Annotated in this window: 58 protein-coding genes (2 of these 58 cut by a window edge); 5 read left to right on the top strand and 53 right to left on the bottom strand. The window is 39.2% G+C overall.

Annotated features, from left to right (window positions below; all coding sequences use genetic code 11):
• On the top strand, positions 1-51 hold the final stretch of the coding sequence (locus tag PLANO_RS09365; protein WP_038704195.1) for an S-layer homology domain-containing protein. 2,283 nt of this gene lie to the left of the window's left edge; 51 of the gene's 2,334 nt are visible here — the last part of the coding sequence; its start codon lies off the left edge, out of view; the stop codon is at positions 49-51.
• Between the two features lie 61 nt (positions 52-112).
• Here the strand turns inward: PLANO_RS09365 and PLANO_RS09370 are convergent, their stop codons facing one another.
• Together PLANO_RS09370 and PLANO_RS09375 are read right to left on the bottom strand one after the other, a co-directional pair.
• Positions 113-322: a DUF3886 domain-containing protein gene (locus tag PLANO_RS09370; RefSeq protein ID WP_038704196.1), complete on the bottom strand. Its 210-nt coding sequence runs from the start codon at positions 320-322 to the stop codon at positions 113-115.
• Between the two features lie 13 nt (positions 323-335).
• Positions 336-1,520 (bottom strand): acetyl-CoA C-acetyltransferase, encoded by a 1,185-nt coding sequence (locus tag PLANO_RS09375; RefSeq protein ID WP_038704197.1) that lies wholly within the window; start codon positions 1,518-1,520, stop codon positions 336-338.
• 81 nt (positions 1,521-1,601) lie between these two features.
• Between PLANO_RS09375 and PLANO_RS09380 the strand changes: the two genes are divergently transcribed.
• Together PLANO_RS09380 and PLANO_RS09385 are read left to right on the top strand one after the other, a co-directional pair.
• Positions 1,602-2,501, top strand: a complete 900-nt coding sequence (locus tag PLANO_RS09380; protein WP_038704198.1) for a hydroxymethylglutaryl-CoA lyase — start codon at positions 1,602-1,604, stop codon at positions 2,499-2,501.
• Between the two features lie 12 nt (positions 2,502-2,513).
• The gene (locus PLANO_RS09385) at positions 2,514-3,494 is read left to right on the top strand and encodes an alpha/beta hydrolase (protein WP_038704199.1); all 981 of its coding nucleotides are present in this window, start codon (positions 2,514-2,516) and stop codon (positions 3,492-3,494) included.
• 28 nt (positions 3,495-3,522) lie between these two features.
• On the opposite strand, the gene PLANO_RS09390 is transcribed toward PLANO_RS09385, so the two are convergent.
• The 6 genes from PLANO_RS09390 to yneA all read right to left on the bottom strand — a co-directional run bounded on the left by PLANO_RS09390 (position 3,523) and on the right by yneA (position 7,646).
• Positions 3,523-3,804: a hypothetical protein gene (locus PLANO_RS09390; protein ID WP_038704200.1), complete on the bottom strand. Its 282-nt coding sequence runs from the start codon at positions 3,802-3,804 to the stop codon at positions 3,523-3,525.
• A gap of 118 nt (positions 3,805-3,922) precedes the next feature.
• Positions 3,923-4,165, bottom strand: coding sequence for a YneF family protein (locus PLANO_RS09395; RefSeq protein ID WP_038704201.1), 243 nt, complete (start codon positions 4,163-4,165; stop codon positions 3,923-3,925).
• A gap of 130 nt (positions 4,166-4,295) precedes the next feature.
• Complete coding sequence (gene tkt / locus PLANO_RS09400; RefSeq protein ID WP_038704202.1) at positions 4,296-6,299, bottom strand: transketolase; 2,004 nt, start codon at positions 6,297-6,299, stop codon at positions 4,296-4,298.
• An 87-nt stretch (positions 6,300-6,386) separates the two neighbouring features.
• Entirely contained in the window at positions 6,387-6,620 is a 234-nt protein-coding gene (locus PLANO_RS09405) for a DUF896 domain-containing protein (RefSeq protein ID WP_008430945.1), read from the bottom strand.
• Positions 6,621-6,678: 58 nt separating this feature from the next.
• Entirely contained in the window at positions 6,679-7,332 is a 654-nt protein-coding gene (locus PLANO_RS09410; protein ID WP_038704203.1) for a YneB family resolvase-like protein, read from the bottom strand.
• Positions 7,329-7,646, bottom strand: coding sequence for a cell division suppressor protein YneA (gene yneA / locus PLANO_RS09415; RefSeq protein ID WP_038704204.1), 318 nt, complete (start codon positions 7,644-7,646; stop codon positions 7,329-7,331). The genes PLANO_RS09410 and yneA overlap by 4 nt, the downstream gene beginning before the upstream one ends.
• Before the next feature lie 165 nt (positions 7,647-7,811).
• Here yneA and lexA point away from each other — a divergent pair, with 165 nt between their 5' ends.
• Positions 7,812-8,432 carry a transcriptional repressor LexA gene (lexA, locus tag PLANO_RS09420; RefSeq protein ID WP_038704205.1) on the top strand — a complete coding sequence of 207 codons (621 nt, stop codon included), beginning with the start codon at positions 7,812-7,814 and terminating at the stop codon, positions 8,430-8,432.
• Positions 8,433-8,725: 293 nt separating this feature from the next.
• On the opposite strand, the gene PLANO_RS09425 is transcribed toward lexA, so the two are convergent.
• From PLANO_RS09425 to PLANO_RS09455, 7 genes are all read right to left on the bottom strand, one after another.
• On the bottom strand, positions 8,726-9,457 hold the full coding sequence (locus tag PLANO_RS09425) for a class I SAM-dependent methyltransferase (protein WP_038704206.1): 732 nt from the start codon (positions 9,455-9,457) through the stop codon (positions 8,726-8,728).
• 81 nt (positions 9,458-9,538) lie between these two features.
• Positions 9,539-9,733: a hypothetical protein gene (locus tag PLANO_RS09430; RefSeq protein WP_038704207.1), complete on the bottom strand. Its 195-nt coding sequence runs from the start codon at positions 9,731-9,733 to the stop codon at positions 9,539-9,541.
• Positions 9,734-9,801: 68 nt separating this feature from the next.
• Entirely contained in the window at positions 9,802-10,245 is a 444-nt protein-coding gene (locus PLANO_RS09435; protein WP_038704208.1) for a hypothetical protein, read from the bottom strand.
• A 106-nt stretch (positions 10,246-10,351) separates the two neighbouring features.
• The gene (locus tag PLANO_RS09440; protein ID WP_038705428.1) at positions 10,352-10,561 is read right to left on the bottom strand and encodes a hypothetical protein; all 210 of its coding nucleotides are present in this window, start codon (positions 10,559-10,561) and stop codon (positions 10,352-10,354) included.
• 188 nt (positions 10,562-10,749) lie between these two features.
• Complete coding sequence (gene glnA / locus PLANO_RS09445) at positions 10,750-12,084, bottom strand: type I glutamate--ammonia ligase (RefSeq protein WP_038704209.1); 1,335 nt, start codon at positions 12,082-12,084, stop codon at positions 10,750-10,752.
• A 42-nt stretch (positions 12,085-12,126) separates the two neighbouring features.
• Complete coding sequence (locus PLANO_RS09450; protein ID WP_038704210.1) at positions 12,127-12,513, bottom strand: MerR family transcriptional regulator; 387 nt, start codon at positions 12,511-12,513, stop codon at positions 12,127-12,129.
• Between the two features lie 122 nt (positions 12,514-12,635).
• Positions 12,636-13,868: a methionine gamma-lyase family protein gene (locus PLANO_RS09455; RefSeq protein WP_197053137.1), complete on the bottom strand. Its 1,233-nt coding sequence runs from the start codon at positions 13,866-13,868 to the stop codon at positions 12,636-12,638.
• Positions 13,869-13,976: 108 nt separating this feature from the next.
• Here PLANO_RS09455 and PLANO_RS09460 point away from each other — a divergent pair, with 108 nt between their 5' ends.
• Positions 13,977-14,582 (top strand): trimeric intracellular cation channel family protein, encoded by a 606-nt coding sequence (locus PLANO_RS09460; RefSeq protein WP_038704212.1) that lies wholly within the window; start codon positions 13,977-13,979, stop codon positions 14,580-14,582.
• A 47-nt stretch (positions 14,583-14,629) separates the two neighbouring features.
• Here the strand turns inward: PLANO_RS09460 and PLANO_RS09465 are convergent, their stop codons facing one another.
• The 38 genes from PLANO_RS09465 to PLANO_RS09650 all read right to left on the bottom strand — a co-directional run.
• Positions 14,630-14,929 carry a rhodanese-like domain-containing protein gene (locus PLANO_RS09465; protein ID WP_038704213.1) on the bottom strand — a complete coding sequence of 100 codons (300 nt, stop codon included), beginning with the start codon at positions 14,927-14,929 and terminating at the stop codon, positions 14,630-14,632.
• A gap of 146 nt (positions 14,930-15,075) precedes the next feature.
• Positions 15,076-15,300, bottom strand: a complete 225-nt coding sequence (gene hfq / locus PLANO_RS09470; protein ID WP_038704214.1) for an RNA chaperone Hfq — start codon at positions 15,298-15,300, stop codon at positions 15,076-15,078.
• 11 nt (positions 15,301-15,311) lie between these two features.
• Complete coding sequence (gene miaA, locus PLANO_RS09475; protein ID WP_038705429.1) at positions 15,312-16,268, bottom strand: tRNA (adenosine(37)-N6)-dimethylallyltransferase MiaA; 957 nt, start codon at positions 16,266-16,268, stop codon at positions 15,312-15,314.
• Positions 16,261-17,181, bottom strand: coding sequence for an alpha/beta hydrolase (locus tag PLANO_RS09480; RefSeq protein ID WP_038704215.1), 921 nt, complete (start codon positions 17,179-17,181; stop codon positions 16,261-16,263). Before PLANO_RS09480 ends, miaA begins: the two co-directional genes overlap by 8 nt.
• 51 nt (positions 17,182-17,232) lie before the next feature.
• Positions 17,233-19,062, bottom strand: a complete 1,830-nt coding sequence (mutL, locus tag PLANO_RS09485) for a DNA mismatch repair endonuclease MutL (RefSeq protein WP_038704216.1) — start codon at positions 19,060-19,062, stop codon at positions 17,233-17,235.
• Between the two features lie 11 nt (positions 19,063-19,073).
• Positions 19,074-21,593, bottom strand: coding sequence for a DNA mismatch repair protein MutS (gene mutS, locus PLANO_RS09490; RefSeq protein WP_038704217.1), 2,520 nt, complete (start codon positions 21,591-21,593; stop codon positions 19,074-19,076).
• A gap of 316 nt (positions 21,594-21,909) precedes the next feature.
• The gene (locus PLANO_RS09495; RefSeq protein ID WP_038704218.1) at positions 21,910-22,338 is read right to left on the bottom strand and encodes a YlbF/YmcA family competence regulator; all 429 of its coding nucleotides are present in this window, start codon (positions 22,336-22,338) and stop codon (positions 21,910-21,912) included.
• Between the two features lie 322 nt (positions 22,339-22,660).
• Complete coding sequence (locus tag PLANO_RS09500; protein WP_038704219.1) at positions 22,661-23,458, bottom strand: TIGR00282 family metallophosphoesterase; 798 nt, start codon at positions 23,456-23,458, stop codon at positions 22,661-22,663.
• Positions 23,459-23,524: 66 nt separating this feature from the next.
• On the bottom strand, positions 23,525-25,084 hold the full coding sequence (gene rny, locus PLANO_RS09505; RefSeq protein WP_038704220.1) for a ribonuclease Y: 1,560 nt from the start codon (positions 25,082-25,084) through the stop codon (positions 23,525-23,527).
• Positions 25,085-25,381: 297 nt separating this feature from the next.
• Positions 25,382-26,443 (bottom strand): recombinase RecA, encoded by a 1,062-nt coding sequence (recA, locus tag PLANO_RS09510; protein WP_038704221.1) that lies wholly within the window; start codon positions 26,441-26,443, stop codon positions 25,382-25,384.
• Positions 26,444-26,617: 174 nt separating this feature from the next.
• Complete coding sequence (locus tag PLANO_RS09515) at positions 26,618-27,871, bottom strand: competence/damage-inducible protein A (protein WP_038704222.1); 1,254 nt, start codon at positions 27,869-27,871, stop codon at positions 26,618-26,620.
• A 24-nt stretch (positions 27,872-27,895) separates the two neighbouring features.
• Positions 27,896-28,474 (bottom strand): CDP-diacylglycerol--glycerol-3-phosphate 3-phosphatidyltransferase, encoded by a 579-nt coding sequence (gene pgsA / locus PLANO_RS09520; RefSeq protein ID WP_038704223.1) that lies wholly within the window; start codon positions 28,472-28,474, stop codon positions 27,896-27,898.
• Positions 28,475-28,523: 49 nt separating this feature from the next.
• The gene (locus PLANO_RS09525) at positions 28,524-29,384 is read right to left on the bottom strand and encodes a helix-turn-helix domain-containing protein (protein WP_038704224.1); all 861 of its coding nucleotides are present in this window, start codon (positions 29,382-29,384) and stop codon (positions 28,524-28,526) included.
• Positions 29,385-29,401: 17 nt separating this feature from the next.
• A complete protein-coding gene (locus PLANO_RS09530; protein ID WP_038704225.1) occupies positions 29,402-30,202 on the bottom strand; it encodes a YmfK family protein in 801 nt (266 codons plus the stop codon).
• Between the two features lie 107 nt (positions 30,203-30,309).
• The gene (gene ymfI, locus PLANO_RS09535) at positions 30,310-31,029 is read right to left on the bottom strand and encodes an elongation factor P 5-aminopentanone reductase (protein WP_038704226.1); all 720 of its coding nucleotides are present in this window, start codon (positions 31,027-31,029) and stop codon (positions 30,310-30,312) included.
• Positions 31,026-32,327: an EF-P 5-aminopentanol modification-associated protein YfmH gene (gene yfmH / locus PLANO_RS09540; protein ID WP_038704227.1), complete on the bottom strand. Its 1,302-nt coding sequence runs from the start codon at positions 32,325-32,327 to the stop codon at positions 31,026-31,028. Before yfmH ends, ymfI begins: the two co-directional genes overlap by 4 nt.
• Complete coding sequence (yfmF, locus tag PLANO_RS09545; protein WP_038704228.1) at positions 32,320-33,594, bottom strand: EF-P 5-aminopentanol modification-associated protein YfmF; 1,275 nt, start codon at positions 33,592-33,594, stop codon at positions 32,320-32,322. Before yfmF ends, yfmH begins: the two co-directional genes overlap by 8 nt.
• A gap of 470 nt (positions 33,595-34,064) precedes the next feature.
• Positions 34,065-35,024, bottom strand: a complete 960-nt coding sequence (locus tag PLANO_RS09550; RefSeq protein WP_038704229.1) for an ABC transporter permease — start codon at positions 35,022-35,024, stop codon at positions 34,065-34,067.
• Between the two features lies 1 nt (position 35,025).
• A complete protein-coding gene (locus PLANO_RS09555; RefSeq protein WP_038704230.1) occupies positions 35,026-36,075 on the bottom strand; it encodes an ABC transporter permease in 1,050 nt (349 codons plus the stop codon).
• A complete protein-coding gene (locus tag PLANO_RS09560; RefSeq protein ID WP_038704231.1) occupies positions 36,065-37,624 on the bottom strand; it encodes an ABC transporter ATP-binding protein in 1,560 nt (519 codons plus the stop codon). Before PLANO_RS09560 ends, PLANO_RS09555 begins: the two co-directional genes overlap by 11 nt.
• 164 nt (positions 37,625-37,788) lie before the next feature.
• The gene (locus PLANO_RS09565) at positions 37,789-38,862 is read right to left on the bottom strand and encodes a BMP family lipoprotein (RefSeq protein WP_038704232.1); all 1,074 of its coding nucleotides are present in this window, start codon (positions 38,860-38,862) and stop codon (positions 37,789-37,791) included.
• Positions 38,863-38,909: 47 nt separating this feature from the next.
• Positions 38,910-39,638 carry a GntR family transcriptional regulator gene (locus PLANO_RS09570; RefSeq protein WP_038704233.1) on the bottom strand — a complete coding sequence of 243 codons (729 nt, stop codon included), beginning with the start codon at positions 39,636-39,638 and terminating at the stop codon, positions 38,910-38,912.
• Positions 39,639-39,813: 175 nt separating this feature from the next.
• The gene (locus tag PLANO_RS09575; RefSeq protein ID WP_038704234.1) at positions 39,814-42,165 is read right to left on the bottom strand and encodes an FtsK/SpoIIIE family DNA translocase; all 2,352 of its coding nucleotides are present in this window, start codon (positions 42,163-42,165) and stop codon (positions 39,814-39,816) included.
• A 78-nt stretch (positions 42,166-42,243) separates the two neighbouring features.
• Positions 42,244-43,911, bottom strand: a complete 1,668-nt coding sequence (locus PLANO_RS09580) for a ribonuclease J (RefSeq protein WP_038704235.1) — start codon at positions 43,909-43,911, stop codon at positions 42,244-42,246.
• 127 nt (positions 43,912-44,038) lie between these two features.
• Positions 44,039-45,076: an aspartate-semialdehyde dehydrogenase gene (locus PLANO_RS09585; RefSeq protein WP_038705430.1), complete on the bottom strand. Its 1,038-nt coding sequence runs from the start codon at positions 45,074-45,076 to the stop codon at positions 44,039-44,041.
• 79 nt (positions 45,077-45,155) lie between these two features.
• Entirely contained in the window at positions 45,156-46,382 is a 1,227-nt protein-coding gene (locus PLANO_RS09590) for a M16 family metallopeptidase (protein ID WP_038704236.1), read from the bottom strand.
• Between the two features lie 60 nt (positions 46,383-46,442).
• The gene (gene pnp / locus PLANO_RS09595) at positions 46,443-48,560 is read right to left on the bottom strand and encodes a polyribonucleotide nucleotidyltransferase (RefSeq protein WP_038704237.1); all 2,118 of its coding nucleotides are present in this window, start codon (positions 48,558-48,560) and stop codon (positions 46,443-46,445) included.
• Positions 48,561-48,709: 149 nt separating this feature from the next.
• A complete protein-coding gene (gene rpsO / locus PLANO_RS09600) occupies positions 48,710-48,979 on the bottom strand; it encodes a 30S ribosomal protein S15 (protein WP_038704238.1) in 270 nt (89 codons plus the stop codon).
• A gap of 135 nt (positions 48,980-49,114) precedes the next feature.
• Positions 49,115-50,065 carry a riboflavin biosynthesis protein RibF gene (ribF, locus tag PLANO_RS09605; RefSeq protein ID WP_038704239.1) on the bottom strand — a complete coding sequence of 317 codons (951 nt, stop codon included), beginning with the start codon at positions 50,063-50,065 and terminating at the stop codon, positions 49,115-49,117.
• Position 50,066: 1 nt separating this feature from the next.
• Positions 50,067-50,996, bottom strand: a complete 930-nt coding sequence (truB, locus tag PLANO_RS09610) for a tRNA pseudouridine(55) synthase TruB (protein ID WP_038704240.1) — start codon at positions 50,994-50,996, stop codon at positions 50,067-50,069.
• Positions 50,997-51,060: 64 nt separating this feature from the next.
• A complete protein-coding gene (gene rbfA, locus PLANO_RS09615; protein WP_038704241.1) occupies positions 51,061-51,411 on the bottom strand; it encodes a 30S ribosome-binding factor RbfA in 351 nt (116 codons plus the stop codon).
• Positions 51,412-51,429: 18 nt separating this feature from the next.
• Positions 51,430-51,708, bottom strand: a complete 279-nt coding sequence (locus PLANO_RS09620) for a DUF503 domain-containing protein (RefSeq protein WP_038704242.1) — start codon at positions 51,706-51,708, stop codon at positions 51,430-51,432.
• Positions 51,705-54,050, bottom strand: coding sequence for a translation initiation factor IF-2 (gene infB, locus PLANO_RS09625; RefSeq protein ID WP_038704243.1), 2,346 nt, complete (start codon positions 54,048-54,050; stop codon positions 51,705-51,707). Before infB ends, PLANO_RS09620 begins: the two co-directional genes overlap by 4 nt.
• Entirely contained in the window at positions 54,028-54,372 is a 345-nt protein-coding gene (locus PLANO_RS09630; protein ID WP_038704244.1) for a YlxQ family RNA-binding protein, read from the bottom strand. Before PLANO_RS09630 ends, infB begins: the two co-directional genes overlap by 23 nt.
• Positions 54,372-54,650, bottom strand: a complete 279-nt coding sequence (gene rnpM, locus PLANO_RS09635) for an RNase P modulator RnpM (protein ID WP_038704245.1) — start codon at positions 54,648-54,650, stop codon at positions 54,372-54,374. The genes PLANO_RS09630 and rnpM overlap by 1 nt, the downstream gene beginning before the upstream one ends.
• Positions 54,651-54,670: 20 nt before the next feature.
• Entirely contained in the window at positions 54,671-55,798 is a 1,128-nt protein-coding gene (nusA, locus tag PLANO_RS09640) for a transcription termination factor NusA (RefSeq protein WP_038704246.1), read from the bottom strand.
• A gap of 20 nt (positions 55,799-55,818) precedes the next feature.
• Entirely contained in the window at positions 55,819-56,304 is a 486-nt protein-coding gene (gene rimP / locus PLANO_RS09645) for a ribosome maturation factor RimP (RefSeq protein WP_038704247.1), read from the bottom strand.
• 126 nt (positions 56,305-56,430) lie between these two features.
• Positions 56,431-57,671, bottom strand: the final stretch of a protein-coding gene (locus tag PLANO_RS09650; RefSeq protein ID WP_038704248.1) for a PolC-type DNA polymerase III. 3,067 nt of this gene lie beyond the right edge of the window; the window shows 1,241 of its 4,308 coding nt (coding positions 3,068-4,308); the start codon falls outside the window, past its right edge; it ends in the stop codon at positions 56,431-56,433.

Genomic DNA, 57,671 nt, shown 5'->3' on the forward strand with positions numbered 1-57,671 from the left:
GAGTTTGCAGTATTTATGGACAGAGCATTAACTTACACTAAAAAACAATAAGCACAAGAAAGGAGCCTGCATTTGCAGGCTCCTTTCTTGTGCTTTATATTAATAATTCATATTAGAACTTATTTCCTTTATCGCCGTGACGTTCTAATAATTCTGCAAACGACAAATTCTTTTCTCGTTCTTTACGCTCAAATAAACGCTGCGCTTCTTTTTCTTCTTCTAGCTTTTGTTCTTCTTTGAGTAAATCTTTTTTCGTTTCTTTCAATTTCGATAGCATATCTTCTGAAAATAAACCGGTAGATTCTTCTTTTCTTTTAGCCACGGGTGCTCTCTCCTTATGGACGTTTAATGATTGTTGCGATTCCTTGACCGCCACCTATACATAAAGTTGCAAGACCTGTTTTCGCATCTCGTTTCATCATTTCATGTAATAACGTTACGAAAATTCGTGTACCACTAGCACCAATCGGGTGACCAATGGCAATTGCTCCCCCGTTAACATTTAAAATATCATGGTTAAATTCTAGTTCGCGATCAACTGAAATTGATTGAGCTGCAAAGGCTTCATTAGCTTCGATCAACTCGATATCGCCAAGTGACATATCCGCTTTAGTCAACGCATTTTTCACAGCTTGTACCGGACCAATTCCCATGATAGACGGGTCCACCCCTGCTGTTCCACTAGCTACAATTGTTGCAAGTGGCGTCAGACCTAGTTCTTGTGCTTTGGCTTTTGACATTACCACAACTGCTGCCGCACCATCGTTAATGCCCGATGAATTTCCGGCTGTTACACTGCCTTCTTTTTTAAATGCTGGACGCAATTTTGCTAGTTTTTCTTCGTTAGAGCTACTTTTCACGTACTCATCAGTCTTAAAGATGATTGGATCGCCTTTACGCTGAGGAATTTCCACTGGCACAATTTCGTCGTCAAAACGACCTGATTCAATTGCTGCTGCTGCACGCGCTTGTGAACGTGCTGCGAATTTATCTTGTTCTTCTCTTGTAATATCATATCGATCACATAAGTTTTCTGCTGTAACGCCCATGTGATAATCGTTGAATGCACATGTTAGTCCGTCAGTAATCATGCTATCAACTACTTTTTGATCTCCCATGCGGAAACCACTGCGGGCATTTTCCATTAAGTAAGGCGCACGACTCATGTTCTCCATTCCGCCAGCTACCACAATTTCTGCATCCCCTGCATAAATCGCTTGGTAAGCTAATTGAATCGATTTTAATCCAGAGCCACAAACCTTATTAATTGTCATAGCTGGAACAGATTCTGGAAGTCCTGCATTAATTGATGCTTGACGAGCCGGATTTTGACCAAGTCCCGCTTGAAGCACATTCCCCATAATAACTTCTGACACTTGCTCAGGTTGAATGCTCGCACGTTTTAGCGCCTCTTTAATAACGATTTCCCCAAGTTTTGTTGCTGGAACATCTTTAAGAGACCCTTGAAATGAACCTACTGCAGTTCGGACAGCGCTTACAATAACGATTTCTTGTGACATGAATTTTTCCCCCTTGAATGATTGTTTGCTAGTTGCTCTTTTATCCCACTCCTCTATACAATAGATAATAGGGGGGATACTATGTTCAGTTTACCAAAGAATGCCACGATTATCGAGGTTGGGCCACGAGATGGTCTCCAAAATGAAGAGAAGCTTGTTGGAACAGAGGATAAACTTCAATTTATTAGCGCTTTGCAAAATGCAGGAATCCAAGAAATGGAATTAACGTCCTTTGTTTCGCCAAAATGGGTGCCTCAAATGGCAGATTCAAAAGAAATAGTCGCCAGGGCAAAAAAACTGGGCCGACAATTTGTACTAACGCCCAATGAGCGTGGGATTAACGCCGCTCTTGAATCCGGTGCACAATCACTCGCTGTTTTCGTAGGTGTTTCTAATACATTCAATAAAAAAAATATTAATAAAACAACACAAGAAAGTATGGCAGCTTTAAAGCCACTCATTCTTGAATTGAAAAAACATCATGTTTTTGTACGCGCCTGTATTTCTACAGCGTTTTATTGTCCTTTTGAAGGAGCGATTTCTCCTGAAGCGACTATTGACCTTTGTCGTGAATTTGTCGATTGGGGTATCGATGAATTGAGTGTGGCAGACACCATTGGAATGGCTAATCCACAAGAAAGTTATAACTTATTTAAAAAGCTCATTAAAGAATTTCCAGAAGTGTTAATGACAGCACATTTCCACGACACGCGTAAAATGGCGTTAGCTAATATTGTTTCCGCATTGCAAGCAGGCGTAACACGCTTTGATACTTCTGCAGGTGGTTTGGGTGGCTGTCCTTTCGCTCCGGGAGCAACAGGCAATGTGGCGACAGAAGACGTCATTAACATGTTACACCGTATGGATATTCAAACAGGAATAGATCTAGACTTACTTTGTGTAGCGATTGAAAAAATAGAACCGTATGTGACAAACTCAATAACTACAGGCATGTACACATTATACAAAAATCGATCTTAAGGAGCTTACGCTATGAAGAAAAGATTAATCTGGACTTCAGCAATTGTTTCTAGTTTTTTGACAGCATCCGCTACCATCGTAGGAATTATCGCCAGTAACCGACTCATGTATGTAAAGAAAAAAGATGATCAATTGATTTTAGAAAGAGAAATTACAGCTAAACGCTATGACGAAGCATGGTATGCAAAAGTACCAAAAAGCGAACAGTGGATTGAATCAGATAACGGTTACCCGATTAAAGCCATTTTTTTAGAACCTCATGATACTAATCGTTACGTTATCATTTGCCATGGTGTAACTGAATCAAAAGTCAACTCATTTAGATTTGCTCGGATGTTCGAACACTTAGGATTTAACTCGGTCGTTTACGATCACAGACGACACGGCGATTCAGGTGGAAAAACAACCAGTTTTGGCCATTTTGAAAAATTGGATTTAAAAGCGGTCGTAAAAGCTCTCGAGTTACACGTAGGACCTAACTTGTTTTATGGCATACATGGGGAATCCATGGGCGCAGCTACCACTCTTTTATACGGTGGTATGGAAGATACGGCCAATTTTTATATTTCAGATTGTGCTTATTCCGATATATCCGAACAAATTTTACATGTCATGAGAACAACGACGCCATTACGCACGACTTTAGCATTGAGACTCGCAAGTCTTTTCATGAAAATGCGTGATGGTTATTCCATTGCTACAGTGTCACCACGAGAAACTATAAAAAATATTAAAAATCCTGTACTTTTTATACACAGCATTAACGATGATTTTGTTTTACCTAAAATGAGCGAAGAACTTTTCGCATTAAAACAAGGTCCAAAAGAGTTAAAGATGTTTTCAGAAGGTGCCCACGCACAGTCTTTTAATAAAAACCCAGAAGAATATGAAGAAACCGTTGCTGAATTTTTAATGAAGTACGGATTATTAACACCTAAAAAAGAAGCTACACCCATATCTTCTTCAGCTACTTTAGCAACATATAAAACATAAGAAAAAGCACTCCGCGGAGTGCTTTTTCTTATGTTTCTTTGTTTCGATTTAAAATTAATTTCATGCCTGCCTGCCCTTCTATACCAATAAATAACTCGGTGATGGGACCGCTTTTGACAATGCCTGTTACATGAAGTTCGATCGTATCCAAATTGTAATCTGTCATATCTTGCACCAATTCTTGAATCTTATCCAATGAAATCGGAAAGGCTTTTCTAATACTTTCATTTTCTAGATGAAATTTTCCCGCCTCTTTTTCATCTTCTTCAATAACGGGCATATAGAACTTCAACTCTTCACGTTCTGCCATTTTGCATTCCTCCTTTAAGTTTAACGAGAACACACGGATTTACCCCTTTAATACCCGTTATCGTTAAATGTAAGTACAAATGGAGACAAAATAAAAAAAGCACTCCGAAGAGTACTTTTTATTTTTTAGCTTTTTTTTCTGGTTTAGTTGATGCTTTATTCATTTGAGTCATCATTTGATTGATTTTTTTCTGAGACGGTTTTTGTCCCATTTGCATCATCATGATTCGTAGCATTTCTTCATTGATTGGTGGATTATCTTGCAAATATTTCATCATATATCGACGAGCGATATAGAATCCAAGTGCAACACCTGCGAGTAAAGCCACGATAACGATTACGATCCAGATCCATGTATCCATTCTTGTTACCTCCTTCGTGTTGCGTAAATAAGTAGTGCACCACAATGGATTATACTATAAAAAAAGAAGTATGACTATAAGTAGCAAAATAATAAAAAAATGGGAGCCATAAATGCTCCCATTCCTCATTTTACTGTTCGTTAATTAAGTTTTTCACTTTAGTTGTTACGTTTTCGACAGTAAATCCAAGCTCTTCCATAATGCGTTCGCCTGGCGCACTTGCACCAAAACGATCGATTGCTAGAATTTCGCCTTCGTCACCTGTATAACGATCCCATCCGAATGAAGTACCCACTTCAATCGCTAGGCGTTTTTTAACAGTTTTTGGAATAACAGATTGCTTGTATTCTTTGTCTTGTTTTTCGAAACGATCCCAAGATGGCATTGAAACAACAGAAACGTTGATGCCTTCTTCAGCCAATTGCTTTTGTGCGGCTACAGCTAAACTAACCTCAGATCCAGTCGCTAGTAATAATGCTTGTGGATTTTCAACAGGTGACACCACATAAGCACCTTTTTCAACGCCAGCTTCAGCTAGTTCACCGCTATTTTCCAAAATCGGTAAATCCTGACGTGACAAAACAAGTAAAGTTGGTGTCGTTTTAGCTGTTAACGCTAAACGCCATGCCGCTTTTGTTTCGTTAGCATCTGCAGGACGAACAACGCTCAAGTTTGGCATTGCACGAAGAGAAGCTAAATGTTCAACCGGTTCATGAGTTGGACCATCTTCTCCTACAGCTACACTGTCATGCGTGAACACATATGTTACAGGAAGGCCCATTAAAGCAGCTAAACGTATTGCTGGACGAACATAGTCACTAAAGACGAAGAACGTTCCACCAAAGACATGAAGGCCCCCGTGAAGTGCCATACCATTTAATGCAGCTCCCATTGCGAATTCACGAACACCAAACCAAATATTACGGCCTTCAGGATGTTCAGCGTCAAAGTCGCCTCCACCTTTAATGTTTGTTTTGTTAGATCCAGCAAGGTCAGCACTACCACCAAAGAATGAAGGAACCGTTTTAGCGATTGCATTAATCATGTCTCCAGATGAAGCACGCGTTGCTTGTTTCTTCCCAGCTTCGTATGTTGGGAATTCTGCATCAAAGTTTTCTGGAAGTTCACCACGAATTGCCATTTGCAATTGCTCAGCTAGTTCTGGATGTGCTGATTCATATTGAGCGTATAATTCGTTCCACTCAGATTCAGCTTTTGCTCCCAATTCTTGAGTAGCTTGTTCAAAAGTTTCATAAACTTCCTCTGGTACGTGGAATGATTCTTCAAAAGTCCACGCGTAGTTTTGTTTTGTTAATTTCATTTCATCTTCACCAAGTGGTGCTCCGTGTGAATCAGCTTTACCAGATTTGTTTGGAGAACCATAACCAATTACTGTTTTAACTTCGATCAATGTTGGTTTGTCTGAAGATTGTTTAGCTTGTGCAATTTTTTCAGACAAATCACCCATTTCATTGCCATCGTCTACGCGCAAGTAATTCCAGCCATATGACTCAAAACGTTTTTGAACGTTTTCGGAAAAACTTTTACCTAGTGGTCCATCTAATGAAATGTCGTTGCTATCATAAAGTACTACTAATTTATTTAATTTCAAATGACCAGCAAGAGAAATTGCTTCTCCAGCAACACCTTCCATCAAATCACCATCTCCGCATAATGCGAATGTGTTGTGATCGACGATATTCATACCTTCTTTGTTGTATGTAGCCGCTAAATGACGTTCAGCCATTGCCATACCAACTGCCATGCCAATTCCTTGACCAAGTGGACCAGTTGTTGCTTCAACGCCTACTGTGTGACCAAATTCCGGGTGACCCGGTGTTTTTGAATCCCATTGACGGAAGTTTTTGATTTCGTCCATTTCCAAACCATAACCGCTTAAATGAAGCAAGCTATATAAAAGCATGGAACCATGTCCTGCCGATAACACAAAACGGTCACGGTTAAACCAATCCGGATTTTTCGGGTTATGGTTCATGTGTTTCGTCCACAATGTATACGCCATTGGAGCTGCGCCCATTGGCAATCCTGGATGACCAGAATTTGCTTTTTCAATAGCATCGATGGAAAGCGTACGAATTGTTGTTACTGCAAGTTGATCTGCGTGGGTTGACATAGTAACATCCTCTCTCAAACAAAAATTTAATCCTATTCTAGTTTAGTCAACTATAGGAAAGAATACAATGAAAAAGAGAATAAGTATTTAATTCAAATACTTATTCTCTCGAATATTTTTGACCTTTTCGGGTGTTACATCGTTTCCTTCAGGGTCAATCACTTTTACATTTTCAATTGTACCGCGCATCGTCTTGCGGAATGTTTGCAAATACTCTTGACGCAAAGCAGACTGTTCTTTTGCTTCTTCTTTTGATAAACCTTCTGTTTTAGACTTACGTGACAATTGATTAATGCGATTTAATTTGTCTGGTGATAACATACACATCCACCTTTCTTCTTTTCATATCGTACAAAAAAAGTTGGGTTTCTGCAATGGTTTAGTCTTTCATTAGTCTCTCATATTCTTTAAAGCGGCGATGTACTGTAGCTTTACTTGCCTGATAGCCAAACCCTTGGAGCGTTACAGCAATTTCACTAAAAGTTAAGCCACTTGACTTTAAGTTCACAATTTGATCGATCGGTAAATCTAGGCGTTCTCGTCCATCAGGATTCCCTTTGCCTTTTAAATTTCTTTCTGGTTTGTAGCCATTATCCACAGCGCGTTTCATGCCACGTTTAATTTTGGCATTATGTATTTTGCGCTGATATTCTTCAACGATCGCTAATATTTCTAGAACCATGTCGTCCATATCGTTTAATGCAATGGGTCCTTGATCTGACAATGTATATACTTTTACATCGTATTTTTTCATCACATGTAAAAGTGCTATACGTGCGTGACCTCTACCTAGCCGAGTTTCATCTTGTATAAACACGGCTTCAACTTTTTCAGTTTTAATGCTGTTTAACATCTCTAATAAACCGTCACGGTCCATTTCGTATCCACTATGTTGATCGGTGAAAATACCATCTACTTTATAGGATTGTTGAAATGCAAACTTCATCAATTCTTCTTCTTGTCTTTCAAGTGAAGATTCTTGCGTGTCTTTAGTCGTGCTGACACGGCAATAAATAAAAGCGTTTTTCTTCATTCAGAATCACCTGCATATATTTTTGTCTCATCTGGAACAAAGTTTAATTGGTCACTGGGTATTTCAAGAGATTGTCCAGCAATAATTTTTGCAGTCGAAAGATTGTTTTCTTTCATAATTTCCTCAATCCATTCATGATGGGGAGTTGAACCACTGAAAGATTCAGCTAAAGTCCAAAGTGTATCCCCTTCCTCTATTGTCACCTGGCTAGTTTGTGCACTATCCGTATTATGAGTCAAAATTACGTAAAAAGTAAATACCATTATTAAAGCAAAGAAAAAGATAAGATATGAATTTTGTCGGATGATTGTCATCTAGATCGCCTCCTGAGAATAAGTGTTCGGAATGTATGTTCTCATATTAATGCGAACAGGTGTTTTTGTCAACGATAAAATTCGAACCTATGTTTGCATTTCATTGCCCGAGTTGGTATACTATTGGTAGAAATCAAGTAGAATTACTCAAATGAGGTGAAACGGTTGAAAAAAGTATCTAAACGTCAAGAAGACATACTGACATTCATAAAAGAAGAAGTCCGCTTAAAAGGCTATCCGCCTTCCGTACGCGAAATTGGTGAGGCAGTTGGTCTAGCATCCAGTTCGACCGTTCACGGTCACTTAGCACGCCTTGAAAGTAAAGGCCTTATCCGCCGTGATCCTACTAAGCCAAGAGCTATAGAAGTTATTAGCACTGATGAAGCATTAATTGATAAAAGCCCAGTTTTACACGTACCTTTAATTGGTAAAGTAACCGCAGGTATGCCGATCACAGCCATTGAAAATGTAGAAGAATATTTCCCGCTCCCGCAAAGTTATGGAACAGAAGATGACCATATTTTCATGCTAGAAATTATGGGTGAAAGTATGATTGAAGCTGGAATACTAAACGGAGATTATGTAATAGTAAAACAACAGCAAACTGCAAATAACGGCGATATTGTTGTCGCAATGACCGCAGAAGACGAAGCAACTGTTAAACGTTTCTTCCGTGAAGATAATTATTTCCGTTTGCAGCCAGAAAATTCTTCTATGGATCCAATCATTGTTGATCAAGTTTCCATATTAGGTAAAGTCGTTGGCGTGTATCGTCAAATTCACTAAAATAATTAAATCTTGATAAAATTTAATTAAACTGTAGACGACTCGCTTCCGAGTCGTCTACAGTTTTTTAGAAAAGACTTCTTAAAGGCTGCATCTTACAAGAGCCAGTTATCCGGGCATACATCGTTACAAGCATTCGGAACATGCCTTGCAGTCTCATAATGCGGTAGAAGGATAGCTACTTTCAGATAACAAAAAGAATAGAAGCTGGAATAAACTCATTCCAACTCCTATTCTTTTAAATTTTCTGATGCCAAATTTTCTATATTTTTATTATGTAAACAAACACTTTATTACCTAAGACAACTAAACGCTAAAATCACAGGTATTCTTTTTCTTCGTTCGTATTCTTCAGCATCTTGGAAATCTTGAGGTTTCGGCATTCCTTCTCGAAGTCCAGTAATCGTAAATCCAGCTTTTGCTAAAGAAGCAAAGTAACTTTCGATTGTTCGGTGATGCTTAACAACTATTTTATCTATCCATGGTTCATGTCGCTCGCCCTCTCTAAAATAGTCGTCTACTATCCAATTCCCTCTCCTTTCACCTGTCTTTTTGCTGTCAAAAGAAGAAGTTGTTAAAGGATGTTGAACACTAAAGACAAACTTCCCACCAGGCTTTAAGCTATTGTGAACTTTGCGGAATAAATCTTCTACCTCTGTTAAATAATGAATTGCTAAGCGAGAAGTGACAAGATCAAATGCTGCTTGTGGAAACTCAAACGATTCCATCGTGGACTCTATAATCGTCCCTTGAAGTCCAAGTAAGTTTTGATACGCCAATCTATACATTTGTTCAGATCCCTCTACGCCGTGGTAATGCAGCGCACCTAACTCTAGTAACTCTCTTCCAAATTGTGCATCTCCACAACCTAAATCTAGTATTTGTTGGTTTTGAATACTTCCCATTAAGTCGTACATAACAGGTTTTTCAATACTATTATTCGGACTATCCACTCGATTTCTTCTTTTAAAATAATTCGACAAAAAATCTTTTTCCTCATAAACACTTGAACCTTTGAATTCCAACGCAATTCCCCCTTAATTTTTTTCACAAAAAAAGATGTTGCTTGAGCAACACCTTGTGCAGCTCATAATAGAAAAATACTTCTACAACTCGCTGACTTTTATATAATTAACTAAATTAATTGTAATACGAAAAATATTTCCAGTTTCTTTATCTGAAACTTCGTAAGTACCATTCGACGGAATCTGACTTAATACCGATTCTTTATCCGCGGCTTGAACATGATGAGTGAATGTATTTTCTTTATCAAAATTAAACTCTACTCGAAACATCTTCATGTAATGGCCTCCTTTAATCTATTTGCGTTACATCTTTTCTTTTGAATTAGTTTAACATAGTTAAGATTTTATTGTTTAGAGAATTCTTTAAGAATAATTACTTTAAGAGCTAACATCTCTTCTTCATTTAAATCTTCTTCTAGTTTTTGGATAATCTGTTCTGGAGACATTGTTCCATCCTCCACTTTAGACTTCATATTTACTAAATTTTTAATTCCTACTTTTTTCACTAATGTTTGAGCAGCATCTTCAGTTGTTTCAAAAGCTAGACTGCTACTTGCATCATTATGCTTTTGATTTTCTGACGTTTGAGCTGCTTCTATATAGTTAATCGTTTGCGGATCGTTTTCTACATATTCTAATACTTTGTCCATCTGATCACTGTTTTTCAGTTTTTCAGTAGTTTCTAAAACTAAACGTTCTGCTGACAGATCGGGTCCGATGACATACACACCTATACCAGCAAATGAAAAAAATATTAAAAAAACAATGATTGTCATTAAAAAGCGCATCGTCAACCTCCCCTTTTCTCTATTATTATAACAGTATAGACATTAAAGTGTATAAACTTTCCAAAAAAGTCTCGAATTCCATTAAAAAGGAATCCGAGACTTTCGGTTATTTCGACTGTTCAGTTAGTTGTTGTTTCCGCTGTTCAGCAATCCACCAGTCAATATGTTCTAAATTAAATATAATGATATCTTGATAAGCTCGGCGGTGTGGTATCTTTCTTCTTGTCATCAAATCTGTAATCTCATCAGCAGCCATAGGGTAACCTACTGACTCCAAATAACTTACTAACTTTGATAGCCCTTGTATCTTCCTCAATTTAATCCCCTCCCACAAAATCCTCCTTTTGTGTATAAAAAGGAAAATTCAGTACGAGTTATTAAATTAGTGGTCTACATTATATTATTACCTTTTTAAATCAACATTAAACCTAATATAATTTTAAATTTACTCATTACTACTCATAAAAAAAACTCACTAGAGACAAAGCTCTAGCGAGTTCCCTATTAATACATTTTCAAGTATTGCTCACGTTCCCACGGGTGTACAGATGTGCGGAACATGTCCCACTCGATTTCTTTTGCTTCAATAAAGTTATTTAAGATATGCTCACCTAATGCTTTAGTCATCACTTCATCTTTTTTCAACTCTTGTAGCGCATTGTAAAGAGTGCTCGGAAGATCCTCGATGCCTACTGCTTCACGTTCTTTTTGGTTCATCATGTAAATATTGCGATCAACTGCTTTTGGTGGCGTAAGTTTTTTCTTAATTCCATCAAGACCAGCACCTAAAAGTACAGCCATTGCTAAGTACGGGTTTGCTGCTGGATCAACTGAACGTACTTCTACACGAGTAGACAATCCGCGTGAAGATGGGATACGCACTAATGGGCTACGGTTCTGACCAGACCATGCGATATAACAAGGTGCTTCATATCCTGGAACTAAACGCTTGTACGAGTTTACTAGTGGATTAGTAATAGCTGTATACCCTTTAGCGTGTTCAATGATTCCAGCGATAAACTGATAAGCTGTTTCACTTAGTTTCAAGTCACCGTCTTCATCTAGGAATGTATTGCGATCTCCATCAAACAAAGAAACGTTCATATGCATTCCTGATCCACTAACACCGAACAATGGTTTCGGCATAAATGTCGCATGCAAACCATGTTTACGAGCAATTGTTTTAACAACAAGTTTAAACGTTTGAATATCGTCACATGCTTTAATGGCATCAGCGTATTTAAAGTCAATTTCATGTTGTCCAGGTGCTACTTCATGGTGAGAAGCTTCAATTTCAAAGCCCATCTCTTCAAGTTCTAGAACGATATCGCGTCGGCAGTTTTCGCCAAGGTCCATCGGTGCTAAGTCAAAATAGCCACCATGGTCATTCAGTTCTAAAGACGGTTCGCCTCTTTCATCAAGCTTGAACAAGAAGAATTCTGGTTCTGGTCCAAGGTTGAAATGTGTAAATCCTAACTCTTCCATTTCCTTCAACACTCGTTTCAAGTTTGTACGCGGATCTCCAGCAAACGGTGTTCCGTCTGGGCTATAAATATCACAGATTAAACGAGCTACTTTTCCTTTACCTGTAATCCATGGGAATACAACCCATGTGTCAAGATCCGGGAATAAATACATATCCGATTCTTCGATGCGCACAAAACCATCGATAGAAGATCCATCAAACATCATTTTGTTATCGAGTGCTTTGTCCAACTGGGTTGCTGGTATTTCAACGTTTTTAATGACTCCAAGAATATCTGTAAATTGTAAACGGATAAAATTAACGTTCTCTTCTTTTACTAATCGATGAATGTCCTCTTTTGAATACTTGCCCATGTTCTCTTCACTCTCCTATGAATGTTTTATGCAAGCCCATTTCTAATGAAAGAAACGGGATAAATCACTTTGTCTAAAGCCACCTTGTTCAAAAGGTCTTGCTTGGTGCTTCAATTGTTCGTGTAGTAACTGGCGTAACTGAGCATCACTCAAGTTTTTTGGCTCAGCTTTTTCATTTTCGGGAATGGATCTCATTTCATAGACTTTTTTAATGCCTGCCATATTGAGCCCCTGATCTAAATAATCTTTGATTTGGAGTAAGACATCGACGTCATTTAATGAAAACATCCGTTTATTGCCTTCAGTACGGGCAGGGTTAATCAATTTGTGCTCTTCGTAATAACGTATTTGCCTAGCTGTCAATTCCGTCAGTTGCATAACTATGCTAATAGGAAGAAGCGGCATCGTCCGTCGCACCCGGTTTGTCATAAGTTTCACTCATTTCAACTAATTATTACTTTTACAGCATACACCACGTCATCTAACCTGTCAAATTAATGTTATATTTCCTAACATACTAATTCCCTGCATAAAATTATGCGGGAAAATAGTTAAATTAACTTTAATTTTTTTAATGTTTCAACAGAATTTAACACCGCAATCTTTACATGTTCATATGTAAGTCCACCTTGAACGAATGCTGTATACGGCGGGCGTATTGGACCATCAGCTGTCAATTCTATGCTGGAGCCTTGGACAAAAGTTCCAGCCGCCATAATGACATCGTCTTCATAGCCAGGCATATACGCCGGTTCGGGCTTGAATTGTGCGTTTACAGGTGAACTAGCTTGTATGGTTTGGCAAAAAGCAATCATTTGTTCAGCCGTTTGAAATGATACTGATTGGATTAAATCTGTGCGTTTTTCGCTCCAATGAGGCGTTGTAGTCATGCCTGCATCCTCCAATAGCGCTGAAGTAAAGATGGCCCCTTTTAATGCTTGCGAAACGACATGAGGTGCCATAAAGAACCCTTGATACATATCGGGCAAGGCATTGAGAGATGCTCCAGCCTCTCCTCCTATACCCGGGGAAGTCATACGATAACCGCATTTCTCGATTAAATCCTGTCTACCCGCTATATATCCACCTATTTTAGCTAAGCCGCCTCCTGGATTTTTAATTAAAGAGCCTGCGATCAAATCAGCTCCTACTTCTATCGGTTCTTGTAGTTCAACAAATTCTCCATAGCAATTATCTACAAACACAATTGCATTTGGTTTTAACTGACGAATATTAACAATCATTTCTTTAATTTCTTCCATAGTAAAAGATGGACGCGTGTCATAACCTCTCGAACGTTGTATGGCAATTACTTTCGTCTTACTATTAATAGCTTTTTCAGCTGCATCCCAATCAATTTTATTCTCAGCGTTAAGGTCTATGTGCTGATAGCTAATACCAAAATCTTTTAATGATCCTGTATCCCTTTCTCCTCCGGAAACAATGGAATCTAATGTGTCGTACGGTTTACCAGAAAGATACAATAATTCATCTCCCGGACGCAATACACCAAATAAAGATATTGTAATTGCATGAGTTCCGGAAATAATTTGCGGTCGCACAAGTGCCGCTTCTGCTTTAAATACATCGGCATAAACTCGCTCTAAAGTATCTCGCCCCTCATCATCGTAACCATAGCCTGTTGACGGGTTAAAATGATGGTCGCTAACACGTTGATTATGAAAAGCCGTTAATACTTTTTCTTGATTTAAAAAAGCTATTTCATCAGCAGTTTGAAGTTGTTTTTGAATTTTCTCTTCTATTGTTTTAATGATTGTTAACATGTAATTCTCCATTCTCTTAAATATCTCTTTCTATTATGCGGCATGACTTGAAATAGCGTCAAATTCTGATACAATTCATAGAGTTGTATGTTGAGGAGGAAAAAGGCTATGGCTTGGGAAGTACTGAGCGCAATCGGTACGATTGCTTTTGCAGTATCCGGCGCAATTATCGCGATGGAAGAAGAATATGATATTTTCGGCGTGTATCTTCTCGGTGTTGTCACAGCTTTTGGTGGTGGTGCAATCCGAAATTTGTTAATAGGCGTGCCTGTTTCGGCATTGTGGGAACAGGAATTTATGTTTCAATTGGCCTTTATTTCGATCACAATCGTTTTCTTATTTCCACATAAATTGCTCGGTCATTGGAATCGGTGGGGACACTTTTTTGATGCTATTGGATTATCAGCATTTGCTGTTCAAGGAGCCATTTACGCAGTTGAATTAGAATTGCCGCTGTTTGCGGTTATCGTGGCTGCCGTACTAACTGGATCGGGTGGAGGTATCATACGTGATATGTTAGCCGGAAGAAAGCCTCTTGTGTTAAAGTCCGAAATTTATGCTGTTTGGGCAGCATTAGCAGGCTTGTTTATTAGTTTTGATTCAGCTAATACCGATTTAATGCTTTATTCTTTGTTTGTGCTCATAACGATATTACGCATTTTATCGTACACATTTAAATGGAGATTACCGGCTCGAAAAATACAAATTAACTAAAAAAACAGAACGCTCAAACTATTGAGCGTTCTGTTTTTTTAGTTTAGTTAGGCGATTGTTTCCCCATTCCAAGCAAGCATGCCACCTTCAACGTTTGTTGCAGCGATGTTATTGGACTCTAAAATACCACTAGACATTTCACTGCGGCGACCTGATCGACAAATCATATAATATTCTTTTTCAGTATCTAGTTCTCCAATACGTTCTTCCACTTCACCGAGCGGTATGTGTTTAGCCCCTGGAATCATTCCCGTTGCTACTTCATCCGGTTCACGAACGTCGATAATGTTTACTACTTCGCCAGCTTCTACGCGTTTTTGCAATTCATCTGTTGTAATAGTTTTCATATACACGCCTCCTTGATTAAAATCATACTCACACCAAAATCCTATACCCAAAGAAGTAAGCTGTCAATCAGAAGTGCGAAGACAGCCGTTTCGATTTAACAGGCATAAAAAAACCGAACTGCATAATCATCAGTCCGGTACCATTCTTATTCTTCGTGTTCAATTGCTACAGCTTTTGCTGGGGAGAATGTCGAAATCGCATGTTTATAAATTAATTGCTGTTTGCCATCTGTTTCGACTAATACCGTAAAATTATCGTAAGATTTAATAATTCCTTTTAGTTGGAAGCCGTTAAGTAAAAAAACTGTGACATAAATATTATTTTTACGAAGCTGATTTAAATAGACGTCCTGAATATTGACTGGTTTCATGTGAATCCTCCCTATTTCTCTGTTGGTTCTTGATTTTCCGTAAGTTTATTTATTCGACAGTCTCTGTCATTTCCCTGCATAAAAGAGATTATTTCCTGTAGATTTTTTTCAGGTTTTTCTAATGCATCGATCCATAAAATCGGCAATTTGTTTTTAAAATACGTAAATTGTCTCTTTGCGTATTTTCGCGAGTTTTGCTTAAGCTTTTCTACAGCTAAATCTAAACTCCAATGCCCATCTAAATAGCTATATATTTCTTTATAGCCGATTGCTTGGATTGATTGAACATCTCGAATACCTTTTTGTCGTAATGAGTTAACTTCATCGACTAATCCGCGTTCTAACATTTCATCCACTCGTTGGTTAATGCGTTCATATAGTACATTTCTTGGAATATCTAGCCCAATAATGACTTCATTATACATGGGGGACAACGCCAAATTACGATCTCCTTTTTGCTGTCCACTCATGAGTATTTCTATCGCTCGCAAAACGCGTCGTGTGTTATTTGGATGGATATCACTTTTCGGATCTAACTTCAGCAATTTTTTATGCATCCATTCAACACCAAATTGTTCTAACTCCTTATTTAAACACTCACGAAGCTCTTGATCGATAGCTTCTTTCGAAAATCGATAATCAAACAATACTGCCTGCACATATAGCCCTGAACCCCCCACAATAATCGGCAAGTTGCCACGTGATTGGATTTCAGTAATTTTTTCCCGCACCAATTTTTGATACTCAGCCACCGAAAAACTTTCCTCAGAATTTTTAATGTCGATTAGATGATGAGGAACCCCCGCCATTTCTTCCGGCAAAATTTTGGCTGTTCCAATAGTCATATCACGATAAACTTGCATAGAGTCTCCGTTGATAATTTCCCCATTTAGATGCTTTGCTAACTCTAAACTTAAGGCAGTCTTACCAGATGCCGTTGGTCCAACGATAGCTAATACATCAATCATTCCCACAAACCCAGTCTCCAATTACATCATAGTAATCATGTCGGCCTATTTCATTTAGCAACTCGTGTCTCGCATCTTCCGCAAGATAAACTTTAACTTTACTCACGCCTGCATCTGTAAATTGTTTGGCTGCATTGAAAACACCTTTACCATTATCACCAACTGGATCCATTGCTCCACTAATAAGTAAAATCGGTAAATCATTGCGAACTCGGGCAACCTCTGCAGGATCGTTAACCGTAGTAATTCCTGAAAATAAATCAATATAAAATTGATTGGTTGATTCAAAGCCACAAAGTGGATCAGCTTCATATCTCGCTACCATTTCTTTGTCTCGACTTAACCAAGCAGATTCAGAACCTTCTTGTTCGAAGGATTTATTGAAATTGCCAAAAGTGAGTTTGCCAAGCGCTTCGCTCGGTTCCTGCTTACCGTATATTTTAGCCGATGCGATTGCTACTGCTTTCCCGAGTTTCCCAGTAACACCTGGGTCTCCACCCGTTCCAGACAATACAACTCGGTGTACCGTATCGCTATGAAATTGTAAGTAACGACGGGTCACAAAAGAGCCCATACTATGCCCAAATAACACAAGAGGCAACTCTTCAGTTTTTTGTTGCACTTTTTGAATAACTGAATGCAAGTCTTCCACTACTTGTTCGAAACCATTATCATCTGCAAAATAGCCGAGTATCCCGTTTTGTTGAGCCGTTTTTCCGTGACCTCGTTGATCATGCGCTGATACAATAAAGCCGCGTGACACTAAGTATTCCGCAAATTCTTTGTACCGTTCTATGTGCTCTGCCATGCCATGAATAATATGGACATGACCTAGCGGGTTTGTTGGTTCGTAACATTCATAATATAATTCATGGCCATCAGAAGCGCGCATATAATCTTTTGTCACTTTCATTTACTACACCCTTTCTTATATCCCATATACTGTCTATTATGACAGATTGATTTAATTCATTACACGTTTGAACATTTTTTCAACATCATAGGTTTTAAAATGAATAATAACCGGACGACCATGCGGACAAGTAAATGGCTGTTCCGCTTTTTTCAAATCTATTAATAACCGTTCCATTTCATGTTTTTGCAGAAAGTGATTTGCTTTGATCGACCGTTTACAGCTCATCATTATCGCAGCATCTTCACGTAATTTCTTTACATCGACTTTTCGCTCTGTCAAAATTTGTTCGATTAAATCTTCAATAACTTCTTGTTCAAAACCTTTTGGAAACCAAGTCGGGTATTCACGGACAATAAACGAAGTGTCGCCAAACTCTTCTAGAAAGACACCACTATCGGAAAGAACAGTCAAATGATCTTTTAACCTCAAAGCTTCATCTCGGCTATAGTGGAACGTTAGCGGCAATAACAATGCTTGTCGTTCATTGCTATCGATATCTCCTACTTTTTCTCGGAAGTATTCGTATTTAATCCGTTCCTGTGCTGCATGTTGGTCGACCAAATAAAATCCATCGTTACTTTGCGCCACGATATACGTTCCATGAATTTGACCAACGACTTCAAGTTCTGGGAATTGTGGACCATCATCTGGCTCTTCCTCATACTCTTGTACCGAAGTTGTTTGTTCGGAAAATGGCGTTTCTTGTTGCATAACTTCTTTTTCTTGATGCTGTTGCCCAAATACCTTTTCTTGCTTTTGCATAACCGGAAACTCTGAAGATTCCTGAACAGGCACATCTTTTGGTTCTCGAACAGTAAACGAGCTTTTCCATAAATCCAATTGCCTTGTCGGTGCTTGTTTGACCGGTTTCGGTTTATCAATAATTGGCGCACGAACTACCGAACTAATTGTTCCGCGAAGCGTTTCATGGATAAGTTCCATCAATTCTTTTTCTTTACTTAAGCGAATTTGCTGTTTCGCTGGATGTACATTGACATCAGTTAAATAGGGATCTCCTTCAATATTCATGACAACAATTGGCTGGCGCTCTAATGGTAAAAACGTATGATAGGCTCTATGAACTGTGTTGGCAATCGCGTAATGCTTTACCCAACGGCCATTCACAAATAACGAAATGTAATTTTTATTGGCACGTGTAATTTCAGGAAGTGAAGCATACCCCGATATTTTGTAATCATGAGATTGCCCTTCGAACGGAATCATTTTCTTAGCAATTGCCACTCCATAAATATCTGCCAACACACGTTTAATTTCTCCACTGCCAGAAGTTTGTAAAATAATTCTTCCGTCATGTACCAGTTTAAACGCAATCCCTGGATAACTTAATGCAAAGCGGTTTAATAAATCAATTGAATGACCCAATTCAGTCTGCAAGGTTTTCATATACTTTAAACGTGCAGGTGTATTAAAGAACAACTGATCTATTTTTATGTCCGTTCCTTTTCTAAGAGACCCCGCACGATGTTCAGTTAGACGGCCACCCTCCATTTGTACAAATGTACCACTTTCACCGTTTGAGGTATGCAACGTCACTTTCGATACTGATGCGATACTCGCCAAAGCTTCACCGCGGAATCCAAGCGTCCGAATTCGGAACAAATCGTGTTCGTTCGCGATCTTACTAGTTGCGTGCCGCGAAAATGACAATAATGCATCATCTGCATCCATTCCAGCCCCGTTATCGATTATTTGAATTGAAGTCAGTCCTGCTTCAACAAGCAATACTTCAATGGCCGTACTCCCTGCATCAATCGCATTTTCTACTAATTCTTTAACGACAGAAGTCGGTCTTTCAACTACTTCACCAGCAGCTATTTTATTGGATAGAGGTTCGTCCATCAATCGAATGATGCCCATGCGCTCACTCCTTATTGGTTTAACTTCTCTTGCAAGTCATTGATCATTTGCAAGGCTTGAAGCGGTGTCATCGAAGACACTTGTACGTCTTTAATCGTTTGTAGAATTTCGTCCTTTTCTGTATCCGCTTCATCAAAAAATGATAATTGTTCTATTGTTTTAGGTTGCTGTTTTTTATCTTGTTCAAAGGTTTTCAATAATTCTCGTGCACGCGCAAGAATTGGTTCAGGTAAATTGGCCAACTCTGCAACGTGAATTCCGTAACTTTTATCAGCTGGACCTTTTTTTACTTTATGCAGAAACACCACTTTGCCCGACTGCTCCATTGCTGCTACGTGGACATTGTGAAGTTTCTCTAGTGAATTTTCTAATGCGGTCAGCTCATGATAATGTGTTGAAAATAATGTATTTGCGCCAATCTCTCGATGAATATATTCAATCATTGATTGTGCTAAAGCCATGCCGTCATAAGTTGAAGTTCCACGGCCAATTTCATCAAACAATAATAAGCTGTTTTTCGTTGCATGGGTAATGGCATATTGCGATTCGAGCATTTCGACCATAAAGGTACTTTGCCCAGAAACTAAGTCATCAGCCGCTCCTATACGCGTGAAAATTTGATCGACAATCGGTAAATTAGCAGATTCAGCAGGTACGTAACTACCAATTTGAGCTAATACGATTGTTAATGCAACTTGACGCATATACGTACTTTTACCCGACATATTTGGTCCTGTAATGAGTAGCATATTTTGATTTTCAGCTAGTACACAGTCATTTGGTACATATTGTTGTTTGTTAAGCATTTTTTCTACTACGGGATGTCGACCTTCAATGATGGATATTTCGTTCGTATCGTTAAAATCAGGTTTTACAAAACGATATTTTTCTGCCACATTGGCAAAACTTAAAAAGACATCTAATCCACTAAGTGAAGAAGCTAGGCGTTGAATGCGTGAAATATATTGTTTTACTTCATCTCGAATCGCTACAAATAAATTATATTCAAGTGCTAAACTTTCTTCTTCAGCGGTTAAGATCAAAGCTTCTTTTTCTTTTAATTCAGGAGTAGTGTAACGTTCTGCATTTGCTAATGTTTGTTTTCGGTCATAGCGCTCTAAATCTGCTAAATGCATATTGGCTTTTGAAATTTCAATATAATAACCAAAAATACGGTTATAGCCAATTTTCAATGATTTGATACCGGTTAATTTGCGTTCTTTTTGTTCAAGTTCAGCAATCCAGTCTTTTCCATTACGCGAAGCATCTCGGAATTCATCTAGTTTCTCATGGAAACCATCTCGAATTACACCGCCTTCTTTTGAAGATAGGGGTGGATTTTCACTAATTGCTTGCAATAATTCACACACTTCAACACAGCGATCTAATTTCTCCCCAAATTCATGTAGAGCCGTATCGCCAGAATTCGCCAACTCTTCGATTAACATCGGTACTTTCTCGAGAGAACTGCGAAGCTGCGCTAAATCTCTCCCACTAGCGCTGCCGAAGGCGATACGTCCGGAAAGACGTTCTAGGTCATAAACTTCTTTTAACAAGCCTTGAAGCTCTACACGCACGAAATACTGCTCGATTAACGCTTCGACCATTTGCTGGCGCTCTTCAATCATGCGTTTATTCGCTAACGGCTGATGCAACCATTGTTTTAATTTGCGACTTCCCATTGCTGTCATTGTTTCATCTAACAGCCACAGTAAAGTTCCTTTTGTTTCATTGCCACGAATAGATTGCAACAATTCCAAATTTCGTTTGGAATGAAAATCAATGCTTAATAATTGAGTGTTTTCTTTATATGAAAATGACTGGATATGATCTAACGATTGTTTTTGGGTACGAGCAATATACGTCATCAATCGGTGACAACTTGTTTGTAAATCTTCTGGGCAGTCCACAGTCAAAGATGCATCCATTTTATAAGCATCTTCCATTGTTTCAATCGACAGGACTAGATCTTGCTCTTCTTCAGTCAACAAGACAAACAATTGTTCTGAAACTACTAATTCACGAATGCTCAAAGAGCGCAACTCCTGTAACAATGCTTTTTCAGTTCCCATTATGTATGTCGCTGTAGATTCACCTGTACTAATATCCACATATGACAAAGCAAAGCCATCTGATAATTCATCAGCTGCTGCTAAAAAGACATTTGATTTGGAATCGACGCTTTTTCCTTCTGTATGTGTTCCAGGTGTTATTAAGCGGACAACTTCCCGTTTCACCACGCCTTTAGTCATTTTTGGATCTTCTACTTGTTCACAAATGGCTACTTTATGACCTTTTAAAATTAGTTGATCAATATAGTTTTTAGCCGCATGGTGAGGCACGCCGCACATCGGAATCCGGTCATCGCCACTTCCTCCACGTGCTGTTAACGTGATTTCTAGTAATTGTGACGCTTTGATCGCATCATCATAAAACAATTCATAAAAATCGCCTAAGCGGAAAAACAAAAAAGCATCCAAGTATTCGGATTTCACTTGAAAATATTGTTGCATCATTGGTGTCGGTGCCATTTTAAAACCTCTTTCAAATCGATTCGTCGTTTATCCATTATAACAAAAATAAAGAGAGAAAAGAAAAAACTGAAAGAGCATTGGCTCTTTCAGTTTAATTCTGTTTAACTGTACTTCTACTAAGCACTCTATTTTACTCCACCGATAAGATCGTCTTATGTCGTCGAATCTATACGATCGCTTCCGCTTTTCTTTGGCTAGCTTCAGCGACCAGCCTCTCGGGTCATAAGCCATTCTGTCTGTGCGGCTAGAGTAACGCCGCTTCGCCAGATCGTCTTATGCCGTCGAGGCTAAACGGTCGTTTACGCTTTTCTTGTTACCCGCAGCTTCCTGGTTTGTCGTTGCGGACTTTTGATCCTGTTTCGCCACGTAACAAGTCGCCACCTGTTTCAGTGATGATGTTGTTTGTTACTTGGTTAGCGATTGCTGTCGATACCATTTGCAACAATGAGTTGACGTCGCTTTGAGATTGCTTGAATTCTTGAACGATTGGCACTGCGTCAATTTCTTCTTCAATCTTAGAAATTTTGCCTTCGATCAAATTCAATGCACGTTCTTTGCCATAGGCTTGGAAGTTTACAGCTTGTTTTTGAAGGCTTTTCAGGCTAGCAATTTTTTCACGAATTTGTTGGTTTTCGTTAATTTGTGCTTCTGCACGTTTAAAGAAATCCACTTCTTCTGTTGCTGCGATCATATCTGCGACTTCGCGTGCTTTGTCGACGATTTCTTGTTTTGTATACGTCATTTTTAGACACCCATTTCTTGGTCTGTAACAGTTGCTACTAGTTCACTGCTTGCGACCATGTTTTAATTTCATTAATATTACTTTGAAACTTTATTTTCAAGTATAAACCTTTATCGTCCGTAGTTACGAGCGATAGAGAATTTCTCTCTTTTGGTAATACTTTAATTTCAAATATCTAAGATGCTATTCGAATTTAAAGAAGATATGAATTTAAAATCTCCTGCAAAATTCTTTTTGCTCACTTCTTTATTATACTGAAAGCAAGGCTTGTACTTCAAGGACTCTGCACTAATTGTCGATGTTTCGTCACGAAGCTGTAGATTTATCCTTGAAACGGATAATCTTCGTTGATATATATGCGTTCATAGCTTGTCGCTTTACCTGTTTGATCATTCACTTCTGTGAAAAAGCCACTGACAACCGATCGACCGCGTTTGGGTACTTCAAATCGCGTTGGCATATTTGTTTTAAAGCGATACAAAACAGCGTCTTTGTTCATGCCCAATATTTCATCATAAGGTCCCGTCATCCCAACATCTGAGATATACGCAGTTCCATTTGGTAAAATACGTGCATCAGCAGTCTGAACATGTGTATGTGTTCCAACAACTACTGAAGCGCGGCCATCCAAATGCCAACCCATAGCAATTTTTTCACTTGTCGCTTCTGCGTGAAAATCTACGAAAACAAGCGGTGAAATAGCTTTAGCTTCAGCAACAAGCTCATCTGCTTTTTGGAAAGGATCTTCATGAGGCGGTAAAAAAACACGTCCATGAAGATTGATGACAGATAGCGTTTGTCCATTTTTTGTAACGGTTGCCATGCCACGACCCGGTGCTTCATCTGAAAAGTTGGCAGGTCGAATCAAGTAATCCACTTCATCAATAAAATCAAAAATCTCTTTTTGGTCCCATGTGTGGTTACCCATCGTTACCATATCCACTCCCATAAATAAAAGGTCCTGATAAATGGCTTTTGTAATACCGCGACCTGCCGCTGCGTTTTCCCCGTTAGCAATAATTACGTCTGGTGCATATTTTCTTTTTAATCTCGGTAAATACGATTCCAACGCGTCTCTTCCGATTGATCCGACAATATCTCCAATAAATAAAATTTTCACAAACTCACCTTTTTTCCATAAGAAAAAGGCTTCTTTGAATAGACATTCATCGAAGCCTTACTCTTATTATTTTGCGTATTCAACTGCTCTAGTTTCTCTAATGACTGTCACTTTGATGTGACCCGGATAATCCAACTCTTCTTCAATCCGTTTCCGGATATCTCGAGCTAAACGATGTGCCGTCATGTCATCAATTTGTTCAGGTCGAACCATGATGCGAATTTCACGTCCCGCTTGAATAGCGAATGATTTCTCTACGCCTTCATACGATTCAGAAATTTCTTCAAGTTTTTCTAGGCGACGAATGTAGTTTTCAAGTGTTTCACTTCTTGCACCTGGACGTGCTGCAGACAATGCATCTGCTGCTGCTACAATGACAGAAATGATCGAAGTCGCTTCTGTGTCACCATGGTGAGAAGCAATACTGTTAATCACTACTGGATGTTCTTTGTATTTTGTTCCAAGTTCTACACCAATTTCAACGTGACTTCCTTCTACTTCATGATCGATTGCTTTACCAATGTCATGTAGAAGTCCTGCACGACGAGCTAGTGTAACATCTTCTCCAAGTTCAGCTGCCATTAAGCCTGACAAGAATGCAACTTCCACAGAGTGCTTCAGTACATTTTGCCCGTAACTTGTACGGTAGCGAAGGCGTCCAAGAATTTTGATCAAGTCAGGGTGCAAATTATGAACTCCTACGTCAAAAGTGGTTTGCTCACCAATTTCACGAATTTGTTCATCTACTTCACGTCTAGACTTTTCTACCATTTCTTCAATGCGCGCTGGATGGATGCGGCCATCTGAAACCAGTTTTTCTAGAGCCAATCGAGCCGTTTCACGACGGATCGGATCAAATCCTGAAAGAATAACCGCTTCTGGTGTATCATCGATGATTAAATCGATTCCCGTTAAGGTTTCAAGCGTACGGATGTTTCGTCCTTCACGCCCAATGATACGTCCTTTCATTTCATCATTCGGCAGATTTACTACAGACACAGTCGTTTCTGCTACATGGTCTGCTGCAAATCGTTGCATCGCCAATGATAAAATGTTTTTCGCTTTTTTGTCCGACTCTTCTTTGGCACGAGCTTCTGATTCTTTCATCATTACGGCGATGTCTGTCGAAAGTTCTTTTTCAACATCCTGCAAGATGATCGATTTTGCTTCTTCGCGTGTCAAAGATGAAATTCGTTCCATTTCAGCCTGCTGCTGGCGGACTAACTCTTCGGCTTTGCTCTCCATCTGTTCAATATGCTGTTGTTTTTCTGAGAGCGCTTCGTCTTTACGTTCTAGACTCGCTTCTCTTTTGTTCAAAGCATCATCCTTGCGATCCAAATTTTCTTCTCTCTGCAACAACCGATTCTCTTGTCTTTGTAGTTCAGAACGGCGTTCCCGAATTTCAGATTCTGTTTCAGTACGCAATTTATGATTTTCGTCTTTCGCTTCCAATAAAGCTTCTTTTTTCTGCGCTTCAGCTTCTCGTTTTGCATCTTCGACTATTTGCTCCGCGGAGTTTTTAGCGCCTGCAATATTGGAATCGTTTGCTTTTTTTAATGCAAAATAACCAACAACTACACCGACGATGATACCAAGCAAAGCGAAGATGAACTCATTAATACCCATTCGGACACCTCCTCTTGCTATTGATTTTTTTCATTTTCAAAAAATGAATGATCATGCTTTTTTCAGTACAACTAGTTTAAAATTAGTAAATTATACAATTTTAATTGTATAGATGGACTTATGTCGTGTCAACCCAGGAAAGCGGAAGTAGAGGCCCTGCAGAAAAGAGAACTAAGCTGCTGCTACTAGTAAACGAACACTTAAATTTTCAATGAGTTCTAACATCCTAACAATTGTTATAGCCAAAAAGCCGCAAAGCATCTGCTTAGCGGCTTTCTCTTAATTATAAAAAGAATCTTAATTATCGTCTTCGTCAAGTAGAAGATTAAAGTCTTCTGACTCTTCCTTACTACCAGCAATTGTGTACGTTGCTGCTGCCATACCATATGATTCACGGATTTTATTAGAAATCTCATTGCGGATTTCTGGATTTTTAAGCAAGAATTGCTTAACATTTTCACGACCTTGACCGATTCGTTCTTCGTTATATGAATACCACGAACCGCTCTTTTGAATAATCTCTAAATCAGATCCGATGTCGACAATTTCACCTTCTCGTGAAATTCCTTTTCCATACATGATATCAACTTCAGCTGTACGGAACGGTGGAGCTACTTTATTTTTAACAACTTTAATCTTTGTTCTGTTACCGATGATTTCAGTTCCTGATTTCAATGCTTCTGCACGGCGAACTTCTAAACGAACAGATGAATAGAATTTCAACGCACGACCACCAGGTGTTGTTTCCGGGTTACCAAACATTACACCAATCTTCTCACGGATTTGGTTAATGAAAATAACAATTGTATTGGACTTGTTAATAACACCAGATAATTTGCGCAGGGCTTGAGACATTAAACGCGCTTGTAATCCCATATGTGAATCGCCCATTTCGCCTTCAATTTCTGCTTTGGGAACTAATGCTGCTACTGAATCGACTACGACAATATCAACTGCTCCACTACGAACAAGTGCTTCAGCGATTTCAAGTGCTTGCTCACCTGTATCCGGTTGAGACAACAACAACTCATCAATATTTACACCAAGATTTTTTGCATAAACTGGATCTAATGCATGCTCTGCATCGATAAAGGCAGCTGTTCCGCCCGTAGCTTGTACTTCTGCAATTGCGTGAAGAGAAACTGTTGTTTTACCAGAACTCTCAGGACCGTACACTTCAATGACACGTCCTCGCGGATAACCGCCTATTCCTAGCGCTGTATCCAATGCTAATGAACCACTCGAAACGGATGATATATTTCGGTCGGTTTTTTCCCCCAATTTCATGACAGAACCTTTACCAAATTGCTTTTCTATTTGTTTTAACGCCATATCTAATGCTGCTTTACGATCGCTCAAAAGAAATCCTCCTCTAAATGAAAACCTATTTTCTAACTGTCTCTATTATACTAGCTTATTGAGAAATACACAAGAAAAAAGCGAACGTTTATTCGGTTATTTATTCTCAAATATTAATTTTAATTGCCTTATTTTATCCATTTCCCGAATTTGGCGATAAAAAAACACGCAAAATTAAATTTTGCGTGCATTATCTTCAGTTAAAGTTCGAATGACATAATATAAAGCGAGTTTAACAGCTCTTAAACGATTGGTATTGCGCATTCCGGATAGCTGAAGGCGATAAGAAGTAGTTTGCTCTTCTGTTGCTATACCTATCCAAACAGTTCCTGCTGGTTGATCCCCATGTGCATCAGGTCCAGCTGCTCCTGTTAAGGATACACTTATATCAGTTTTAAATTTATCTCGCACTGCTTCTGCCATAGCCAATGCTGTTTGTTCACTGACAACGCCATATTCAGCAAGTAATTCTGCTGATAAGCCAAGCTGATGAACTTTCATTTCTTCATTATAAGTAATGACTCCACCAGCTAATACTGCACTTGCTCCAGGCACTGAGGCTAATTCAGATTGGAAAAGTCCAGCAGTCAAGCTCTCTGCTGCCGAAATAGTTTTGCCTTGATTTTTCAAGAGCTCTACTACTTTAGAAGACAGCGAGTCATTATCGTAACCGTAAAGGTAATCGCCTACGACATCCAAAATTTCTTCTTTAGCGCCATTGATTAACTGCCATGCTTCATCAGTAGTATTAGTTTTAGCGGTAATACGTAAAGTCACTTCACCATCAGCCGCAAGTGGTGCAATTGTTGGGTTCGTTTGTTTGTCAAGAATATGGTGTAAACGATCTTCAAGCTCCGCCTCGCCGATTCCATAAAAGCGCAAAACATGAGACAAAATAACATCGGCTTTGTTCAATAAACTTGCAAGCTTAGGTTTTGCCTCAAATTGGAACATCGGCTCCATTTCTTTAGGGGGTCCTGGAAGTAAAATATACACACGCTCATCTTTCTTGTACATCATGCCCGGAGCCATACCATTATGGTTAACAAGAACTTCACTGTCTTTTAAAACCCATGCTTGTTTTTTGTTATTCTCCGTCATCGGTCGACCTGCGCGTTCAAAAAATGCAACGATTGAATCTAAGGCTTCTGTATTCGTCTCAAGTGACGTATCTAAATGACGAGCAATTGCCTCTTTTGTTAAGTCATCTTTTGTTGGTCCTAACCCACCAGTAAATAAGATGAGGTCAGCACGATTTTCTGCAATTTTAATAGCATCTTCTAACCGAGCCGGGTTGTCTCCAACTACCGTATGATAATACACATTAATACCAAGCTCTGCTAAATGATTAGACAAAAATCGAGCATTTGTATTGGTGATTTGACCTAATAGTAATTCTGAACCTACCGCAATGATTTCTGCGTTCATTTATTCGAACCCCTTTAAGTGCGATTATTTTGAAGTCATTAATGCGCGTCGATTAGCATAGAAATAATCCCAGCCAGACCATACCGTGAAGATTAAAGCAATATAAAGCATAATTTGACCGAATGGTAAGCCAACCCAAACAAAAATAGTATCATGCAATAATAATGCAGAAATCGCTAAAATTTGTGCTGTTGTTTTTATTTTGCCTAGACCGCCTGCTGCTACAACTTCGCCTTCTCCTGCTAATACTAGGCGTAGTCCAGTAACTGCAAACTCACGGCTGATGATGACAATAACAATCCACGAAGCTGCAAACCCTAGTTCTACTAAAATGATCAATGCTGCTGATACCAGTAATTTGTCTGCTAAAGGATCTAGAAATTTCCCGAAAGTCGTAACTAAATTGAATTTACGGGCATAATAGCCGTCCACCCAATCTGTAAGTGATGCAAATATAAAAATTAATCCCCCAACAAAGTGAGTGACAGGCATTTCAGCACCAAAAAGAGTCATAGTTCCCCAGTCAAAACCGGCTAACATAACCACCATAAATACAGGAATCAATAAAATTCTTGAGATGGTAATTTGATTTGGTATATTCATTATTGTTTCCCCTCTCATACTTTCAAGAAAAATAGCCATTCATAGATGGCTATTCGACGTTTGTCAATTGAATAACGACATTCTGGGTTTGGAGCTGTTGCGTATACTCGATGTTTTCACCATTCATGGCCAATTTAATATTAGCGTATTCACCAATGCGTACATGCACACGGTCTACTTCTGCTAAATCGAGTATTTCTTTTTCTCCATCTTGCATTACACGAGCTTTCGAAGTTAACTCTTGTTGATTCTGATCTGTGGCGGCAATCCAGGATGGTCCATCTGCAATTATTTCTAGCTGAGGATTCGCAGTCCCTTGCCACGTGTAAGTTGTTGTTTCCCCTTTAGTTTCTTTTAGAGAAAGAACAGACGTGGCTGTTTCCGGTTTTTCAACCGTCTCTTCAGAATCAACTACTTCTGTTTCTTTTGAAGAAGCAGGAGCAGTTTCATCATAAGAAATGCTAGCCCCCTCATCTTCTAGTGGTCTACTAGCTGTATCTCTGTTCGTCGATGCACTATAAAAATACCAAGACACAGCAAGAATCAACACAATAAACGATGCAACCAAAACTTTAGGGATAATTTCAGCATATGTTTCATTTGGAGCTGTACGTTTAACTGAACGGCTTCTTGAAGTAAAAGTTTCGGGCATTGGTTTTTTTTCAACCATTTCACTAGCTGGCATATCTGTCTGAAATTCTTCAAGCAATGCTTCACCGTTTAACCCCACTGCTGTAGCATACTGCTTAATAAAGGCGCGTACATAAAACGTACCCGGCATCATACTATGATTGCCATCTTCTATCCCAGCCAAGTAACGCTTTTGTATCTTGGTCAAGTCCTGCAAATCTTCCAAACTTAACCCCTTGGCGATTCTGGCTTGTTTTAGCCGCGTACCTAACTCACTCAAAACGATCACCTGCCTACTTAAAAGTTGAAGCCGTCTCCGAACATATTGCCTTGCGATTTTTCATCCATGAACGTATTTTTCTCTAATACTTCATAAGTGATCTTTTCATCTGGGTGGTGACGTAATTCAATAATATAATCAAAATCATCAATGCTGTATTCAGATTGCTCTACAAATTTGTCTGGATGCTCTACAACTTTAATCGTCGGCATACGCATCATTTCACGTACTAATTGCATATGTCGTTCATCAGCTGAACGGCGCGTAACAATACCATCTAAAATAAAAATATTATTATCGTTGTGTTCATCACCCATCAACTGATTACGTACAGTTTGCTTAATCATTGTAGAGGATAGAAATATCCATTTTTTGTTCGCACTAACGCTCGCAGCAACAATTGACTCTGTTTTTCCAACGCGTGGCATGCCTCTTAACCCGACCAACTTATGTCCTTCTTGTTTGAAAATTTCTGCCATAAAATCCACTAGTAAACCTAATTCGTCACGGACAAAGCGGAATGTTTTTCGATCGTCGGCGTCTCTTTGAATATATCTGCCATGCCGAACAGCTAAAATATCACGCAGCTTAGGTTCACGAAACTTAGTAACAGCAATTGTGTCAATGGTTGATAAAATTTGTTCAAAACGCTCTAATTGGACGTCATGTTCTGCACGTAATAACATGCCTCGACGACCTTGATCTACACCATTAATGGTAACGATATTTACTCGTAACATGCCTAAAAGAGAAGCGATATCGCCAAGAAGACCAGGACGGTTAACTTGGATTTCGTATTCAAAATACCATTCTTTCATACAATATCCAACCTTTCTCTATACAAGCTATCTAATAAGATTGCTATTTAATATGATAGCTGATTTGCCACCTAGGTAAAAGAGCCATTTGACTAGAGAAATCGCGATTACATCAACCATCCACCGTTAACGCGCAATGTTTGCCCTGTCATATAATCTGCTTTTCCTCCTAACAAAAAGTCCACAGCATCTGCTATATCTTGAGGAGATCCAAGTCCGAGTGGAATTTCTTCCTCAATTTCCTGTAATTCTTCCGGCGAAAAATTAGCGTTCATTTTAGTTTGTATAAAGCCTGGAGAAACGGCATTAACTCGCGTTCCTAAAGGCGCCATTTCTTTTGCATAAGCTTTAACAAATGCTAACTGTGCACCTTTTACTGAAGAATACATGGTTTCCATAGATGCACCTATTTCTCCCCAAATAGAAGAAACAAAAACAACATAAGATTTATTGTGACGATGAAAAAACGACGATAACGATTGAATTGCTGAAATCGGATTTTTTACGTGCACACGCCATAAAGCTTCCATATCTTGTTCTGTTGTATCAATTAGCATTTTCACCAATGATTGCCCACTAGCAACAACTATGCCCGTAGCATCGTATATATTGTTTGTCAGTTGCTGTATACTCGATTCTTGAGCAAAGTCAGCATGTACAGGTATAAAATCCTGTAAAGGGTAAAGTACGGATAGTTCTTGTGCAAGTGCTGCTGTAGAGTTAGCATTCCAGTGTAAATACAATGACCAGCCACTTCCTGCTAATTGGCGAGCAATGCTTTCACCAATTTCACCTGATGCCCCTAGCAAGACAATAAAGCGTTTCACTGCTCTTCCTTTTTAGCAGGCATAATCGTAAAGACAGATTGCTGAGATTCGTGACTTACTGAGGCAAATGCATTTTGTAAATCAACAACCTCGAGCTCCTCTAATACCGGTACAACATTAAATAAATTCATTTCATTAAATGCGTAATTAGTGAACTGGTTAGCAATGTATTCTGGAGAGTTTAGCGCTCTTAGGAAAAAGCCGATTTTTTTGCGGCGAACACGATCAAGATCTTCTTGTCCAAACGGCCATTTTTCAACTGCATTTTGAAGTGTATGTTTGATTTCTTTTATTAATATATCAGGCTTGTGCGTATCAGACCCTACTAATGCATAACCAAAACCTTGTTCTAACGAGTAGTCAAATGAATAAGATTCATCGATCCAATCGTTTTCATAAGCGTGATGATAAAAATCAGATGTTCGACCAAATAATAATTCATAAGCAAGCTGAGCTGCCAGCTCATGTTTAAGCATTTCAGGACCAATTAAATCTAGTTTTTCTGGTTTGATTCCGTAAAATACCTTTGGTTTTTGAACGCTCATTTCTAGCACGCGTTCTTTAATAGCCACTTCTTTTGGCTCTTCAGGATAAATACGTGTTATTTCTGCAGGTTCTTCAAATGTTTTTTGTGATTGGTCTTCTTTTACTAAAGCCATCATTTGATCTGGATCCACATTTCCTACTATAAATAACATCATATTCGACGGATGGTAAAACGTGTTATAGCACGTATATAAATGTTCCGCCGTAATATCTTGAATAGACTCTACTGTACCCGCGATATCGATTTTCACAGGATGATTTTTATACATATTTTCAATAATCCCAAAATATAAGCGCCAATCGGGTTGATCGTCGTACATCGTAATTTCTTGCGCAATAATACCTTTTTCTTTTTCCACCGTTTTTTCAGTAAAATAAGGACTTTGAACAAAATCTAGTAAAGTTTTGATGTTTTTATCAACTTCTCCTGTTGCAGAAAACAAGTAGGCTGTCCGTGTAAATGATGTAAAAGCATTGGCCGAAGCCCCTTGTTTACTAAACTCTTGAAAGACGTCTCCCTCTTCTTTCTCAAACATTTTATGTTCTAAAAAGTGAGCAATACCATCTGGAACTTTGATTGGCTCTGTTCCACCTTGTGGCACAAAATGGTTATCGATCGAACCGTATTTTGTAGTAAAGGTAGCAAAAGTTTTCGAAAAACCTTTTTTCGGTAGAATATAAACCGTCAAGCCATTATCTAGCTTTTCATGAAAAAGTGTTTCTTCTAATTGTTCAAATTCAACTTTATGCATTTGTTTCATCCTCCTTACCGGATAGGAAGTAAGTCATTTCAAAAGATAATTCCTGAGCAACTGACGCGATATCTTTCTTCGTCACATTTTCCCATTTATTAATCATGTATTCAGGTTCGAATTGATCGGTCAATTCCATGTATTGATCGTAAATATCAATTTGTCCACGTGCAGAATCGAGAGCTTCTTTTAATTGATTGATTAGCAACGCTTTTGTTTGATCCAATTCAACATCTGAAATATTGCCTTTTTTCACTTCTTCTAACTGCTCTAAAACTAAACTCACTGCTTTTTCTTCTAATTTAGAATCAATGCCCGCAAGAACAAACATTAAACCAAATTGCGATGCGAAAGAACTTGAGACATAATAAGCCATGCTTTCTTTTTCGCGAATGTTTACAAATAATTTAGAGTGCGCATAGCCACCAAAAACGCCATTCATCAGCTGCATGATTGGAAACTTCTCATCGCGGAATGTAATCGGCGTAAAAAATGCCATATGCAATTTTCCTTGTTTCATGTCTTCAAACTCAAGTACGCGTGATTGTTCGGGCTTCACTAATTCAATTGATGGGGCTGCAATTGCTTTTTCACGATCTTCAAAATGGAAATATTCACGAATATACGAAGCGATCATTTCTGGTTTCACATCGCCTACTGCATAAATTTCAATTTCATTTTGTGAAATCATTTTGTTGTATTCGGCTACTAATTGTTCATTTGTAACGCTTTCGACGATTTCAATAGTACCGTTTGACGTTATTGAGGCTGGATGGTTTGGTAGAGCTAACTCCATCATACGTTGCTGCGCATAGCGTGTTTTTTCATCAAATACAGATTCAATACGTTGAACGATTGAATGCTTTTCACGTGTAAATATAGATTCTCTGAACAAGCCATGTTCAAAGTTAGGTTTAAACAAAACGATATACATCAAGTTTAATACCTTTTCTAACACACCTTTTTCAGAAAGGTATTGATCATTTACTGTTTCAACATTCAGCGTCACAACGTGCTCATTTCCACGCTTTGATGAATCTATGTAAAGAGAAGTACCATATAAGTCATCTAGTACCATACGAAGTGCTGTATGTGACGGATAAACTTCGTTGCTGTGTTGCAAAATGTTTGCCAAAATCGATCGGGCAGACGCCTTTTCTTTCGTTAGCTTATCCTTAAATTTAATCGAGAAATTTATCGTTTTAAATTGTGTTGTCTCATTGACATGCACATTTACGCCTTTAGCAATATTAATTGTTTCAAACATGTAAAATCCCCTCTCGTCGTTCATGTTCTAACTATACCGAACTTTTTCCGTTAATTGCAAATAAAGAAAAGCGAAAGCGGCCGTTTAGATTCGACGGGCATAAGATGACCTGGCGAAGTGGCGTTCTTTGCCACACAGTCAGGGCAGCTTATGACCCGAGAATCTGGCCGTTTGAGCTGGATTATAAAGAAAAGCGGAGGTGCCCGTTTTAGTCCCGACAAGCGCTGGAGAACTTGATGATAATGGCGTCTTTTGCCATTATCCGCAAGTTCGAAGCGACCTCGAGGGACTGGGCACCGGAGCTAGACAATAGAAAAGCGAAAGCGGCCGTTTAGATTCGCTGGGCATAAGATGACCGCTTTAGTTAAGCAAATGAAAAGAGCCGTCGATGGCAGTGTCCCCTTAAAGTTAGAGTTCAAATCTAACTTTAAGGGGTGCACTACCGATTGCGACGGCTCTTTTAAAAATTCTTATCGTTGACCCTTGATGTAAGGCTTTCCAATCGCTAATGGTGCATGAGCACGACCGATAAAACCTGCTAGTGCAAGAATCGTTAATACGTATGGCAAGATCAATAAGAATACGTTCGGAATCTCCGAGATATACGGAAGCGATGATCCGACAATACTCAATGATTGTGCAAATCCGAAGAATAAGGCAGCACCCATCGCTCCAAGTGGATGCCATTTACCAAAAATCATAGCGGCCAATGCCATAAAGCCTTGACCATTGATCGTAGCATGACCAAAATCATTGGTAATGGTCTGCGCGTAAATTGCACCACCAATACCCGCTAATCCACCGGAGATCATAACAGCAATATAACGCATTCTCGTTACGTTGATTCCCATTGTATCAGCAGCCATCGGGTGTTCCCCTACAGCACGAAGACGAAGACCAAATGGTGTTTTGTAAATAACAAACCACGCAAGTACGGCAATACCGATTGCAAAAAATGACGTATTGTAAACAGATTTGAAAAGTAGTGGACCAATAAACGGAATATCTGATAAAAACGGAACGTTGTAACGCGAGAAACGTTCAGTGATAAAATCCGTCTGTCCTTTATCGAAAATACGTTTTACTAAGTAAATCGATAGTGCAGCTGCTAGTAGGTTAATGGCAACTCCGGAAACTACTTGGTCTGCCCGGAATGTAATAGAAGCTACAGCATGTAATAGCGATAGTAGAAGAGCTGCAAGCATAGCTGCAATTAGTGCAATCCACGGTGTCGCCGATCCAAATGTATCAGCAAACAATAAGTTGAACAAGATTCCAACAAAAGCACCGATAACCATTAATCCTTCTAGACCAATGTTGATAACCCCAGATCTTTCTGAGAAGACCCCACCAATTGCCACTAAAATAAGTGGTGCAGCATAAAAAATTGCTGAAGGAACGATGAAATATAATACCTCAAGGAAACTCATATTACTTCGCCTCCTTCTTCTTAGCTGATGCACGAAGCAGCAGCAAGCGAATGATGTAGCCCGAAGCTACAAAGAAGATGATAACTGCAATAACGATTTCAACAATCTCAATTGGAATACCGGCAGCATTCGGCATATTTAATGCCCCGTACTTTAATGAACCAAATAAAGTAGCACCAAATACAACACCTAGAGGTGTGTTCATGCCTAATAATGCAACCGCGATTCCATCAAATCCAATCCCGGTAAACCCACCTTTAGAAGACACATACTCAAATGTTCCGAGCGCTTCCATTGCGCCACCTAAACCCGCAAATGCACCGGAAATGACCATTGCTAAAATAATGTTTTTATCAACATTCATACCTGCGTATTGCGAAGCATTTTGGTTAAATCCAACTGCTTTCAACTCAAACCCAAGTGTTGTTTTTTCTAAAATAAACCACATCACACCGACCATCACTAATGCAATAATAATCCCAAAATGCAGTCGTGAAAACTCTGTTAAGTTTTGTAAAAACTCTGAACGTAAAGAGGCGCTTGCGTAAATATTGCCTGTGCGGTCTCCTCCGTCAGAAACTGTACGAATTAATGCATTTGTTACGTGTAATGCAACATAGTTCATCATGATGGTAACGATAACTTCATGTACACGGAATTTGGCTTTTAAAAGACCGGGTACGAAGCCCCACAATGCACCAGCTGCAACTGCAGCTAAAATCGCTAATGGTAAGTGAATAATTTTTGGTAATTCTACAGCTACTCCAACGTAAGCTGCAGCAAACCAACCAACAATTAATTGCCCCTCAACACCGATATTGAATAAACCGGAGCGGAATGCAAAAGCTACTGCAAGACCGGCTAATAAATAAGGCGTAATTTGGCGAATTGTTTCACCGATTGTATATAAGTCTCCAAAAATTCCGTTCCAAAGAGCAGCATAGCCTTCAATTGGGTTATAGCCGCTGACCAGCATAATAACTGCGCCGACCAACAATCCTAAAATAACGGAAATGATGGGGACCAAGAGATTGGTCGCTCTATTCGACATGCTGATCCTCACCTTTCTGTGTCAAATCCTGTTTTTTCTTCTGATCAGTATGTCCTGCCATTAACAAGCCCAATTCTTGTTCGGTTGTTGTTTCTGGCGTCACAATATCCACAATTTCTCCGTCATGAATAACGGCAATGCGATCTGAAACATTCATAACTTCGTCTAATTCGAACGAAATCAATAGTACGGCTTTCCCCTTGTCACGCTGTTCAATTAAACGGCTATGAATAAATTCAATAGCCCCAACGTCTAATCCCCTAGTTGGCAATGCCGCAATTAACAAATCTGGATCTCGGTCAACTTCACGACCAATAATCGCTTTTTGTTGATTTCCTCCGGATAGTGAACGAGCTAACTCTGATGGACCTTGCGTTCGTACGTCAAAGTCTTTAATAATTTGCAATGCTTTTTCATTAATTTTGTTGTAATTGATGATGCCTCTTTTAGAAATTGGCTTAGCATAATACGTTTGAAGCGAAATATTATGACCAACTGGGAAATCTAATACAAGTCCATGCTTATGTCGATCTTGGGGAATATGACCAACACCAGACTCTGTTACTTTTCTTGGTTTCATATTGGTAACATCTTTTCCATTGATTGAAATAGTTCCACTCTTTACTTTTCGAAGACCCGTAATCGCCTCAATCAATTCAGATTGTCCATTTCCATCAATTCCCGCAATGCCGACAATTTCACCCTTACGAACATTCAAGTTTAAATGTTTAACCTTGTCAATTCCACGATAATCAAGGACAACTAAATCTTTAATGTCCAAAATTTCTTCTCCTGGAAACGCTTTCCCTTTTACTGTAGTAAATTCTACATGACGTCCAACCATTAAGGATGCCAGGTCGTTCGGGTTTGTTTCTGCTGTAATAACGGTCCCGATTCCTTGTCCTTTTCGTATAACAGTTACACGGTCAGAAACATCCATAATTTCTTTCAGTTTATGCGTAATTAAAATAATGGATTTTCCTTCAGCGATTAAACGTTTCATGATTTGAATCAATTCGACTATTTCTTGAGGTGTTAATGAAGCTGTTGGTTCATCAAAGATCAAGATTTCTGCTCCACGATACAAGGTTTTTAATATCTCAACCCGTTGTTGCATACCTACCGATATGTCTTGAATTATGGCATTTGGATCTACATTTAAACCATATTGTTCAGATAATGCCTGTACTTTTTTAGCGGCGTCTTTTTTATTGGTAACGCCGTATTTTGTTGGCTCGGTACCTAAAATGATGTTTTCTGTAACTGAAAAGTTTTCGACTAACATAAAATGTTGATGAACCATTCCAATTCCAAGTTCATTTGCTATATTCGGATTAGAGATATCTACTTTCTTTCCGCGAACACGAATTTCTCCGCCTTCTGGCTTATACAAACCGAATAAAACGTTCATTAAAGTCGATTTTCCCGCGCCATTTTCTCCCAATAGTGCGTGAATCTCACCCTTTTTCAGTTGCAGCGTAATATTGTCATTAGCAACAAATGAACCGAACTCTTTACGGATATTCAGCATTTCGATTACATACTCCACTGTTGTCACTCCCTCAAGACTGCTAACTTTTTTAAAAAATTTAATTAATACAGGAAAGGCTTCCGTTACTAAAAACCTTTCATCTATTAATTTCTATCTTAGAGACAAAAAAAATCATAAAGGCCGGTTAAACCGGCCTTTATGATGACCGTCTTAAAAAACTATTACTTTACAGTTTCAGGAACTTCAAGATCCCCACTGATAACTTGTTGTTTAAATTCTTCGATTTTCGCCATCACGTCTTCAGAAATTGCTCCACGTGAATCAGCTAAATCTACACCCTCATCAGACAAACCGTAAGTAACTGTTTCGCCACCTGGGAATTCGCCTGCCATTGCTTGTTCAGAAATATTGATTACAGCTGTATCTACGCGTTTTAAAACAGAAGTCAATGTTACGTTAGCATCGCCAGTTTGACCTTCATCGTATTGATCCGAGTCAACTCCGATAACCCAAATGTTGTCATCTGGATTTGATTCTTTACGCTCTTTTGCTTCAGTGAAGACACCGTTACCCGTACCACCAGCTGCGTGGAAAATGATATCTGCTCCAGCAGAATACATACGGTTTGCAGTTGTTTTACCTAATTCCGCTTTATCAAAAGCACCTGTGTATTGAACATCAACTTCAACTGAAGGATCTGCAGCTTCAACTCCTGCTAGGAATCCAGCTTCAAAACGCTCAATTACTGGAATTTCCATTCCACCAACAAAACCAATTTTCTTTGTTTCAGACATTAAAGCCGCTGCTACACCCGCAAGGAATGCACCTTCTTGTTCTTTAAAAAGAACACTTGCAACGTTTGGAGCATCAACTACTGCATCAATAATTGCAATTTGTGCTTCAGGTTGTTGTTCAGCGATTTCTTTTACAGCACCTTCCATCAAGAACCCAATTCCGTAGACAACATCAAAATCGCGACGGATTAAATTGTTCAAGTTGGTGTTGTAATCCGCATCTGATGCAGATTGAAGATAGTCATAGCCACCATCGCCTTTTTCAAGGCCATTGTCTTTACCAAATTGCTGAAGACCTTCCCAAGCAGATTGGTTAAAGGACTTATCGTCTACTCCTCCAACATCCGTAACCATGGCTACTGAAAAGTCAGAAGTTTCTTCTCCGCCTTCTCCTCCACCAGTTTCTCCGTTTGAAGTTTCTTCGTCGCTACCGCAGGCAGCAAGCATAGTTCCAGCAGCAAGCATTAATGATAAACCTAGACCAAATTTACGTTTTGTCAATGTAATAACCCCCAAGGTTTTTTTGATATTAGCAGGAATTTGATGTTTTACATACGTTTGCGAACTACATGAAAGCTAAATTTATCAGCTCTAAAGTAATTCTTTGAATAAAGCACCAATCGATCGTCTTCATCGTAATGGAGCTGTTTTAAAACAAGTAATGCTGTTTCCGGTTCACATTCCAAGATTGGCGAAGCATCTTCATGATAACCAGTCGGATCAATAAATGTCACCGCATAGGAGATATGAATGTCTCCAGATTCTTCAATCGCTTTAAAAATGGAACTTTCTGTGCGCTTTAAAAAATCTGTAGGCAAATACGCGGAAGGAACCTTGTCAATACAATAAACTACAGGGTCGCTGTTTGCCGTACGAACGCGTTCAATAGTAATGATGGTATCATCGGCAGTGCAATGAAAGCGTTTTATATCTTCTTCAGAAGAAAGGCCCTCTGACGTGCTTAAGTAAATAGCACCGGGTTCCATTCCTGCCTGGCGGATCATATCAGAAACACTCGTTAATTGTTCAATCCCTGATGAAAACAAAGGTTTTGAATTGACGAATGTCCCAACTCCGTGGCGTCTGATGATCGTATTATCTTCTTCCAACAGCCGAAGCGCTTCTCGTAAAGTCGCTCGACTGACTCCAAGTGTTTTCGATAATTCGAATTCGGACGGCAACTTCTCTTTCTCTTTGTAGACGCCCGCAGCAATATCCTGTTTCATTCGATCGATTACTTGAAGGTACAAAGCACGATGATCCGATTTAATTGTCATACGATTCACCACCCATGACAGAGATCAGACATCTGATGTAAAACATTCCTACTAATCAAAATTACTATAACACTTATTAGATACGAAATAAATAGTAATTTGTCGAATTCAGCGAATTTTCGGTTCTCGAACCAATAAACTAGTGATTAATTTATCACAATTAACTTCAAATTCCTCAATATTCTTCCTGCTTTGGAACTAGTACCGTTCGTGGCTTACTACCTTCATACGGGCCAACAACACCTCGTTGTTCCATTTGATCAATAATTCTTGCAGCTCGCGAATATCCTACACGGAAACGACGTTGTAACATCGAAACAGATGCTGTTTGCATTTCTGTAACTAATTTAACAGCTTCATCGTAAATTTCATCAGTTTCTTCGTCTATTTTGGTCTCATCAATTTCACTCGGTATCATATCTTCTTGATATTGCGCTTTTTGTTGTTCGATAACAAAGTCTACAATTTTCTCAACTTCAGAATCGGACAAGAACGCTCCTTGAACACGTACTGGTTTTGATTGGCCAGCACCTAAGAATAGCATATCACCGCGGCCAAGTAATTTCTCAGCACCGCCCATGTCTAGTATTGTACGAGAATCGATCGATGATGAGACAGCAAACGCAATACGGGATGGAATATTCGCTTTAATGACCCCTGTAATAACGTTAACACTCGGTCGTTGTGTCGCAATGATCAAATGAATTCCTGCCGCACGTGCCATCTGGGCTAAACGAGTAATTGCATCTTCTACTTCGTTTGAAGCAACCATCATTAAATCAGCCAACTCATCGACAATAACGACGATAAATGGCAGCTTTGGATGCTTGTCTTCATTTTCTTCATTAAAAACTCGTACATATTCGTTATATCCTTCAATATTTCGAGTGCCTGTATGAGAAAAGAGTTCGTACCTTCTCTCCATTTCAGAAACGATTTTCTTTAAAGCTTGTGCTGCCTTTCGTGGATCTGTCACAACAGGTGCTAAAAGATGCGGAATGCCGTTATAAACGTTTAATTCGACCATTTTCGGGTCAATCATCATCATTTTCACTTCATGCGGTTTAGCACGCATAATAATACTCGTGATAATTCCGTTTATACATACTGATTTCCCGCTACCAGTTGAACCCGCAACTAATAGATGCGGCATTTTATTTAATTCGGTCATCACAGCTTGACCTGTCACATCTCTACCTAAAGCGAATAATAATTTAGCATCCGGTTTGTTATTTTCTTCTGATTCCAATACTTCTCGTAAGCTAACAATCGAAACTTCCGAGTTTGGTACTTCGATACCAATTGCTGATTTCCCTGGAATTGGAGCTTCAATCCGAATATCACGTGCAGCTAGAGCTAAAGCTAAATCGTCATGTAAACTAACAATTTTACTTACTTTCACACCGGTATCCGGCAATATTTCGTATTTTGTAACTGCAGGACCTAAATGAACTTGCGTTACTTTTGCTCTTACGCCAAAGCTTTGGAAGGTTTTTTCAAGTTTTTTAGCATTTTTTTGAATGCCTGAATATTCTCCACTTTGATCGTGATGAGGTGGTAGAGTCAATAAACTCATTGGAGGTAATTGATATTCCTCATTTTCTAGTTCTTCAGCTGTTGATAGTAACTGGACCTCTCCAGTCTCTTGTTGTTCTTCAGCAACTTTTGGAGGTGTCTCCTGTTTCGGTTTAACGTTTTCAGTAAATGCCGAAATAATCGGTGCTTCTTGTTTTTGCTCGTATAAAGGATCCTCATCTTGGTTGTCATCTTCATCATAAGACAAGGATTCATTGATTTCCAAAACTTGTTCGGGTTCTGATTTCTTACGAGGAGCACGTGCTTTTTTAGGCTTGCTTTGTTTAAAGCGATTCATTAACGAATCGAGAAACGGACGCATACTTGGTATTTTTTCGGCGATAAATGGTGCTGCTGCTTTTCCTGTTAAAATAATCGCGCCAATCGATAGTAGAATGATGGCAACAATCCACGTACCTGCTGTATCAAAGAGCACATGCAATAACGCATATAGTAAAGCCCCTAGTATCCCACCGCCAGTCGCTAAATAACTATTCCATATAGTGCCGGTCATTTTAGTGGTGCGGATTGTTTCGGCAATAACATTTGAGGAAGTGATTGGCAAAATGCTATTTGCTGCCCATATTAAATGACAAATCAACAAAATTCCAATCAACACAAATGCGGATCCAAACGCCACTTTCATCTTAGGTTTTGGCCATTCGCGCTTCACCATTACAAATATCGCGACAAAAACTAGTAATAATGGGATTAAGAACGCCATATATCCTGCCAGGTATTCGGCCATATTGTAAAACATTTTGCCAATAACGCCGAGTTGAAAAGTCATCAAAACAGCAATGCCTAATAATATTAGACCGATGACTTCATAGGCAATCATTGGCATTGGTTGTCTTTTTTTATTTTTTGTCTTTGCCTTTGGTTTCACTTTTGTCCTTGCTCTCGCTCTAGCTTGTGATTTTTTCTTGGCAGTTTCACGAGCCCTATTCATAGCTATCCCTCACTTCTTCCATAATCGAAAAAGGATTTCCTCCGATAAAATCGGTATGGAAATCCTTTTACTTTTTTCTTAGTATTCCATAATAATTGGGATAATCATTGGACGACGCTTAGTTTGTTGGAACAAATAAGAATTCAATGTATCACGAATTTCTTGCTTAATATTGTTCCACTCAAATGCATCTCTTGTCACGTATTTTTCAACTACTTTACGAACAAGACGCGTCGATTCTTCCATAAGTTCTTCTGACTCACGAACATATACGAACCCACGTGAAATCATTTCTGGACCAGATGCAATTTTCTTTTCTTTACGGTTTAACGTAACCACAACGATGAAAATCCCATCTTGTGATAAGAGTTTACGGTCGCGGAGTACAATATTCCCAACATCGCCAATGCCAATGCCATCGATCAATACATTTCCAGCTGTAACACGTCCGCTCATGCGAACTTTACCACCTTTATATTCTACGATATCGCCTTTATCAGCGATAAATATTTCTGACTTGTTCAAGCCTACTTGCTGAGCTAACTTGGAATGTGCAATAAGCATTTTGTATTCACCTTGAATCGGGATGAAATACTTTGGTTTCATCATATTAAGCATCATTTTCAAATCTTCTTGACTGCCGTGACCTGAAACGTGAACTTTTTTACTTGCAGTTAAAACGTTCGCTCCAGCTTTCGCCAATTTGTTCATTGTTTGGAACATTGGAACTTCCATACCGGGTGATGGTGTGAATGTGATTAATACCGTGTCTGTTGGTTTGATCTTTACGTCTTTATGTTGCTTACGAACCATTTTATCCAATGCTTCAAGCGGTTCACCTTGATTACCTGTAACAATAATAACAACTTCGTCATCGCGGTAATTTTCTAAGTCTTTTAACGAAATAACCGTATCTTCATCTACAGTCAAATAACCAAGTCTTAAACCGACTTCATAGCTGCTTTCAAGACTTCTACCGGCTACAGCAACTTTTTTACCTGTAGCTGCCGCAATATCAAATACCTGCTGGATGCGGATAAAGTTTGATGAATAAAGTGATACCATTACGCGGCCTTCAGCTGCTAGAAAGGCAGACAAAATATGGTCAGCAACAACAATTTCTGATGTTGTATAACCTGGACGTTCTGCTTCAGTTGAGTCAGACAATAGCATTAAGACGCCATCTTCTCCTAATTTCGCCATTTTTGCGATATCAGGCTTATAGCTGCCTTTAGCTGATTGATCAAATTTAAATTCGCCCGTGTGCACAATCGCGCCTTCTGATGTGTGGAAGACGATTCCTAATGCGTCAGGAATACTATGTGTTGTGTGGAAAAATGTCACATGTGTTTTATCAAAGTTCATACGGCTTTTGTTTGTTACTTCAAAGAACTTCACATGTTTTAAAGAACCTTGTTCTTTAATATGTTCTTTAGCCAATGCGATTGTTAATTTCGAACCGTAAACAGGCACTTGGATTTTCTTTAATAGATAAGCAATTGATCCAATCGCATCTTCATGTCCGTGTGTTAAGAAGACACCCTTCACGCGATCTTTGTTTTCTACTAAGAAAGTCATATCCGGAATGACAATATCAACACCAAGCATTTCATCTTCCGGGAACATTAATCCGCTGTCAACGACAAATAGATCTTCGTCAATTTCAATTACATACATTGCTTTGCCGATTTCTCCGACGCCGCCTAAAGGGATAACTCTTATTACTTCATTTTTAATTTTACTCAATTTATTTCCTCCTAAATTTCACCCGTACACATCCATAGACTTCATTATACGGGAATCACCGGAAACAGTCCAAAGAAAAAATAAACCGGCACATTGGCCGGTCATTTTAAAAGATTATTGTTTACGATTAAATGATATTTTCTTCGATTAATGCTTCCGCGATTTGTACAGAATTTAATGCAGCACCTTTAACTAGGTTATCTGAAACCACCCATAGATGGAAACCATTCGGGTTATCTAAATCCTGACGAATGCGTCCAACGAATACTTCATCAAGACCAGCCGTCATTAATGGCATCGGATAAATTTGTTTTGATGGATCATCCATCAGCTCAACTCCAGGTGCGTCGATCATAGCTCTTTTCACTTGATCGACAGTTGCTTCTTTTTCGAGTTCTACGTAGATCGACTCTGAATGACCAGTGACTACCGGTAGGCGCACACAAGTAGCTGCTACAGCCAACGAATCATCATGCATTATTTTTTTCGTTTCATTGATCATTTTCATTTCTTCAAATGTATAACCATTGTCAGTGAATTGATCAATTTGAGGAACCACGTTAAAAGCAATTGGATAATGGTGCTCTGCCGATTTAACTGGCAATACTTTTGCTTCTGCATTTTTTGCGTTATCAAAATCCGCTGCTTGCGCTTTTAATTCATTGATGGCATCAATTCCAGCACCTGAAACGGCTTGATAAGTAGAAACGACAACTTTTGTCATGCCATATAACTCTTTTAACGGCTGCAACGCACAAACCATTTGAATCGTTGAGCAGTTCGGGTTGGCAATAATTCCTTTGTGTAAACGAAGATCGGCTTTATTTACTTCAGGTACAACCAGCGGCACTTCCTCGTCCATACGGAATGCACTTGTATTATCAATGACAATTGCTCCGCGTTTAACAGCTTCTGGCGCAAATTTCTCAGAAATACTACCGCCAGCACTAAATAACGCAATATCAATGTCCTCAAATGACTCTGGCTTAGCTTCTTGCACTGTATAAACTTTACCATTAAACTCAATTTCTTTTCCAGCTGAACGACTAGAAGACAAAAACACGATATCTTTTATAGGAAAGTTTCGTTTTTCCAATTGCTCTTTCATTTGTTGACCAACTGCACCCGTTGCTCCCATAATTGCCACATTGTATGTTTTCAAAATATTCGCTCCTTCGATGATGATTTGAATTATTGTAACATAATTTAGTGTGTTAAAGGAACAAAAACACAAAAAAGCTTCCTTAAACTAAGGAAGCTTCTTTTGGTCTGATGATCGAAACAGCTGGTGTTTCCATGAGAATTTCTAATAAGCCCATTACTTTTTGAAGAGATACTTGGTCTATCTGCGTCAAGACTTCTTCATAAGACTGGTGTTTGCCTAAAAGCAATTCATGCCGACCATTGCGGCTCATGCGTGCGCTAGTACTTTCAAGTCCGAGCATTAAACTGCCTTTTAGCTGCTCTTTAGAATCTGTGATTTCTTGTTCTGTAATACCACCGTTTTTTAGTTCTTTCAATAAGTTTAAAATAACTTGTTGCATTTCAGTCATTTGTTCGTCTGAAGTCCCCCCGTAAATCGCCAAAGTTCCATGATCTGAGTAGGCCGAATGGTAAGAGAAAATAGAATAGGCTAGCCCTCGCTGCTCTCTAATTTCTTGGAACAATCTTGAAGACATAGAACCCCCAATAATATTGTTTAACACCGTGATGTTATAAATATCTGGATCATTTAAAGACAAACCCGGATAACCAAGACATAAGTGACCTTGTTCGGTTTCTTTGTTTTTTAATGAATAGCCCGATGTAAAATTAGGAAGTTCATAGTGTTTAGGATTTTCTTCTCTATCAAAATTCCCAAACAATGCTTCAACCTTTTCTAATAATGCTGGTGTAATATTTCCTGCAACTGACACAACTGTATTAGCTGGTGTGTAATGGCGATTCATATAATCGCGAATCTTCTGCGGTGTAAAGCTTGCCAAAGTTTCAGCAGTTCCGAGTATCGGTGCACCAATTGAATTTTGTGGATACATGACACGCCAAAGCTGCTCGTGAACATCGTCATCCGGCATATCTTCTGTCATGCTAATTTCTTCAAGAATGACTTGATGTTCTTTATCAAACTCGTCTGGGTCCATCTGCGAATTGAAAAACATATCAGCAAGTACGGTTACTGCGTGTTCTGCATGATGGTCTAATACTTTAGCATAGTAGCATGTATATTCTTTTGACGTGTAGGCATTAATGTCCCCGCCAATCCGGTCAAATTCACGAGCTATTTCTTTAGCTGTTCGTTCATTTGTCCCTTTAAATAACATATGTTCGATAAAATGAGTAATGCCATTTTCTTCTGGTAATTCGTCACGGGATCCGTTATTAACAAAGACACCCATTGCGACAGAATGAAAATGGGGAATGTGTTCGGAAACAATGCGCAATCCATTTTTGCAAGTCTGTGTAGTCACCATGTGCATGTTCCTCCTCATAGTAAAAAATTGCCGACAAAGTCGGCAATTTTATGGTTAACTTTATTCTTGATCTTGTTTTTCAGCTGCTTCTTTTTGTTCTTTTAAAACAATTTTACGTGATAAGTTTACACGGCCTTGACGGTCAATTTCAATTACTTTGACTTGAATGATTTGGTCCATTTTCAAGACATCTTCCACTTCTTTTGTCCGTTCTTCTTGGATTTCAGAAATATGAAGAAGCCCATCTTTTCCAGGGAACAATTCAACAAATGCGCCAAACTTCTCGATGCGTTTTACTTTACCTTCGTAATATTCGCCAACTTTTGCTTCGCGAACAATGTTTTCAATCATCGCTTTTGCTTTAGCGTTCATTTCTTCATCTACAGATGAAATGAAGATTGTACCGTCTTGCTCAGTATCAATTTTAACACCAGTTTCATCAATGATTTTGTTGATCACTTTACCACCAGGTCCGATAACGTCACGGATCTTGTCTGGGTTGATCTTCACCATAATGATTTTTGGTGCATATTTAGAAAGAGTTGTTCTTGGTTCAGCAATCGTCGCAATCATTGATTCAAGAATATGAATACGACCGATTTGAGCTTGCGCCAAAGCCTCTTCTAAAATCTCACGGGAAAGACCATCGATTTTAATGTCCATTTGAAGAGCTGTAATGCCTTTAGCAGTACCTGCTACTTTAAAGTCCATATCGCCAAGGTAATCTTCCATCCCTTGAATATCCGATAATACAGTATAGTTTTCGCCTTTTTTAACAAGACCCATCGCAATACCTGCTACTGGTGCTGTAAGTGGAACACCCGCATCCATCATCGCAAGTGTTGACGCACAAATACTTGCTTGTGAAGTCGAACCATTTGATTCTAATACTTCTGCAACTAAACGAATTGTGTAAGGGAAATCTTTTTCGTTTGGAATAACGGCTTCTAGTGCACGTTCGCCAAGTGCTCCGTGACCGATTTCGCGGCGTCCAGGTCCACGAAGAAATCCAGTTTCACCAACTGAGAACAACGGGAAGTTGTAATGATGCATAAAGCGTTTTGTACCTTCAATGCCAAGACCGTCAATAATTTGAACATCGCCTAATGCACCTAGTGTACAAATACTCATTGCTTGTGTTTGGCCACGTGTGAATAGACCAGAACCATGCGTACGGTTTAAAACGCCAACTTCAGAAGACAATGGGCGAATTTCAGAAGGTCCACGGCCATCCGGACGGATTTTTTCGTCTGTAATTAGACGACGAACTTCTTCTTTGACCATTTTATCAAGAATTTGACCCGCTTGTTTTTTAACTGCATCCTCGGATTCTTCGTATGCAGCCATTGCACGTGCCTTAACTTCATCTATTGCTTCATTGCGCGCTTGCTTTTCGTTGATTTGAACAGCAGTGTTCAAGTCAGTTTCCACAGCTTCTTTAATAGAAGAAGTTAATTCTGCATCTAATTCATACAGTTTAATATCTGTTTTTGCTTTACCAACTTCTGCAGCAATTTGTTCTTGGAAAGCAATCAATTTCTTGATTTCTTCATGACCGAACATAATAGCCTCTAAAATGATTTCTTCAGAAACTTCTTTCGCTCCTGCTTCAACCATGTTAATCGCATCTTTTGTTCCAGCTACGATTAAGTTAATTGAGCTTTGCTCAAGTTGTTCGTTTGTTGGGTTAATAATATACTGACCGTCGATCAATCCAACGATAACGCCAGCAATTGGTCCGCCAAAAGGAATATCTGAAATCATTAATGCGAGTGAAGATCCGAACATTGCAGCCATTTCTGACGGGCAATCTTGATCGACAGACATAACCATTGAAATTACTTGAACTTCATTACGGAAACCATCTGGGAATAATGGACGGATTGGACGATCGATTAAACGGCTTGTTAATGTCGCTTTCTCAGATGGACGTCCTTCACGTTTAATAAATCCACCAGGAATTTTACCAACAGCATAAAGACGTTCCTCATAGTTTACCGTTAATGGGAAAAAGTCTAATGGCTTTGGTGTTTTTGATGCAGTTGCTGTAGATAAAACTGCTGTATCGCCGTAACGGATTAACGCTGCTCCATTAGCTTGTTTTGCTAATTGACCGACCTCAACTTGCAACTCGCGGCCAGCCCAATCAAGTGTATAAACTTTTTTTGTTTGCTCCATATTATCGAGCTCCTCTCTCTTACCGTGTATCTATATACTATATGTACCTAATAGTAGTGTATCAAAAAGGCATCGAATGTGCGATGCGATAGTTTAAAGTTTTATCCATAAAGAAAAAGCGGGACGAATCCCGCTTTTACTGTTTACTATTAACGGCGTAGGCCAAGTCTTGCGATTAACTCGCGGTAGCGAGCTACTTCGTTTTCACGTAAGTATTTTAGCAAGTTACGACGGCGTCCAACCATTTTGAATAGACCACGACGTGAGTGATGATCTTTTTTGTGAGTACGTAAGTGCTCATTCAAGTTGTTGATGTCTTCTGTAAGAATAGCGATTTGAATATCTGCAGACCCAGTATCTGTGTCGTGCACTTTGTATTCGCTAATCAATTCATTTTTGCGTTCTTGAGTGATTGCCATACTGTTTCCACCTCCTAATTTCTAATATCCCCAATTACTGAGCAAACGTTGGTGATTCGATTTGCCAAGCAACGGTTCGTACTTTTAGTACTCATAAATAATAGCATAAGGGATTTTTAAAATCAACCGCACGGATTAATTAATACGACTAAAGATTTTTTCAGCCGTCAATTTATCACGCTGAATTTGTGCTTTCAGCTCATCTATCCCAGAAAACTTTTGCTCATCACGGATGCGATCATGCCATTCAACCTCTACCATTTCTCCGTAAATCGACTTATCAAATTCAAGAATATGAACTTCAATTACTTGTTTTTTTACATCTGGATTATTGAATGTCGGCTTGTAACCAATATTGCAGACTCCGTTATATACTTTACCTTGCACGCGAATCTTCACAGCATAAACGCCTCGATTTGGTACGACTGCGCCAAGTTCAGGTTCAATGTTAGCAGTAGGAAAACCGATTGTGCGTCCTCGTTTATCGCCGTTGACAACGGTCCCTGAAACTCGGAAAGGTCGGCCGAGTAAGTGACACACTTTACCGGTTTCCCCTCTCTTTAACAACTCACGAATTCGAGTTGAGCTAATTTTTTCATCACTTTCTTCTAACTTCTCAGCGATTGTGACGCCGTAACGACCCATACTCATCTCTTTCATTAAGTACATATCACCTTTTCCTTTGCAACCAAATGAAAAGTCAAAGCCCGCTGTGACATGTTTTGCATTTAAATCTGTAATAAAAAAATTGATAAATTCTTCAGGTGTCAACTTGGCAAACTCTGATGTAAATCGAATGATAAAGCAGTAATCCACATTCATGCTTGCTAAAATATCCATTTTTTGCTGCATGGGAGTTATATAAAAAACTTCTTCTTTTCTTCCGCCCAGCACAAGTGATGGATGCGGATCAAAAGTCATAACTGCTGATTTAATGCCTTTTTGTTCTGCCTGTAAAATAGCTTCACCTATTACGCGCTGATGACCTTTATGTACCCCATCAAAAAAACCAAGAGCTAATGATAAAGGTCCCGTTTTGATTTCAGGCTTTACCTGATTCGGATAAGTTAAATGAATAATTTCCATACTACACCTCGTCTGCTGTCGGAAAACCGAACATTTTTTCAGGTTTCATTTTGTCGGCCTTTTCAGGATGATTTTTATAAAGTGCTACAGGCTGTCCTTTGTACGTCAACACAACAAATCCCATTTGGTCGAGAATAGAGTGCCGTGCTAGTACTTGTCCATTTTTCACAGCAAAAATTTGTTTATGTTCGATTTCCATAAAAGGGAACATACTTAATCCATAACTTAGCGGCTTCAAAACATCATTTATTTGTCCACTTTGCGTAAGTTCAGCTACCTCAGCAAGTGTCACGCAATCCTTTTGACTGAATTTCCCTGATTCCGTACGAGTCAGTCTAGACATATGCGAAGGATAGCCTAAAGCTTGTCCAATTTGAACAGCTAATGTACGAATATAAGTGCCTTTTCCGCAACGTATGCGAATGTTAAATTTGATATTTTGACCTGACCACTGTATATCGTCATCCAATAATTCAATAGAATCGATACGAACGGTACGCTCTGGCCGTTCAACAGGAATTCCTTGGCGTGCATATTCGTATAATTTTTTTCCATCTACTTTAACGGCCGAATACATAGGTGGGATTTGTTTAATATTACCCGTTAATTGAAGTAATACGGATTCTACTTGCTCACGCGTAATAAACTTTTCTGTTAGATCCGTATCCACTGTTTCACCGGTAGCATCCTCCGTTTCAGTTGAATAACCAATCGCCACTTCCGCTTCATAAGTCTTTCCTTGGTCGGTGATATATTCAGCTACTTTAGTTGTGTTGCCAATACAAATTGGTAACACCCCGTCTACCTCGGGATCTAAGGTGCCTGTATGTCCTACTTTTTTTGTTTGTAAAATTTTTCTTAGTTTAAAAACACAGTCGTGGGAAGTCATTCCTTTTTCTTTCCATAACGGTAAAATTCCGTTTAATGCCATATCATTTTAACCCCTTTGCTTCATGCAAAAAAGCCCACTATCTAAATAGACAGCGGGCTTTGTTTTAATCTTGTTTTGGTTCTTGAATATCACGCAATAATGTATCAATCCGATTGCCATATGCAACCGATGAATCGATTTCAAAAGACAGTTCAGGAGTTTTGCGAAGACGGATTCGTTGTCCAATTTCAGTACGGATAAATCCTTTTGACTTCGTTAACCCAAGCAATGTCTGTTCTTTTGCATGGTCTTCGCCTAATACGCTGATATATACAGTTGCTTGCTGGAGATCTCCTGTAACTTCAACATCTGTTACAGTGACAAATCCGATACGTGGATCTTTCAGTTTTCGACTGATGATATCACTAAGCTCTTTTTTCATCTGCTCAGCTACACGATTCGCGCGCATTGTCATTGATAGTCCACCTCGTTCTTACAAATATTCTTTTTCAAACTCCAAGCATTCCCATGCAGGATTGCTTTCCAAATAGTAGAGAACCTGTGCCATTTCTTTATCGGCCACTTCTTTTGATGAAGACACAATAACAAAAGCGAGACGGGTTCGTTGCCATACATTTTGGTGATCAATCTCTGCAGCGGAAACGTTGAACTTTTGTCTACTGCGGGTCAGCATGCTTTTAACAACTGCCCGCTTATCTTTTAAAGAATGTGCCGTTGGAATGAAAAATTCGCATTCCATGTAGAGGATCATTTACGTTTGATTTCTTCCATTATATAAGCTTCAATAATGTCCATTTCTTTAACATCATTAAAGTTTTTAATCGTAATCCCGCATTCATACCCTTTTGCCACTTCTTTAGCGTCGTCTTTAAATCGTTTCAACGTGTCTATTTCGCCTTCAAAAACAACGATTCCTTCACGAATAACACGTACTCCGCTATCGCGAGTAATTTTACCTTCTGTTACATAACTTCCGGCAATCGTACCAACTTTAGAAACTTTAAATGTGCTACGGATTTCTGCTTGGCCAATAATTTTTTCTTCAAATTCAGGATCAAGCAATCCTTTCATAGCAAATTCAATTTCTTCGATTACTTTATAAATGATGCGGTGTAAGCGAATATCTACACCTTCAGCATCAGCAGCGCGTTTGGCGTTAGCATCAGGACGAACGTTAAAACCAATAACAATTGCATTTGATGCAGCTGCCAAGGAGACGTCAGATTCTGTAATCGCACCAGCACCTGTATGAATAATTTTCACATTTACGCCTTCAACATCAAGTTTAAGAAGAGATGCAGCCATTGCTTCAACTGCTCCTTGAACATCAGCTTTAACGATTAAGTTAAGTTCTTTCATTTCGCCTTGTTTTAATTGATCAAACAAGTTATCTAGTGTCACACGCGTCTTCTCAGAACGTTGAACTTGAAGTGCTGAAGTTGCACGTGTTTCTCCAACTTGACGAGCTGTTTTTTCGTCTTCAAAGACTACGAAACGGTCTCCAGCTTGAGGTACATCGTTCAATCCAGTAATTTCAACTGGCGTTGATGGGCCTGCTTCTTTCGCACGGCGACCTGTATCAGATACCATTGCACGAACACGTCCAAAAGTATTTCCGACAACAATCGGATCTCCAACTTTTAATGTTCCATCTTGTACTAGTAGTGTAGCAACTGAACCGCGGCCTTTATCAAGTTCTGCTTCAATAACTGTACCAATTGCACGACGTGTTGGGTTCGCTTTAAATTCGCCAACTTCTGACACAAGAAGAATCATTTCAAGTAATGAGTCGATGCCGTCTCCAGACAATGCAGAAATCGGAACGAAAATTGTGTCCCCGCCCCATGCTTCTGCAACTAGTCCATGTTCAGTCAATTCTTGCATAACACGATCAGGATTTGCGCTTGGCTTATCCATTTTGTTTACGGCAATAATGATTGGAACTTCTGCTGCTTTTGCGTGGTTGATTGCTTCAACTGTTTGTGGCATAACGCCGTCATCAGCTGCTACAACAATAATCGCAAGATCTGTTACTTTAGCTCCGCGTGCACGCATTGTTGTAAATGCTGCGTGACCAGGAGTATCTAGGAACGTAATTTTTTTGCCATTATCAACAACTTGGTAAGCACCAATATGTTGAGTGATTCCGCCTGCTTCGCCAGCAGTAACTTTTGTGTGACGAATTGAATCTAGCAATGTTGTTTTACCATGGTCAACGTGACCCATAATTGTAACAACTGGTGGACGTTCTTCGTTTAAGTTCTCATCTTCTGGTTCGAAATAAACTTCAAGATCCGTTTTATCAATCAAGATCTCTTCTTCTACTTCAACCTCATATTCTGCACAAATTAATTCGATTGTATCTTTATCCAATTCTTGGTTAATGGTAGCCATTGCACCAAGCATAAATAATTTTTTGATGATTTCAGACGGCTCGCGTCCTAATTTTTTCGCAAGTTCAGCTACCGTTAATGACTCACTAAAAGTGATTTTAGCAGGTAGTTCTTTTTCTTTTTTAGGCATAGGTGGCAACGGATTTACTGGTTGCTGCTGTTTGCCTTTTCCTTTACGGTTTTGGAATCCGCCACGGTTCCCGCCTGGACGTCCTGAAGAACGTTGACCCGGTCCTGCTGTTGGTTTCGCTGCTTTTGGTGTAAAGTTCGAACCCGATTTTGCAGGTGTCGTTGGACGTTGACCATTCCCTTGTGAACGGGATTGTCCTTGACTCGGAGCTGCTGCTGCCGGACGTGACTGGCTGCCTTGTCCTGATGGACGTTGGCCTTGTGATGGACGCGACTGACTTCCTTGTCCCGATGGACGTTGACCTTGTGACGGGCGTGACTGGCTGCCTTGTCCTGATGGACGTGATTGCCCTTGCGCCGGACGTGATTGGCTTGCTGGACGTGATTGTGCTTGTGGACGTTGCCCAGCTCCAGCATTTTTATAAATACCATCTAATTTTGTTACATCTGAATCTTCTAATGTTGCCATATGGTTTTGTACTTTGACATTTAGTTTTGACAATTCATTGATGATTTCTTTACTTGGCTTATCTACTTTTTTCGCATATTCATGTACTCGAATTTTGGTCATCTGCTCGCCCCCGATTAATTTCTTCAATCAAGCTGATTAGTTTTTTTGCAAATCCTGAATCTGTGATTGCAATTACTACTCGCTCTTCTTTACCTATCGCATGTCCCAACTCGTAACGGGATCCAAAAACACGAAGTTCTACCCCGTTCGATTTGCATTTATCATGCAATTTCTTACTTGTGTTGTCTGAAGCATCTTCAGAAATGATTACTAATTTTGCTTTACCTTTTCGAACTTCGCTCACGGACATTTCTTCACCAGAAATAGTCATTCTTGCACGTGTAGCTAATCCAAGTAATTGTAGAACTTTTTCTTTAGTCATTATTTCAACTGCTCTCTAAGAACGACGCGAATTAACTCATCATAAATTTCATCTGGAACTTTAACTTCCAATTGCTTGTCCAGCACTTTTTTCTTGCGGGCAGTCGCGATGGCATCTTCCGTTTTTGAAAGATATGCACCGCGTCCTGATTTTTTACCAGTCAAATCGACGGATACTTCGCCTTCTTTTGAACGGACAACGCGTGTCATTTCTTTTTTAGGATGCATCTCGCCTGTAGCTACACACTTCCGTAATGGAATTTTCTTTTGTAGAGCCAACGGACATCACCTTTTCTACGTTATTCTTTATCTTCGTAAAAATCAAAGTCATCTAGTTCTTCACCAGAATCTACTAATTCGATGCTAGAATTCTCGTTTGGATAAATTCCTAGTTCACGCGCATCTGTTTCACTTTTAATGTCAATTTTCCAACCTGTTAGTTTTGCTGCTAAACGAGCATTTTGTCCTCGTTTACCGATAGCAAGAGATAGTTGATAATCAGGCACAACAACAGTTGTTGATTTTGCTTCTTCGTTTACTTGTACATCTAATACTTTAGATGGGCTAAGTGCGTTAGCTACAAACACAACCGGTTCTTCTGACCATTCTACAATATCAATTTTTTCTCCGCTAAGCTCGTTAACGATTGTTTGAACTCGACCACCTTTAGATCCAACACAAGAACCCACTGGGTCAATATCATCGCGGTGAGCAAAAACCGAAATTTTCGAACGGTCTCCAGCTTCACGAGCGATTGACTTGATTTCAACAATGCCGTCATAAATTTCAGGCACTTCGTTTTCAAATAAACGGCGCAGTAATCCTGGATGTGTGCGTGAAACAAATACTTGCGGTCCACGTGTCGTGCGTTCTACTTTTGTAATGTACACCTTTATGCGGTCATGCGGTTTGTAATGTTCATTCGGCATTTGCTCTGTCTGCGGAAGCACTGCTTCTACTTTGCCAAGTCCAACGTATAAATTACGTGCATCCATACGCTCAACGATACCGTTTACGATATCATCTGCACGGTCAACAAACTCTTCAAAGATTAAGCCACGTTCTGCCTCACGTACGCGTTGTGTAACAACTTGTTTTGCTGTTTGAGCAGCAATACGACCAAAGTTGCGAGGTGTTACTTCTTCCTCTACCACATCGCCTAGTTCATATGCAGGGTTGATGACTTTTGCATCTTCCAATGATATGTGAAGACGCTCATCTTCTACTTCTTCTACAACATCTTTACGAGAATACACAAGCATTGTTCCTGTGTCTAAATTTAAATCCACACGAACATTTTGTGCTTGGTTAAAGTTTCGTTTGTATGCTGTTACTAATGCCGCTTCAATTGCTTCGATTAGCACTTCACGCGAAATACCTTTTTGTTTTTCTAATACTTCAAAAGCATCCAATAACTCACTGCTCATTTTATTCACTCCCAGGTTCTTCAATCAGGTTTAACAGAAAAATCAATGGCCAAACGGATCACTGCAATTTTGTTTTTTGCAATGTTGATTATTTTTCTGCGTGTTTTGATTTTAATTTCAATTTCTACTTGTTCGTCGTCATACGATTTCAAATAACCTTCAAACTCTTTTGCATCTTCAACAGGTTCATACGTTTTGATGTAAATGAATTTACCGATTGCTTTTTCGAAATCCTTTTCTTTTTTCAATGGACGTTCTGCTCCTGGAGATGAAACTTCCAAGAAGTAGTTTTGTTCGATTGGATCTAACTCATCCAATACCCCACTTAGCTTTTCACTTACTAAAGCACATTGTTCAATATCAATTGGTGCTTCTGGATTGTCTACAAACACTCGTAAAAACCAATCGCGGCCTTCTTTTAAAAATTCCACGTCTACAAGTTCTAGACCTAGTTCTGTAATAATTGGTTGTGCTATCTGCTCGATTTGTTCTGTAATTTTGCTCATATATGCCTCCCGCCAATTTTTCGCCATAACAAACAGAAAAGAGCGGGAGAACCCACTCTTCTGCGACAGAGCTATTCAGTAAATGTTACTACAATAATACCATACACCGCGCCGTGGTGCAACTGACTAGAACAGTGACAGCTGATTCGCTTCTGGCATACCTTCTAAACAACCGTGATCATTCATGTATTCAATGATTGTTTTTGAAACACGACCACGTTGTTGCAAATCTTCCTTAGATAAAAACTCTCCATGTTCTCGTGCAGCTACGATTGATTTCGCCGCATTGGTTCCTAATCCTGGAATGGCATTAAACGGCGGTATCAAACTCTTTCCTTCAATAATAAATTGGTCAGCAGATGATTTGTACAAATCTACTTTTTGGAATGTATAGCCGCGCTCTACCATTTCAAGCGTTAGTTCCATAACCGTTAACAAGTTTTTCTCTTTTGTTGAAGCCTCTAATCCTTTAGCATTGATGTCATCAATTATTGAACGAATCGATTGCGATCCTTTAGACATTGCAGTGACATCAAAATCTTCTGCCCGAACGGTAAAGTATGCTGCGTAATAAAGAATCGGGAAATGTACTTTGAAATAAGCAATCCGAACAGCCATTAATACATAAGCAGCTGCGTGAGCTTTCGGGAACATGTATTTAATCTTTTTACATGACTCGATATACCAGTTCGGCACACCTTCTTTTTTCATCGCTTCCTCAAATTCAGACGTTAACCCTTTACCTTTTCGAACTGACTCCATAATTTTAAACGCTAATGAAGACTCAAGTCCTTGATAAATCAAATAGACCATAATGTCATCACGACAACCAATTACGTCTGATAACTGACAAGTACCATTTTGAATTAGTTCTTGCGCGTTACTCAACCAAACGTCCGTTCCGTGAGACAGCCCTGAAATCTGGACCAGTTCCGAAAATGTATTTGGCTTTGTTTCTTCAAGCATTTGACGAACAAAACGTGTACCAAACTCTGGAATTCCAAGCGTACCCGTTTTGCAGCCAATTTGTTCTTTTGTTACGCCAAGCGTTTCCGGACCGGCGAATATTTTCATTACTTCTGGATCATCGGTCGGAATGGTTTTCGGATCAATACCCGATAAATCTTGTAGCATACGGATAACTGTCGGATCATCGTGTCCAAGTATATCTAGCTTCAATAAATTATCGTGGATGGAATGAAAATCAAAATGAGTCGTCTTCCATTCGGAATCCTGCGCATCTGCAGGAAATTGAATCGGCGAAAAATCATAAATGTCCATATAATCTGGAACAACGATAATTCCTCCGGGATGCTGACCTGTACTCCGTTTGACGCCGGAACAACCTTGTACAAGCCGATCAATTT

It is taken from the genome of Planococcus sp. PAMC 21323, assembly GCF_000785555.1.
GTDB lineage: Bacteria > Bacillota > Bacilli > Bacillales_A > Planococcaceae > Planococcus.

What these genes read in the sequence shown, in the direction of transcription:
- PLANO_RS09375 (WP_038704197.1), bottom strand. Translation starts at nt 1,520, where the DNA reads ATGTCACAAGAAATCGTTATTGTAAGCGCTGTCCGAACTGCAGTAGGT.
- PLANO_RS09380 (WP_038704198.1), top strand. Translation starts at nt 1,602, where the DNA reads ATGTTCAGTTTACCAAAGAATGCCACGATTATCGAGGTTGGGCCACGA.
- PLANO_RS09385 (WP_038704199.1), top strand. Translation starts at nt 2,514, where the DNA reads ATGAAGAAAAGATTAATCTGGACTTCAGCAATTGTTTCTAGTTTTTTG.
- PLANO_RS09390 (WP_038704200.1), bottom strand. Translation starts at nt 3,804, where the DNA reads ATGGCAGAACGTGAAGAGTTGAAGTTCTATATGCCCGTTATTGAAGAA.
- PLANO_RS09395 (WP_038704201.1), bottom strand. Translation starts at nt 4,165, where the DNA reads ATGGATACATGGATCTGGATCGTAATCGTTATCGTGGCTTTACTCGCA.
- tkt (WP_038704202.1), bottom strand. Translation starts at nt 6,299, where the DNA reads ATGTCAACCCACGCAGATCAACTTGCAGTAACAACAATTCGTACGCTT.
- PLANO_RS09405 (WP_008430945.1), bottom strand. Translation starts at nt 6,620, where the DNA reads ATGTTATCACCAGACAAATTAAATCGCATTAATCAATTGTCACGTAAG.
- PLANO_RS09410 (WP_038704203.1), bottom strand. Translation starts at nt 7,332, where the DNA reads ATGAAGAAAAACGCTTTTATTTATTGCCGTGTCAGCACGACTAAAGAC.
- yneA (WP_038704204.1), bottom strand. Translation starts at nt 7,646, where the DNA reads ATGACAATCATCCGACAAAATTCATATCTTATCTTTTTCTTTGCTTTA.
- PLANO_RS09430 (WP_038704207.1), bottom strand. Translation starts at nt 9,733, where the DNA reads ATGAAGATGTTTCGAGTAGAGTTTAATTTTGATAAAGAAAATACATTC.
- PLANO_RS09435 (WP_038704208.1), bottom strand. Translation starts at nt 10,245, where the DNA reads ATGCGCTTTTTAATGACAATCATTGTTTTTTTAATATTTTTTTCATTT.
- glnA (WP_038704209.1), bottom strand. Translation starts at nt 12,084, where the DNA reads ATGGGCAAGTATTCAAAAGAGGACATTCATCGATTAGTAAAAGAAGAG.
- PLANO_RS09450 (WP_038704210.1), bottom strand. Translation starts at nt 12,513, where the DNA reads ATGACAAACCGGGTGCGACGGACGATGCCGCTTCTTCCTATTAGCATA.
- PLANO_RS09455 (WP_197053137.1), bottom strand. Translation starts at nt 13,868, where the DNA reads ATGTTAACAATCATTAAAACAATAGAAGAGAAAATTCAAAAACAACTT.
- PLANO_RS09460 (WP_038704212.1), top strand. Translation starts at nt 13,977, where the DNA reads ATGGCTTGGGAAGTACTGAGCGCAATCGGTACGATTGCTTTTGCAGTA.
- PLANO_RS09465 (WP_038704213.1), bottom strand. Translation starts at nt 14,929, where the DNA reads ATGAAAACTATTACAACAGATGAATTGCAAAAACGCGTAGAAGCTGGC.
- hfq (WP_038704214.1), bottom strand. Translation starts at nt 15,300, where the DNA reads ATGAAACCAGTCAATATTCAGGACGTCTATTTAAATCAGCTTCGTAAA.
- miaA (WP_038705429.1), bottom strand. Translation starts at nt 16,268, where the DNA reads ATGATTGATGTATTAGCTATCGTTGGACCAACGGCATCTGGTAAGACT.
- PLANO_RS09480 (WP_038704215.1), bottom strand. Translation starts at nt 17,181, where the DNA reads ATGAAAGTGACAAAAGATTATATGCGCGCTTCTGATGGCCATGAATTA.
- mutL (WP_038704216.1), bottom strand. Translation starts at nt 19,062, where the DNA reads ATGGGCATCATTCGATTGATGGACGAACCTCTATCCAATAAAATAGCT.
- mutS (WP_038704217.1), bottom strand. Translation starts at nt 21,593, where the DNA reads ATGGCACCGACACCAATGATGCAACAATATTTTCAAGTGAAATCCGAA.
- PLANO_RS09495 (WP_038704218.1), bottom strand. Translation starts at nt 22,338, where the DNA reads ATGACGTATACAAAACAAGAAATCGTCGACAAAGCACGCGAAGTCGCA.
- rny (WP_038704220.1), bottom strand. Translation starts at nt 25,084, where the DNA reads ATGGGTATTAATGAGTTCATCTTCGCTTTGCTTGGTATCATCGTCGGT.
- PLANO_RS09515 (WP_038704222.1), bottom strand. Translation starts at nt 27,871, where the DNA reads ATGAACGCAGAAATCATTGCGGTAGGTTCAGAATTACTATTAGGTCAA.
- pgsA (WP_038704223.1), bottom strand. Translation starts at nt 28,474, where the DNA reads ATGAATATACCAAATCAAATTACCATCTCAAGAATTTTATTGATTCCT.
- PLANO_RS09530 (WP_038704225.1), bottom strand. Translation starts at nt 30,202, where the DNA reads ATGAAAGAATGGTATTTTGAATACGAAATCCAAGTTAACCGTCCTGGT.
- yfmH (WP_038704227.1), bottom strand. Translation starts at nt 32,327, where the DNA reads ATGCATAAAGTTGAATTTGAACAATTAGAAGAAACACTTTTTCATGAA.
- yfmF (WP_038704228.1), bottom strand. Translation starts at nt 33,594, where the DNA reads ATGTTTGAAACAATTAATATTGCTAAAGGCGTAAATGTGCATGTCAAT.
- PLANO_RS09550 (WP_038704229.1), bottom strand. Translation starts at nt 35,024, where the DNA reads ATGAGTTTCCTTGAGGTATTATATTTCATCGTTCCTTCAGCAATTTTT.
- PLANO_RS09555 (WP_038704230.1), bottom strand. Translation starts at nt 36,075, where the DNA reads ATGTCGAATAGAGCGACCAATCTCTTGGTCCCCATCATTTCCGTTATT.
- PLANO_RS09570 (WP_038704233.1), bottom strand. Translation starts at nt 39,638, where the DNA reads ATGACAATTAAATCGGATCATCGTGCTTTGTACCTTCAAGTAATCGAT.
- PLANO_RS09575 (WP_038704234.1), bottom strand. Translation starts at nt 42,165, where the DNA reads ATGAATAGGGCTCGTGAAACTGCCAAGAAAAAATCACAAGCTAGAGCG.
- PLANO_RS09590 (WP_038704236.1), bottom strand. Translation starts at nt 46,382, where the DNA reads ATGGTGACTACACAGACTTGCAAAAATGGATTGCGCATTGTTTCCGAA.
- pnp (WP_038704237.1), bottom strand. Translation starts at nt 48,560, where the DNA reads ATGGAGCAAACAAAAAAAGTTTATACACTTGATTGGGCTGGCCGCGAG.
- rpsO (WP_038704238.1), bottom strand. Translation starts at nt 48,979, where the DNA reads ATGGCAATCACTCAAGAACGCAAAAATGAATTGATTAGCGAATACAAA.
- ribF (WP_038704239.1), bottom strand. Translation starts at nt 50,065, where the DNA reads ATGGAAATTATTCATTTAACTTATCCGAATCAGGTAAAGCCTGAAATC.
- truB (WP_038704240.1), bottom strand. Translation starts at nt 50,996, where the DNA reads ATGGCATTAAACGGAATTTTACCGTTATGGAAAGAAAAAGGAATGACT.
- rbfA (WP_038704241.1), bottom strand. Translation starts at nt 51,411, where the DNA reads ATGACAATGCGCGCGAATCGTGTAGCTGAGCAGATGAAAAAAGAGCTT.
- PLANO_RS09620 (WP_038704242.1), bottom strand. Translation starts at nt 51,708, where the DNA reads ATGATCCTCTACATGGAATGCGAATTTTTCATTCCAACGGCACATTCT.
- infB (WP_038704243.1), bottom strand. Translation starts at nt 54,050, where the DNA reads ATGACCAAAATTCGAGTACATGAATATGCGAAAAAAGTAGATAAGCCA.
- PLANO_RS09630 (WP_038704244.1), bottom strand. Translation starts at nt 54,372, where the DNA reads ATGACTAAAGAAAAAGTTCTACAATTACTTGGATTAGCTACACGTGCA.
- nusA (WP_038704246.1), bottom strand. Translation starts at nt 55,798, where the DNA reads ATGAGCAGTGAGTTATTGGATGCTTTTGAAGTATTAGAAAAACAAAAA.
- rimP (WP_038704247.1), bottom strand. Translation starts at nt 56,304, where the DNA reads ATGAGCAAAATTACAGAACAAATCGAGCAGATAGCACAACCAATTATT.